This window comes from Paraburkholderia eburnea (assembly GCF_002917095.1).
In the GTDB taxonomy this organism is placed as follows: Bacteria; Pseudomonadota; Gammaproteobacteria; order Burkholderiales; family Burkholderiaceae; genus Paraburkholderia; species Paraburkholderia eburnea.
The window spans coordinates 676407-733649 of the sequence record NZ_PQGA01000002.1; the positions used below are offsets into that span (position 1 = coordinate 676407).

Below are 57243 nucleotides of genomic sequence, written 5' to 3' on the forward strand. Positions count from 1 at the left end.
CTGGCGAGAAGTGTCATTTACGACGCTTACTGCGCGGCCACCACCTTCAGGTGGTTCTTCACCGAGTCCACGCCGGACACGCCTTCCACCACCTGCTTGGCGTTATCGCGGTCCTCGGCGCTCGGCACCGTGCCGGTCAGCGACACGACGCCCTTGCGCGTCTTCACATGAATATGCTCGGATTTCAGGTTCTTCGTGCCGAGCAGTTCGGCCTTCACCTTGGTGGTGATGGTTGCGTCGTCAACGTGCTGGCCCACGCTTTCGGAGCTGCCCGTGGACGTCGAAGCATTGTTGGTCTGTGCGCCGGCCATCAGCGCGAAGGTCATGCAGGCCACGCCAGCAGCGGTCTTGAGCATCGGGGTGCGCTTCATCAGAGTTCTCCTGTATGAGTTGATGTTCGTGCTTCGATACAGCAAGGTCCGTGCCGCGCCCCGTGGACCCCGTTGCCAAAGCCCGGCGGCACGGGGTTCGAACGCGCGCCACCCTCAACATCCGATCCGTCGCGTGATGTCTGGAACGCCGGGCATCGGGCACGCAATTTTTCCGCCCGATTGTAAAAACGTCTGTCGATCAATGAATCGGCAGCCGGTGAATTTCGTTGCCGCAAGCGTCGATCCCGTTACAAAACAAGCGTTTGTAAAAACTGGCATGGGTGTTGCGTAGAAGGGCGCATTCACTCCACATTTTCACGAACGGGACAGCCATGCCTTCCATCGCGTTACAAGCTCGCCAGCATCTGGCGCTGACGCCGCGTCTGCAGCAGGCCGTGCGCCTGTTGCAGCTCTCGTCGCTCGAATTCCAGCAGGAACTGCGCGAAGCGCTCGACACCAATCCGTTCCTTGAATACGTGCCGCCGGCTTCCGAGACCGGCGAAGCGGCGGAAGCCGCCGAAGGCGCGGCCGGTATCGGCGCGGCAGCCAGCGAGGCGCCCACGGCGCTCGCCGACATGCCGGGAGGCAGCATGGAAAGCGGCATGGACGGGGGCGCGGCCCAGGAAACGTCGAGCTATGGCGACGAACAGGGCAACTACAGCGACGAAAACTCGGGCTATCAGGATGAGGGCGGCGGCTATACCGCCGATTTGCCTTCGTCCGGCTCGCTGCGCTCATCGACTTATCGCGGCTCGGAGGATGGCGATTCAGAAGCCTCCGACTGGGTGCGCGTGCCCATTTCCCTGCGCGATCAGCTACACGAGGCGCTGCGCCTTTCGCCGCTCGACGAACTCGACCGCGCGGCGGCGCAGATCGTGATCGAAGCGCTTGATGACGATGGCTATCTGCGTCAGGAACTGGCCGATCTGGTCGAACTCGAAGGCGTCGCCGATATTCTCGACGAGGACCGCCTGCGGGTCGCGCTGTGCGTCGTGCAGACGCTCGACCGGCCGGGCATCGGCGCGCGTTCGCTGTCCGAATGCCTTGCACTGCAACTCGAAGCGATGCCGGGAGACACGCCGCATCGCGATCTCGCGCTGCAGATCGTCACGCAGCACCTGGAGCGCCTCGCGCGCCGCGAGAATGGCGAACTGCAACGCCAGCTCGGTTGCGATGCGGCTTCGCTGCAAGCCGCGACGGCGCTGGTGCGCCGTCTCGATCCGAAGCCGGGCAACCACTATGGCCGCGCCGACGGCGGCTATGTGATCCCCGATGTCATCGTGCGCCAGGTGCGCGGCAAGTGGGTCGTGAGCGTGAATCCGGCTATCGAGCCGCGCGCGCGCATCCACAAGCTCTACGCTGAAATGTTCGCGCGCTCCGATCAGACCAGCCGCTCGCCGCTCGCGCAACAGCTTCAGGAGGCGCGCTGGCTGATCCGCAACGCGCACAAGCGCTGCGAAACGATCCTGCGCGTGGGTGAATGCATCGTCGCGCGTCAAAAGGCGTTCTTCCAGTACGGCGAAATCGCGCTGCGCCCGATGCTGCTGCGCGATGTCGCCGACGAACTCGGCTTGCACGAATCGACGGTCTCGCGCGCGACCGGCAACAAGTACATGGCCACGCCGCGCGGCATCTTCGAATTCAAGCGCTTCTTCCCGCGCGAACTGGAGACGCGCACCGGCGGGACGTGTTCGGCGGCGGCGGTCCGCGCGCTGATCAAGGAAATGATCGACGCTGAAAATCCGCGCGATCCGCTCTCGGATGTCGTGCTCACGCAGGAACTGGAAAAGCAGGGCGTGCGCGTCGCGCGCCGCACGGTGACGAAGTATCGGCAGATGATGAAGCTGCCGGCTGCGGAAATGCGCCGGCAGATTTAAGCGGCGATTGCGTTGTCTCATGTAAAAAGCGCACGGAGTTTTGTGCGCTTTTTTTGCGTCGTCATGCGGCCACGGCTATGTTTTCGCCCATGTGATCCGCTTCCACACCGGGCAAAATCTCGACGATCTGAAAGTAGCGGTCCCAGAACGGCGTGTCGCGCAGCGCTTCGATCAATTGTTCGTAGGCCTGATGACTTTCCGCTTCCCATACCCAGACGTCGGTGACGCGCGCTGCGTAGAACTCGACGTCGTACAAACGCAGCCGAACGTGTTCGCGATGACGTTCGAGCAAGGGCAGGACATGGTCGTTCAATGCGACGCGGCGTGCGTCGGGCGGCAGTTCGAGCCACGCGGGCAGGCTTTTCACGAGCATGAAGACAGTAAGGGCAGGCCTGGTAGAAGCATTCACGGCGATTTCCTGATCGGTTGAAGGTGTGGTTAGAATACGAGTGTTTGCTCACATTCGATACTCGCATTCCGACCATGACGCCCACACCTCGCGGCCGTCGCCGCGCAGCCCCGCTCGACGCGCGCAAACAGCCGGTGCAGCGCCGCTCGACCGCCACCGTCGATGCCATTCTCGAAGCGGCGGCTCGCATTCTGGAGCACGGCGGCTTCACCGGCTACACGACCAACGCGATCGCCGGGCGCGCCGGCGTGAGCGTCGGCTCGCTCTATCAATACTTCCCGAATCGCGATGCGCTCACTGCCGCGCTGATCGAGCGCGAGAGCGCGCCATTGCTCGCGGCGCTCGAGCAGGCGGGGGTGGCCGCGAGTTGCGAAATGGCGTTGCTCGGCTTGATTCGTGCGTCGGTCGCGCATCAGATGCAGCGGCCCGTGCTCGCACGTCTGCTCGATTTCGAGGAAGAACGGCTACCGCTCGGCGAGCGTGACGCGCGCATCGGCGATCGCATTCACGCGACGCTCATGCGTGCGTTCAGCCTGCCCGATGCGCCTTGTCTTGACGATCCCTCGACGGCGGCCTTCGATGTGTTCGCCATCGTGCGCGGCATGGTCGATGCGGCGGGTGCGCGCGGCGAAACCGATGCCGTCGCGCTGGAGGCGCGCGCGACGCGTGCCGTGGTCGGCTATCTGTGGCGCAGCGAGACGCCGCGCTGAGCGCGCCGGTGTATGCGTCAGTGCGCGCCGCGCTTGCGCAGGCGCTCGATGAGCGCCATCGCCGCCGCCGGGTTGTGTTCCTTGTGGCCGCTGATCACATAGAGATAGACATCGCGGCCCGCTTTGGCCGCGAGCGGTTTGCCGAAGGTGTCGAGATCGTCGGGCGTGCCGCCTTGCGCCCACGTGAGCGCGCGCTCGACCCAGCGGTCGAGGTCGGCGGGCCCGTAGCCCGCCTTGTGATCGGCTACCGTGCCCATGATGCGGGCGTAGACGAACGGCGCGGAGGCGTCCGCGATCTGCGGATAGTCCGAATCGCCGGATACCACGATGGCGGCTGCGCGCTTGCGCGCCAGCGCCACGAACTCCGGCGTGCAGAAGCTTGCGTGACGGACTTCCAGCGCATGACGCAGCTTGCGGCCATCGATTTCGTCGGGTAGCAGATCGAGGAATCGTGCGTAGTCCTCGGGATCGAACTGCTTGCCCGGCATCAGTTGCCAGTTGATCGGGCCGAGTTTGTCGCCCAGGTTCAGCAGGCCGCCCGTGAGAAAGCGTTCGATCGACGCGCCGGCTTCGGCCAGCACGCGCCGGTTCATCGCGAAACGCGGACCTTTTAGCGAAAACACGAAGTCGTCGGGCGTTTCATCGTGCCAGCGCTGGAAACTCGTGGGCTTTTGCGCGCCGTAATACGTGCTGTTGATTTCCAGCGTGCTCAGGTGGCGGCTTGCGTAATCGAGTTCGAGACGCTGGGCCAGGCCTTCGGGATAGAAGGCGCCGCGCCATGGGGCGTAGATCCAGCCACCAATGCCGACACGGATGCGGCCGGCTTTGATGGGCGTTTTGACAGGCGAAGCGGGGGAGCGTGTCATCGGATCGGCGCCATCGAATCGGAGATGCGGCAGTGTAGCGCGACCCGCTCCGCGACGGTTTTTGAGAGTGTTTTAGGCATAGTCCGATATTTTTCTCAGTGACGTGAGGCTAATTTAGTCGATGTGTGTCAGACAACCTCACTTGGAATATCAGATGCAGTCTCGTCCTTCTCGCGAGCTGAGCGACGCGCAGTGGCGCAGCGTCGAGCCGCTTTTTCACGAAATTCGCTCCAGCGGCCCGCGCCGCGGCCGTCCGGCTCATTGCCCGCGCGCCGTGTTCGAAGCCATCCTCTGGGTGCTCTCGACCGGCTCGGTCTGGGCCAGGCTGCCAGAGCGCTATCCCGACTTCCGCACCTGCCATCGCCGTTTCAAGGTGTGGTTCGACGCGGGGCTCGTGCAACAGGCCATGGAACGCCTTTATGGCGACGAAGGCGTGGCGATGTGCGCGGCCATGAATGCACGCATGCAGCCGTGGCGCGCGCCGGCCGGTCGCCGGGCGCCGCGCTTTCCGGTCGCGTTCTCGTTGCGCTGGCCGCTCGCGCGCACCTGAGCGCGCCGGCTGACTAGCGGAACCGTCTGACACACCGAACGGGCAGTGGATCATCATCCGCTGCCCGTTTTGCATTGTTTTTGCAGTCTGAAAACGCGGCGTTCCAATCGGCCCTTTGTGGGAATGGCCCGCGGTGCGCGATACTGTTGGGCTCAACGCAACGGAATCCTGAGGACATGGCGCATTTCGACGTATTCAATGGCGACGCGGACGGCATCTGCGCGCTTCACCAGCTTCGCCTGGCGCGGCCGCGCCAGGCCACGTTGATCACGGGAGCGAAGCGCGACATCGCGCTCGTCAAGCGCGTCCAGGCACAGCCCGGCGACTCGCTCACGGTACTCGACATCTCGTTCGACACCAATCGCGCGGCGATCTGCGCGCTGCTCGACCGGGACATTCACGTCGAATATTTCGATCATCATCACGCCGGCGATCTGCCGATGAACGTCAACCTCATGGCGCACATCGACACCACGGCGCAGGTTTGCACGAGCGTGCTGGTCGATCGCCATCTGCAAGGCCGGCACCGCTCGTGGGCCATCGCGGCGGCGTTCGGCGACAACCTGCCCAGGACCGCGCGCGACCTCGCGCAAAAAGCGGACATGTCGGAGGAGCAGATCGAGCAGTTGTGCGAGTTGGGCGAATCGATCAACTACAACGCCTATGGCGATAGCGTCGAAGACCTGTTCATCGCGCCCGCGGCGCTTTATGAAGCGATAAAGCCCTACGCCGATCCATTCGAATTCATCGCCAGCGAGCCGTTGCTTGAGCGCCTGGCGTCCTGCCGCGATGACGACCTGGTGCGCGCCCAGCAAATCACGCCGCTGATCGCGCTGCAATACGGCAGCGTCTGCGTCTTGCCCGACGAGCCCTGGGCGCGTCGCGTGCGCGGCGTGTTCGCCAACGCTCTGGCGATCGAGGAGCCGGGACACGCCCATGCGGTGCTGAGCGTCAACCCCGACGGCAATTACGCCGTCAGCGTGCGTGCGCCGCTGGAGCAGCCACGCGGCGCCGACGAACTCTGCCGCGCGTTCCCCGGCGGCAACGGCCGGGTGGGCGCGGCGGGCATCGATTGTCTCGATTCGAAGCGTCTCGATCAGTTCGTCGCCGCCTTCGCGCGCGTGTTCGGGCGTCCGATGCCGCGTTGATCGCCCGGTTCATTACCGGGGTTCATTGCCTCGGCAATTGTCCACCAGTTGCCTGACCCGCTGCGCCAGGCGGGCCGACCGCGTAACATGAAAAAGCGCTGAACTCCCAAAGCGCGACGCGAGGAGGCCGACGATGCGAGCGATGCTGTTCGACGGAACGAGTCCGTTACTACGCGAGACGGAGCAACCCGATCCGGTTCCCAAAGCCGGCGAACTGCTGATCGATGTCCATGCCTGCGGTGTGTGCCGCACCGACCTGCATGTGGTCGATGGCGACCTGACCGAGCCGAAGCGCCCGGTGATTCCGGGCCATGAAATCGTTGGCACCGTGGCCGCGTCCGGCGCGGGTGTGACGGGCTTTGCGCCCGGCGATCGCGTGGGTGTGCCGTGGCTCGGTCACACCTGCGGACATTGCCGCTTTTGCCTCGCGGGCCGCGAAAATCTCTGCGATGCTCCGGCGTTCACGGGTTACACGCGCGATGGCGGCTATGCGCAACGCGTGGTCGCCGACGCCCACTACTGCTTCCATTTGCCGCGCCAGTACAGCGACGTTCAGGCCGCGCCGCTGCTGTGCGCGGGGCTGATCGGCTATCGCACGCTCGTGCTCGCCGGCGATGCGCAGCGGATCGGCATCTACGGCTTTGGCGCGGCGGCGCATATCGTCGCGCAAGTCGCACGGCATCAGGGACGCACGGTCTATGCGTTCACGCGTCCCGGCGATCAGGACGCCCAGCGCTTCGCAAGGCGGCTCGGCGCGGTGTGGGCGGGCGGCAGCGACGAAACGCCGCCCGAGCCGCTCGACGCCGCGCTGCTGTTCGCGCCCGTCGGCGCGCTCGTGCCCGCGGCGCTGCGCGCGGTGACGAAGGGCGGCACGGTCGTCTGCGGCGGCATCCACATGAGCGACATTCCAACGTTTCCCTACGCGTGGCTCTGGGAGGAGCGGCGCATCGTCTCGGTGGCAAACCTCACGCGCGATGACGGCGCGACTTTCATGGCGATCGCCGCGCGCCACACGCTCGAAATCGAGACCACGGTGTATCCGCTCGCGCGCGCCAACGATGCGCTCGCCGACCTGCGCGCGGGCCGCCTGACGGGCGCGGCCGTGCTGACGATGCGATGAGAACGAGCGGGCGCACGGCGACCACAAGCCGCAGCGAGTCGCACGAATTTGCCCTTATCTATGCAAGTGCAATAACGAAGCGCGGACATTTCGATCATGGGCGATGCCCGGGAGGTCAGCATGTACAAGCAGATTCTGGTGGCGATCGACGGTAGCCGGGGCGGGCGTCGAGCGCTTGACGAAGCAGTGAAGATCGCCAAGGCGACGGGCGGCACGGTGCAGGCGCTTTACGTGGTTCGGCATCCGGCGCGTCTCGTCGATATCAGCACGGGTTTCGCCGAAGAGCAAACGCGCCAGAGCGCCGAAGCCGATGTCGCGACGGCAGCGCTCGACGAAGCGAAGAGCGTGTTCGCGCAGGCCGGCATCACGGGCACGACGCGGGCCGCCGATTCGAACGGTGAGGAGATTGCCGCCGTCATCCACCGCATCGCGGGGGAAGACGCGGTGGATCTCGTGGTGCTGGGCACTCGCGGTTTGTCCGGCGTCAAACGGTTGCTGATTGGCAGCGTGGCGGAATCATTCCTGCGCATCGCCGATCGCCCCGTCATGCTCGTGCGCGAAGAAGAGTCCAAAGCGGCCTGACGGCGCTTCGCCTACACCTCGCCAACAACGGTGTCGAATCGGATAAAACGCGCGTGAACCGATCCACGGGGCATTTTGTGCAAGTCTAATATCTCGATATTAGATTTTGATCAAATACGATGGCGCGATCTTCACGCACGGGTCGTCCATCGTGCCTATGATGTGACTTGGCCTCGCGACCATGAATTGCGCCGGACTCCAAAAGGTTGGCGCGATCTGTCGTGATTTTCCGCGCTGCAATTTGCGCGCTGCGGCATCCCGCAGCGCTGTCAGAATTCAGTGCTGATATTCCCGTTCATTGTCTTGTGCCGCTGCCATGCCGCCCTTATGCGGCTGCATGGAAACATTCCGTTGCGCGCCAGGCAAAGCTCCGTCGAAAGGAAAGTCCGCCATGTCCAACGCTTCTCATGCCTCGTTCAATGCGTATCGCAGCGGCTCATCGGCTGTGCTGCAATGGCTCGTCCATCAGCAGCAATGGCGCGAGCAGGCGGTGAATCTGCTGCAACGCCGCACGGCGCGCGACCGTGCCGCGCTGGAGGCCACGCTCGAATCGCTGCGCGGCGCGCAGAGCTGGAGTGACTTTGGCGCGGCGAGCCAGACCGTGTGGCGCAACTATCTGATCGCGAGTGCAGCGCTGTGGCAGGAGAACGCGGCCGCAACCGTGCAGGCCACGGGCGTCTGGGCCAATGCCGCACGCGATGCGATGCAGCAATGGCAGGACACGCTGGCAGGCCTGCAACCCGGCGCGGCGGCGGCAACCAGCCCAGACGGCGTGGTGCAGCCGATGCGCGAATGGATGGCGGCCTTTGAACGCGCGATGTCGGTCGCCACCGGCGCGGCTGGTGTGGCTGTTGCGGCCAGCACGACCGACGCACCGGCCCACGCGCACGGAGGCCAGCATGGACGCTGAACGGATTGCCTTTGTCACGGGCGGCATGGGCGGCCTGGGCGCGGCGATCAGCCGGCGCCTCGCCGATGCGGGCATGACCGTCGTGCTGTCCTGCTCGAAGGGTAACGATCGCATGGCCACCTGGCTCGACACGGAACGCGCGGCAGGGCGGCATTTCCACGCGTATGCCATGGACGTAGCCGATTTCGACGCCTGCCAGGAAGTCGCCGCGCGCGTGCTGGCCGATCTCGGGCGCGTCGATGTGCTGGTGAACAATGCGGGCATCACCTGCGACCGCAGCTTCGTCAAAATGTCGAAGGCCGATTGGGACAGCGTGATGCGCACCAATCTCGACTCGATTTTCAACGTGACGAAGCCCTTCGTGACGGGCATGCTCGAGCGCGGCTTCGGCCGCGTCGTGAATATCGGCTCGGTCAACGGGTCGCGCGGCGCTTACGGGCAGGCCAACTACTCGGCGGCGAAGGCCGGGCTGCATGGCTTTACGAAGGCATTGGCGCTCGAAGTGGCGAAAAAGGGCGTGACGGTCAACACGGTCTCGCCCGGCTACCTGGCCACCCAGATGGTCGAGGCCGTTCCCGCCGACGTAATGCAGCAGCGCATCCTGCCGCAGATTCCCGTCGGACGTCTCGGCAAACCCGAGGAAGTGGCGGCGCTCGTCGCGTTTCTGTGCTCGGACGACGCGGGCTTCATCACCGGCGCGGATATCGCGATCAATGGCGGCATGCACATGCACTAGGCACGCACGCGGCGCTGCTAACGCGCGCCGCCACGAATTATTCAGGATGCCGATATTTGTTTTTGCACGCAATAGTCACTTGCGTCACTCGCGCGCGACACATTCCCGACATCGCGCCGTCACGAAATAATCGTGCTGCGTTACGCATTTCTTCACGCCGCGCATTATTCCTTATGACGCAATGATGATGTAGTAACGCGATGAAACACGACTGTAGCGAAACTGTACGTTTTGCCCGCTATGCTGGTCGGTACGGTGAGATCTGAACAGGAGAAAACGATGCTCAGTCATCACGAACTGGCGGCGCTGCTGCTGATTCGCGACGCTAACGCGCCGCTCCAGACATTCGATGCCGATTTCCTGGCGCTTGCGCGCTACCAGCTCGTCGAGATGGATGACGGCAAAAGCGGCCGTGCGCCGCGCCTCACGACGCGCGGGCAGGAATTATTGCGGCGGCTTACACACGACGATTCATACGGCAGGCCGGGGCAGGGCGTGAGCTGACAGGGCTTTTAGGGCAGCGCAGGGCATCTGGCCATCGTTTTCTTGTCAAGGGTCCGACATCCCGCGCTACGCTCGTTACAAACGTGTAATCTTTTAACGCGCACTCTGCGATAAAGTGCCGGCTCTCGTTTCAATCCACTGTTTTATCGTCCGAGAGTCTGTTCATGAAAGCCGTTGTCAAGCCGTTCGCCCGTCTGGCCGCCCTGATGCTTTGCGCCGCGCTGGCCGCTCCGCTGGTCGCCGTCGCCGCACCCAACCATCACGAAGTCTGCCACGTCGAGCATCACAATCATCATGCGGTGCGCGTCTGCCATCACGTGCGCTGATAGGCACTGATCGGCGCGCCAGTCGAAATGCCGCATTGTTATGCGGCATTTTTTTAACAAAATTAATTGGCATTCCAAATATAAAAGCATGATTGCGATTCACATGCTAAGGTAAATCAAGCAAAAAGAACGCATCTGGGAGATCGGCCACTCGTTGCCGTGTATTAACTACGGGCGCACTCGAAAATGAGAAAAACGGGATATTTGATCCTTGCCGCGGCAGCGCTGTCGGCTTCGACGGATAGCGCTTTTGCGCAGGAGTTCACGTTATTCGCAGGCCCGCTGTGGAGTGGCGCCGACCGGTCATATTCGTGGGAGATGAGCTATCTGGAGGGCTTCGGGCCGTATTTCGCCGGCAGCATCTCCTGGCTCAACGAAGGCCATATCACCGATCATCATCGCGACGGGCAGACTTTTCAGGTCTGGGCGCGCCTGCCGCTGGCGCAGCGGCGGCTCGTGCTTTCGCTGGGCGTCGGGCCATATCGCTATTTCGACACAGAAGCGGCCAGGCAAGGCGAGGGCTATTCCAACACGCACGGCTGGGGCATGGTCTATAGCGCTCGCGCCACGTGGTATGCCAGCCAACGCTGGACCGCCAATCTCCAGCTCAATCGCGTGCAGGTCACAAATGGGCCGCCGACCACGGCAGTGATGCTTGGCCTCGGCTATCAGCTCGATGCACCGGATTCGCCCGGCCCGCGCGACTTTGCCTTGCCGCGCACGCACGATGTGACGAATAACGAAATCACCCTGATGGCGGGCGAGACGATACTCAACAGTTTAGATTCGCAGACGTCGGCGGCCGAAGCCATCGAGTACCGACGCGGCCTGACGCACTGGCTCGACGGCACCATCGGCTATCTGCACGAGGGTAACGGCATCGAGGCGCGTCGCGACGGCGCCACCGCGCAGCTCTGGCTCACGCGGGCGTTTTTCGACGAGCGGCTGACGCTGGGTTTCGGCGCAGGCCTGTATGCCGCGATCCACCACGGCAAGAATGGCGACGATCGCGATACCGGCGACGGGATTCTCTCGGGTCTCGTGTCGGTATCGGCGTCATACCGGCTCACGCAGCATTGGTCGGCGCGCGTGACGTGGAACCGCGTCGTCACGCGCTATAGCCGCGATACGGATGTGATCCTGGGTGGGGTGGGCTACCGCTTCTAGCCGCGGATTTGCCTGCCGCTCAATTGCCTGGGCGTCCGCCGCCGCCGCCCGGCGGACGATTTCCGCCACCGCCACCGCCCCCTCCGCCAGGCGGCCTGCCGCCCTGGCCGGGTGGACGTGCTCCGCCATGTCCACCATTGCCCGGAGGCCTCGACGCGCCTTGTCCCGGTGGACGTCCGCCGCCATTGCCGGGCGGGCGCGCACCGTTATTCGGCGGGCGGTTCTGATGGCCATTGCCCGCGCCGGGTGGCCGGTTGCCGTGATGCCCACCGGGCGGCCGGGCGCCATGCGAAGGCGGCCGAATCCCGGGCGGCGGTCCCGGCCGCGGACCGGGATGCCGGTTCCAGCGGCTCTGGTTGTTGTACCAGGGGCGGTCGCGGTAATAATTGCCCCAATAGGTCCCCAGCGAGAACGTGAGAATCGGCAGACCGATAGTGGCGCCGTAGTTCATCAGCGGCACGCGCGCGCCCTGATACGGATACGAGATATAACCGCCATAGACCCAGCCACGCAGGCCGGGCAGGCTCACATCGCACCAGCTATATCCGGCCACGCAGCCCATCACGGCGATCGAGACGCCGCCAGGCACCTGAGCCACGACGGGATAGTCTCCGGCCGGCCCGGCATAAAGATTGACGGTTGTACTGGTGAACCCCTGGCTCTGTGCGAATGCCGGCACTGGCGCCGCGAGCATCGCGGCCAGACCGGCGAACAACGCACCGACGAACTGCTTGCGCATCGCTTCCTCCGTGGTCGAACTGCCTGGTGATTTTTATTGCGATATCAACCGTACGGTAGCAGATAAGTATTTTTCGACGCGGCAGCGCATGTTACGGCTCGTTTCGGCGGATGACGGCGACGCACGGAGAATTTCAGGATTCGAAAGCCTGCTGGCAAGCGAGGCCGCGTCACACGCGAATGGAAGCATTGTGCAAGAATCGCGGCTCGGCTTACGCGCCCGCCTGGGTACCTAAGTCGGGACTCGAACCAGAAAGACAGAAAGACCAGGAGCAGACAAGTGATTCAACGCATTGCGGGATTCTTCACGGGCGTGGTGCACCGGTTTTTGCCGGACCCGCTCATCTTCGCCATTCTCTTGACCGTCGTGACCTTCGTGCTGGCGTTCGCGCTGACGCCGCAGCCGCCCGAAGCGCTCATCATGATGTGGGGCTCGGGGTTCTGGAATCTGCTCGCCTTCGCGATGCAGATGGTCCTGATCCTCGTGACCGGTCACGCGCTGGCCAGCTCCGCGCCGGTCAAGCGGCTGCTGGTTGCGCTCGCAAGTTGTGCGCGCACGCCGGGCCAGGGCGTGATGCTCGTGGCCTTCGTGGGCGCCGTGGCCTGCGCGATCAACTGGGGCTTCGGCCTCGTGCTCGGCGCGATGTTCTCGCGCGAAGTCGCGCGCCGCGTGCGCGGCACCGACTACCGCTTGCTGGTCGCGGCGGCCTACATGGGCTTTCTGACGTGGCATGGCGGGCTGTCGGGCTCGGTGCCGCTGGTCGCGGCCACCAAGGGCAATCCGATGGAAAAGACCATCGGCCTGATCCCCGTCTCGCAGACCATTTTCACGGGCTATAACGCGTTCATCACGATCGCCTTGATCGTGCTGCTGCCGATCCTCGTGCGCCTGATGATGCCCAAGCCCGAAGACGTCGTTTCGGTCGATCCCGCGCTGCTCGAAGATCCGCCCACGGTCGAGCGCAAGCTCGGTCCCGACGCGACCTTCGCCGAACGCATCGAGGAAAGCCGCGCGCTCTCGCTGCTGGTGGCGGCGCTGTGCGCGGTGTTTCTCGGTGTCCGTTTCCACACGAAGGGTTTTGCGCTCGACATCGACACCGTGAATCTGGTGTTCCTCGCGGCCGGCCTCGTGCTGCACAAGACGCCGATGGCCTACGCACGCGCCGTCGCGGGCGCGGCAAAAGGCGCGTCGGGCATCATGATCCAGTTCCCGTTCTACGCGGGGATCCAGGCGCTGATGGATCACTCGGGTCTCGCGGGCGTCATCACGAAATGGTTCGTCGATATCGCCAACGTGCACACGTTCCCGCTGCTCGCGTTCCTGAGTTCGGCGGTAATCAATTTCGCGGTGCCTTCGGGCGGCGGCCACTGGGTCGTGCAGGGGCCGTTCGTGATGCCGGCTGCGCAGGCGCTGGGGGCGGATCTCGGCAAATCGGCCATGGCGATTGCCTACGGCGAGGCGTGGACCAATATGGCGCAGCCGTTCTGGGCGCTGCCCGCGCTCGCGATCGCGGGCCTCGGCGTGCGCGACATCATGGGTTATTGCGTGACGACGCTGCTGTTTTCGGGGGTGGTGTTCATCGCGGGGCTTTACTTGTTCTGATGAGAACGCAAAGCGGCGTTGCTGAGCGTCACTTTGGGCGGCGCCGCTTTTTCAGCAGATAGTCGCGCAGCACGATCGCATGATTGTGTTCGGCGTCATGCGAGCCGTAGAGCAGCACAATCGGGCCAGCTTTGCTGGCTTCGACGAGCGGCGCCCATGCGCCGTGGTTCGCATCCAGTTCGGCCAGATAGCGCCGCTCGAATTCCTCCCAGTGCGCCGGATCGTGATCCGCGGCGTGATACCACTGGCGCAGCGCCGTGCCCGGTGCGACGTCCTTGGCCCACGTCACGCCCGCGAGCCGTTCCTTGCGGATGCCGCGCGGCCACAGCCGATCGACCAGAAAGCACGTTTCGCCGCCTTCGGGCAGCGGTTCGTAGACGCGCTGGATCGAAATCCTCGCTTCGCTCATTTTCGAAGTCTCCTTTTCACGAATGCCGGTCTGCGCGCCCGCCAGCGACGCCGCGACGCGTTCGCGCAGCACCGGCAAGACGTCATGCTCGAACCACGGATGACGCTTGAACCAGCCCTGATTGCGGGGCGAGGGATGCGGCAGCGGCACGATGCCGGGCCCGTACTCGCGCCACGCCTCGACGGTGTCGGTGAGCGTGGCCTTGCGGCGCTCGCCCAGCACGTAACGCTGCGCGTACTGGCCGACCAGCAGCGTCAGGCGCACGTCGGGCAATAGCGCGAAAAGGCGCGAGTGCCAGAGCGCCGCGCATTCGGGACGCGGCGGGTTGTCTCCACCGCCGCCACGGCCGGGATAGCAGAAACCCATCGGCACGAGGGCGACGCGCGCGGCGTCGTAAAACACGCCCGCGTCGATGCCGAGCCACGAACGCAGCCGCTTGCCGCTGGCGTCGTCCCACGGAATGCCGGAGGCATGGACCTTCGCGCCCGGCGCCTGACCGACGATCAAGAGGCGCGCACTCGCACTGGCCTGAAGCACAGGACGCGGGCCGAGCGGCAACGCATCCCCGCACGCCTGGCAGGCGCGGATTTCGGTCAGGAGACGTGGGAGCGAGTTCGACACAGCAGTGGAGATTTCGACGCCAAAACGGCGAAGCGACGAAGCGCATACGGAAAACCTAGTCTATCAAACGAGACAAAAGCGCGACAAAAGGGCGAAAAGCGCGCATCCACGGCACCCGCGCGAGTCGTATTCGGGTTTTCCTGTAATCTCGCGGCTGGTCTATGCGCCACTTCGCCACGGAGCCGCCATGCCTGCCACACGCGACACGCCGTCTTGCGCCACCCGAATGGTCCGTACGGCACCACCGTGCGGCGAGGTGAACCGATGAGCGGCGGCGCCCTGGCGCTCGGCCTGACGGGCATGCTGGCGAGCCTCGCGCTCCTCATCTGGCTGGCGTACCGGGGCTGGAGCGTGCTGCTGCTCGCGCCGCTGTGCGCGATGCTGGCCGCGCTCATTTCCGGCCAGCCGATCCTCGCGCACTGGACCCAAACCTTCATGCCCGCCACGGGCCGCTTTCTCGCGCAGTTTTTTCCGTTGTTTCTACTCGGCTCGCTGTTCGGCAAGCTGATGGAGGACAGCGGGTCGGTGGACGCCGTCGCGCAGTTCATGATCGATCGACTCGGCACGCGTCACGCGCTCGCCGCCGTGGTGCTGGGCGGCGCGCTTGTCACCTACGGCGGCGTGAGCCTTTTTGTGGCGTTCTTCGTGCTCGCACCCATGGCGCAGGCGCTGTTCCGTTCCGCCGATATCCCGCGCCGCCTGATGCCCGCCGCGATCATGCTGGGCACCGCCACGTTCACGATGTCGGCGCTGCCCGGCACGCCCGCGCTGCAAAATGCCATCCCGATGCCGTTTTTCGGCACGACGCCGTTCGCAGCACCGGGGCTCGGCATCGTCGCGACGATCGTGATGGCGAGCTTCGGATTGTGGTGGCTCGGGCGCGCCGCGGCTGGCGCGCGGCGCAATGGCGAAGGTTTCGTCGAACCCGCGGGCGGCGGCGCCGACGACGACACGCGCGGCAAATCCCCGCTCGTGCGCGAACGCGCGAGCGTCGCGCAAACCTTCGATCCCGCCGAAATCGACCGCGGCGCGGAGGCTTCGAACCACGCCGGAGCGCCGCCGCCCTGGGTCGCACTCGCGCCGCTCGCGGTCGTGGTGGCGATGAACTTCGTGATGAACGTCGTGGTGTTCCCGCGCATCGACGCCAGCTATCTCGCCGAGCCGCGCTGGGGCGCGACGACGCTGCACGCCGTCTCCGGCGTATGGGGCGTTTCGGTCGCGCTGGCGCTGGGTATCGTCGTGCTCGTCGCGCTCAACCGGGGGCGTCTGGGCGCGCTGCGCGAGAGCGTCGATGCGGGCGCGAACGCCGCCGTGCTGCCGGTGTTGAGCGTCGGCAGCCTCGTGGGTTACGGCGCCGTGATCGCCGCGCTGCCGGCCTTCGAGGCCGTGCGCGACTGGGTGCTCGGCATCGGCGGCGGCCCGCTCGTCTCGCTCGCGGTGGCGACGAATCTGCTCGCGGGCCTCACCGGATCGGCTTCGGGCGGGCTGACGATCGCGCTCGATGCGCTGGGCGGCACCTATATGCAACTGGCCGCGCAGCACCATCTCGATCCCGCGCTGCTGCATCGCGTCGCGGTGATGTCGTCGGGCACGCTCGACAGTCTGCCGCACAACGGCGCGGTGGTGACCCTGCTGGCCGTGTGCGGCTCGACGCATCGCGAGAGTTATCGCGATCTCGTGGTGGTGAGCATCCTGGGCGCGATTCTCGCGCTCGCCGTCGTGATCGTGCTGGGTTCGCTATTCGGCAGTTTCTGAGCGGCGGTTTCCGGGCGGCGTCCGAGGCGTCCGCGCCAGAACACGCGTAGACTCGCCCGAAGCAGCCGCGTCACGTAACCGCCGTGCGAGGAGGTTCCATGAAATTGCTTGCTGTCCACCCGAGCGGGCTGATGTATACGCGCGTGTTCCTGCGGCTTGAGCCGTTGGGCCTCGAATCGGTCGCCGGCGCCGCCCGCGAGGCGGGGCACGATGTACGACTGCTCGACCTCCAGGTGGAAACCCATCGCCACCTGATGCGTCTCGTGCGCGACTGGCAGCCGCAAGCGCTCTGTTTTTCCGGCAACTATCTGGCGAATATCCCCGAAATCATCGACCTGTCGAAGGCCGTGAAAGCGGCCTTGCCATCGTGTTTCGTATTCGTGGGCGGTCATAGCGTGTCGTTCACGGCACACGATCTGCTGCGTCATGCCGATGGCGCAATCGACTGCATTCTGCGCGGCGAGGGCGAGGCCTCGATCAACGCTCTGCTCGCAGCCGTCTCTGAAGGCCGCGATCTGCTCGCGGTGCCTGGCGTGGTGACGCGGGACGGCACGGGCTCCCCGCCGCGCTTCGTCGAAAATCTCGATTCCGTGCGGCCCGCGCGCGATCTGCTGCGGCACCGGCGCAAATACTTCATCGGCACGCTCGACCCCTGCGCATCGATCGAATTCGCGCGCGGGTGTCCGTGGGACTGCACGTTCTGCAGTGCCTGGACGTTCTATGGCCGCAGCTATCGCACGCGCAGCCCCGAGGCGGTGGTCGAGGAACTCGCGGCGCTGCGCGAGCCGGGCGTCTTTATCGTCGACGATGTGGCCTTCGTGCATGCGGAGCACGGTATGGCGATCGCCGAAGCGATCCGTACGCGCGGCATCAAGAAGCGCTATTACCTCGAAACGCGCGGTGACGTCCTCCTGCGCAACAAGGAGGTATTTCGCGCATGGGAAGGGCTAGGACTCAAGTACATGTTCCTCGGCCTGGAGGCGATCGATGAAGAAGGACTCAAGGCGTTTCGCAAGCGCATAAGCCTCGACCGCAATTTCGAGGCGCTGGAGTTTGCGCGTTCGCTCGGCATCACGGTGGCGGTCAATCTGATCGCCGATCCCGACTGGGACCACGCGCGCTTCGAGACGATCCGCCAATGGTGCCTCGATATCCCGGAGATCGTGAACATCAGTGTGAACACGCCGTATCCGGGCACGGAGAACTGGCAGCACGAATCGCGCCGCCTCACCAGCCTCGATTACCGGCTCTACGATATCCAGCATGCCGTGGTGCCCACGCGCCTGCCGCTGCCCGAGTTCTACGCGGAACTGGTGCGCACGCAACAAGTGCTCAACCGCAAACATCTGGGCTGGACCGCGTTGCGCGGCGCGATGGGCCAGGCCTCGCATCTGTTGCTGCGCGGTCAGACCAATTTCGTGCGCATGCTCTGGAAATTCAATTCCGTGTTCGATCCGCGCCTGCAACTGGCCGACCACGCGCGCCGGGTGGACTACGAGATGACGCCGCCGCCCGCCGCGACGGGCGCGCCGCAGACCGATATGAAAACGGTCTACATCCACGGCCCGATGGGACGCAAGGGCCGCAGGATCGACGACGCCACCGAGCGTTTCGTCGACGAAACCCGCATGGGAGCGGGCTGAGCGCCACTCGCTTGCGCTGCGGCCAGATCGAGTTTTTTTGCGTCCGGACGCTTTCGCCGTTCGGCTGAGTGGACGCGCACGCCGATCCGGGCCACACTGCGCGCATTCCGGCAAATCGCATCCAAAATGCGCATCAAGACGAAAAACATATGGAACTGCGCCAGCTACGCTACTTTCTCGCCGTCGCGGAACACCTGCATTTCAGCGAGGCCGCACGCGTGCTCGGCATCGCCCAGCCGCCCTTGAGCCAGCAGATTCTCAAGCTCGAAAAGGAAGTCGGCACGCGGTTGTTCGTGCGCCATTCGCGCCATGTCGAACTGACCGAAACCGGGCGGCTCTTTCGCGAGCGCGCGCTGCGCATTGTCGAGGACGCCGATCTAGCCCTGGCCGAGGCGCAGAACGCCGGACGCGGCGAAACGGGTCGGCTCAATCTGGGCTTTGCGGGCTCGACGGTGTTTCATCCGCTCGTGGCCACGCTGCTGCAGCGCTATCGCACCGCGTATCCCGGCGTGGCGATCGGCTGCGAGGAAAGCAATAGTTCCGTGCTGCTCGAACGCGTGAGCGAGGCTCGCGTGGATGCCGCTTTCGTGCGGCTGCCGCTCGATTGCCGGGGGCTGGAGACGCAGCCACTCGTCGAAGAGGACGTGCTGGCCGTATTGCCGCCGCGCCACCGTCTCGCGCGCAGGCGCAGTCTCGATCTGGCCGATCTCGCGGGCGATCCGCTGATTCTTTTTCCGCGCCCGATCGGCCCCGATCTCTACGATTCGATCATCAGCGCGTGCCGCGCATCGGGTTTCAATCCCGTCATCAGCATGGAGTCGCCGCAGATTTCCTCGACCGTCAACATGGCTGCGGCCGGTTTCGGCGTCACATTGATTCCGTCGTCGATGCGGCAGATTCAGGCCAAAGGCGTCACGTACCACGCACTCAAGGGCGGCTCGCTGCATACGACCATTGCGCTCGTGCATCGGCCACGCGAGCGCGCGCCGACCGTGCAGAACTTCGTGCGTATTTTGCGCGATACGGCACGGCACGCGGCGGCCCCCGTCGATTGATATCTTTTTCGTCTCGATCGCCGTAAACGCGGTATTGGACGCGGGGTGGTGCGACAAATTATCCTAGCCTCATTCGCATCTGCTTTCCTCTGGAGCCGTCCGCATGTCCACCGTTCCCAAACGCCCCCCTTCGTCCAGCGCTTCTTCCAGCACGACGTCCAGCTCCACACGACGAGAAGGGGGCGAAGGGTGGGCATCGCTCGTCGCCGCGCTGCAAGCCATCGCCGGTCATCGCTATGTGCTGACCGGCGACGAGGCCACGCGGCGTTACCGCAAGGGCTTCCGCTTCGGCGAAGGCAAGGTGGCGGCGGTCGTGCGCCCAGGCTCGCTGGTCGAGCAGTGGAAGGTGTTGCAGGCCTGCGTGGCCGCGAACGCAATCGTGATATCGCAGGCCTCGAATACGGGCCTCACGGGCGGATCCACACCCGATGGCGACGACTACGACCGCGACGTCGTGATCGTGAGCATGACGCGCATGCGTACCGTCTATGTGATCGACGAGGGCAAACAGGTGGTCTGCCTGCCCGGCGCCACGCTCGATCAACTGGAACAGACCCTCAAACCGCTTGGCCGCGAGCCGCATTCGGTGATCGGTTCGTCGTGCATCGGCGCGTCGGTGGTCGGCGGCATCTGCAATAACTCGGGCGGCGCGCTGGTGCGGCGCGGGCCAGCCTATACGGAGATGACCGTGTACGCCCAGGTGAATGCGCAAGGCGAACTCAGCCTCGTCAATCATCTGGGGATTCGCCTAGGCGAGACGCCCGAGCAGATTCTCGCGCGTCTCGATCGCGGCGAGCTGCCCGAGGCCGATATCCGTCACGATGCGGGCGCGGCCTCCGACCGCCACTACGCCGAGCACGTGCGCGACGTGGACGCCGCCACGCCCGCGCGCTACAACGCCGATCCGCTGCGCCTGCACGAGGCGTCGGGATCGGCCGGCAAGGTGATGGTGTTCGCGGTGCGGCTCGATACCTTCCCCATCGAGCAGGGCGCGAAGGTGTTCTATATCGGCACCAACGCGACGTCCGAACTCACCGACGTGCGCCGCTATCTGCTAGGCGAGCTGTCGAGCCTGCCGATCGCGGGCGAATATCTGCATCGAGACGCTTTCGATATCGCCGAACGCTATGGCAAGGACATGTTCCTGCTGATCCAGCATCTGGGCACGCAGCGCTTGCCGGGCCTCTTTGCGCTCAAGAGCCGTTTCGATGCCTTTTTCGAGCGCTTTTCGTTCTTGCCCGCGCATCTGACCGACCGTGTGATGCAGGCCGTGAGCCATCTGTTCCCAAGCCATCTGCCCGCGCGTCTCAAGGACTATCGTGCGCGTTACGAGCATCATTTGATGCTCAAGGTGTCCGCCGATACCGCCGACGAAGCGCGCGACTATCTCAAGCGCTATTTCGCGCAGGCCAGCGGCGACTTCTTCGAATGCACCGCCGAGGAGGGCACCAAGGCATTTCTGCACCGCTTCGCGGCTGCCGGCGCCGCCGTGCGATATCGCGCCGTGCATGGCGACGCCGTGGAGGATATCGTCGCGCTCGATATCGCGCTGCGGCGAAACGATCGCGACTGGTTCGAAACGCTGCCCGAAGCGGTCGAGCGGCCGATTGCCATCAAGCTTTACTACGGGCATTTCCTGTGTCACGTGTTTCACCAGGACTACATCGTTCGCAAGGGCAACGATTGTCTCGCGCTGGAACACGAAATGTGGAAGCTGCTGGACGCGCGCGGCGCCGAATATCCCGCCGAGCACAACGTCGGCCATCTCTATCACGCGAAGCCTGCGCTGAAGTCGTTTTACGAACAGCTTGATCCGTGCAACTGTTTCAATCCCGGCATCGGGCAGACTTCGAAATTCGCGCATTATCGCGAGAGCGCGCAGTAAAAAATAAAACGGCGGTGCGCTATAGGCACCGCCGTTTTGCTGATCTACGCGAATTTCGCGGATTCAACCCGCCTTGCTAACCGGTACCCAGCCATTCTGCCTGGCGGCTTGCGCAAGCTGCGTGGCGATCGATGTCGCGAGCTTGCCTGTATCAGCGGAAATCGTGTCGCGCTTCGTTTCGGAGGCGCCATGCACGCCCGCGCCCGCTGCCGCCGACATCGCCACGTGACCGGCCACCGCGCCCACGCCCGCCGTTTCGGCGATGCCCGGCATATGGCCGCTGTCCGCGTTCGCCTCGAAGGTGACCAGCGTTTGCGGCGCGCCGTTGGCCGGCAACCAGGACACGGCGATGGTCGCGCCCACTTCGCTCTTGCCCGCGCCGAGACCGATCAGCATGCGCCGACGACGGCTGCCCGCGTCGATCGTGTCGATGCGGCCTTCCACGACGATGGCGGCACGTCCGGCAGGAACGGGACCGTCCACGCGCACGGCGGGCAGACCCTGCTTTTGAAGCTGCGCGACGATGTCACCGGCGAGCTTTTCGCGTGCGGCGAGTGCGGCCTGTTGTTGTTGCTGCGCCGACGATACACCTGCTGCCATCGCCTTGAGTGCCTGCGCCATGCCGCTGTCGAGCTTCACTACATCGGGAGATATCTCGAACGCCGAAACATAAATCACATCGGCCTGCACTTGCGGCAGCGGAGCGGCGGCCTGCAGCGCATTCGCAGCCGAGGCGCAACCCGAACTGAATAACGAACCGGCGAGCAAAACAGCGCCTGCGATGCGTTTGGACTTGTTGATGAAAGCGCGAAGGAGTGTGGTCATGTTGTATCGCCTGACTGTCTTCGACATGTTCACATCGATCAGGATGACGAAATATCGAAGTGGGTTCATGAAAGCCAGCGGGGCGCTGCGCCTTTCGGCTGCATGCGTCGCTCAGCACAGGCGCAAGTATGGGAGCAAGCGCGTGCTTATGCCACACGCAAAGTATGTCGATCTATGTCATGCGCGCGGGGGCGCGCCGGAAAACGGGGATGGGTTGAGCGAAAGCTTCACGACGGCTTCGACGCCGCCGCCTTCACGGTCCAGAAAGGTTAGCGAACCTCCATGCTGACGCGCGATTCTGTCGACTATGGCAAGCCCCAGACCCGTGCCGCCCGAATGTCCGCGTGCGTTGCCGCCACGGCTGAACGGCGATTTGAGCCGCTCCAGTTCCTCGGCGCGAATGCCGTTGCCGCGATCGCACACGCAGACGCAGGCGAAACCTCCCGCCTGCCAGGTGCGGACCGACAGGCCAGAGCGTCCATATACCACCGCGTTCTGCATCAGATTCATCAGCAGGCGCATCACGGCGACGGGCCGGAACGCGAATACGGGCAGCGCGGTTTTCTCGAAGTCGAATTCGTGCCCGAGCCCCGCGAAATCGGCGACCAACTGACCGACGAGCGCATTGAGGTCGCCTCGTTGCGGCACCTCGCGCTCGCCGCTGCCGGCGTAGTCCATGAACTGCTGAAGAATCGTATCGATGGTGTCGAGATAGCTCTCGGTAGCGGCCACGAGGCTGTCGTTGGTGCCGCGCGGTAACGCCATCGCGATCGCCAGGCGCAACTTCGTGAGCGGCGTGCGGATATCGTGCGAAACGCCCGCGAGCATCAATGCGCGCGTGGCTTCGGCCTGGCACAGCGCGTCGGTCATCTGATTGAAAGCGCGGCTCACCTCGGCGATTTCGGTGGGGCCGTCGGTGGGCAGCGGTGCGGGCGTCTCGCCCGCGCTCACGCCGCGCGCCGCGTGCGCGAGTTCGGCCAATGGCCGGTTCAGGTGCATCTGGATCAGCCAGCCCGTGAGCGCCGCGACCAGCGCCAGGCTGATCGACAGCACGATGGCCGTGGTGACGCCGCTCACCTGGGTCTCGGCGATCATCGGCAGGGCGATCCAGACGGGTTCGCCGCCCGCGTGCACGCGTATCCACAGACGCGCCTCGTCCTCGCGGTCGTTGTCCATGATTTCCCAACGCACCGGCATATCGGCGGGCAGATGACGCCGCAGCGCTTCCAGAAAGACATCGCGTTGCCATGTGCGGAAAAAATGCGGCGGATTGGTCTCGGGCGCGACCACGCTCGACGCCGGCGCCTCGTTGCGCGCATTCAGCCGCGCGGCGGCGGCGCGGCTTTCGGCGGCCGGCATGGCGACCAGCATGCCGTCGAGCATCTTGACGTAGTCCGAAAAAATGATCGAAGCGCGATCGATGCGGGGGCGCTGCATGAAATGGAGCAGGGCGCTCAGCGAGCAGACCTGGGTGAGCGCGACGAGCGCCACCAGCAGCGCGATATTGCGCGAGAGCAGCGAGCGCGGCAGCCAGCTTCGGGGCCGGCGCTGCGGCGCAAGCGCGGGGCGCGCCATCAGGCGTCGACGCCGGCCACCAGCATATAGCCGATGCCCCAGACGGTCTTGATGAAACGCGGCTTGGCCGGGTCGTCCTCGACGATCTGGCGCAGCCTGAGGATCTGCACGTCGACGCTGCGATCGAGCGCGTTGTGGTCGCGTCCGCGTGCGCGCGCGAGCAGGTTTTCGCGACTCACGGCGCGATTGGGCGACGAGCCGAGCGCGTGCAGCAACAGCATCTGCGCGGAATGCACGTCGATCGGCGCGCCGTCGCGCATGAGTGTCTGCTGGCCGACGTCGAACACGAAATCGCCGAAACGCAGGCGCTGCGAGACCACGGTCGGGTCGCCGGCCGCCATCTTCTGGCGGCGCAGCAGCGCTTTCACGCGCGCCACCAGTTCGTCGGGCAGGAAGGGTTTGGCGAGGTAGTCGTCGGCGCCGGTTTCGAGGCCGATCACCTTGTCCGCCGCATCGCCCTTGGCGGTGAGCATGAGGATAGGCAACGTGTGGCCTTCGGCGCGCAGGCGGCGGCACACGCTCAGGCCGTCCTCGGGTTCCATCATCAGGTCGAGCACCAGCAGGTCGTAGGGCTCGCGCTGCAACATGCGGTCGAGGCGCTTGCCGTCCGCGACGGCGCGCACCTCGAAGCCGTGGCCGCTCAGGAAGCGTTGCAGCATGTTGCGCAGCTCGGCTTCGTCGTCCAGAACGATGATGCGGTTCGCCTGCTCCATGGCCGCCTCCGGCGGTGATCGATCAGAAGGGGCGAGCGTGAGCGCGCCCCATTCCCTGTTGTCGTCGTACATGCCGCGATCATCGGTTCGCGGCGGCTCGCTCGCGCATGAAATTTTCTATCTGCGCGAGCGTCACATAACCGGCGCGCTGACTGTCGATGGCGTCGAAGTGTTGGGCCACCGTCGGCATACCGGCTTGTGCCTGCTCGCGCGTGAGCTTGCCGTCGTGCGTCGTGTTCGCCTGCGCGAAGCGGGACTGCAATTGCGCGAAGGCTCGTGTCATGCGCTCGTTGGCGGCGGGCGATGCGGACAGCGTCGGCGCGCCATTGGGTGCTGCGCTCAGGCCCTGCGCCGAAGCCGCAACTGAAACGATACACAAAATCAGGGGGACGATCATCTTCTTCATGGTGTGCTCCGTAGGATGGCCGACGCAGGGCGTCGGCCGGGTAGGGGAAACAAATAAATCGGCTGGGTTTGCAGGGGTGAATGCATCAGGCCCAATGCGCGGGCACCCACACGCCGCCCATCCAGTGGCCCGGCACCCAGACCGCAGGGCGCGGGGCGACGTACACGGGACGCGGCGCGATATAGACCGCACGCGGCAGCGGGCGCGCGACATACACCACCTTGGGCGCGGGCGGGGCGACATAGACGACCTTCGGAGCCGGCGCGACGTACACCGTCTTCGGCGGCGGGGGCGTCACGTACACGGCCTTCGGCGCGGGCGTGACATACACCGCGGTGTTGGCGGGCGGGGGCGGCGTGACCACCACGGGCGTGGGGGCCGGGGCAACCGCGACCGCGGCGCCAACCGCCACCGTGCCGCCCCCGGCCACGACCATCGTTCCTCCCGTCGTGCCACCGGCTACCACCGTCGTGCCATGTACGACCGTGCCGCCGCCTGAAGTCGTCACGACGCCAGGCGCCACGCGTGTTGCGCTGCCCGAGTGCGTGTAAGTGCCGCCATCCGTCCCCGTGACCGTGGCGGAGCGCGAGCAGGTCGAACCGGCGCAATTCGTCGAGGCGTTGTGGCTCACGCTGTTGCCATTGGCCGCGCTGACCGTGCCCGTCGAGCTGTACTGGCCCGGCGCGGTGCGCGTCACGCTGCCCGAGGTGGAGGCGCTGCGGCCGTTTTCGCCCGTCATCGTACCGGTGTGCGAGCAGGTGCCGCCCGCGCAGCTCGTGTCGCCCGCATGTTGGACCGAACGCCCGTTCGGGCCGACCGCCGTGCCGCTGTTCGAGAACTGTCCGGGCGCGGTGCGAGTGACCGTGCCCGTGTTGGTGGCGACGCCGCCCCACGGACCCGCGACACCGCCCGCGTGCGTGCAACTGCCGCCGCCGCAGGAACCGGCATACGCGCCGTTATAGGTGCCGTGCGGCGTATAGGCGGTGCCGTGACCGGACCAGCCTGCAAAAGCAGGGGCGCTGGCAAGCGCGATGAGCGTGGCGGCGGCGAGGCGGAGCGATTTCATCGGAGATCCTTGTGTTTCGAGCGTGAGAGCAGGGCGGTTCGGTTCAGGGCACGCATCCGGCGTGTCAGCGGAACGAACTATAGGGCTGCTCCCGGCGCGAGTCGCCTGTAAAACCATGTCGCGGTGTTACAGGCGGGCGGGCGCATTGCTTCTCTGCCCCGTGTGCAACGGGTGTGGCGCCGATGCGTTCTACAAGGCCACGGCGCGCATGACATATCGCGACATACTTCGCGCGTGGTGCTTCGCGCGATGCGCTTCTAAAGTGCACTTCATCACAGTGCCCCCAATACTCACCGTCATCATGCTCACCACCGGCAAACTTGCGTACTACGTCACGATCTTTATCGTCGTCGCGTCGCTGATTGAAGCGGCCTGGCTCACTTTCAGGAAGCGCGGCTCCGGTGAGACCGCATTCGACTGGGCCGAAGTGTGGCTCTCGCTCGCCGATCTCGCCGGAAGAAAACTATTCGCTCTCCTGCCGGTTTCGCTCGCCGCGCCGATCTTCCATTTCGTCTGGGAACATCGTCTTTTCACGATTCCGATCGACAATCTCACGTTGGGGTTCTTCGTCTTTATCGGCCAGGAGTTCTGCTATTACGGATATCACCGCGCCTCGCATCGCATGCGCTTTTTCTGGGCGACGCACGCGGTTCATCATTCGCCTAACCAGCTCGCGCTGTCCTCGGCCTATCGACTCGGCTGGACCGGCAAACTCACCGGCTCCGCGATGTTCTTCGCGCCGCTCGTCTGGCTCGGCGTGCGTCCCGAAGTCGTGCTCTCCATTCTCTCGTTCAACCTGCTTTATCAGTTCTGGCTGCATAACACGTGGATTCCGAAGCTCGGCTGGCTTGAGTACGTGTTCAATACGCCGTCTGCGCATCGCGTGCATCATGCGTCGAATGTCGATTATCTCGATGCGAATTACGGTGGCGTGCTGATCGTGTTCGACCGCCTGTTTGGCACCTACGTGGCGGAGCGTGCCGACGAACCGTGCCGCTACGGCCTTGTCACGCCGACGCGTTCACGCAATCCGCTCGTCGTCGAATTCGGGCATTGGTTGAGCCTGGCGCGCGATATCGCGGCTGCGCCCAGTGTGTGGACCGCCGTGCGTCATGTGATCTTGCCGCCGGGCTGGAGCGCGCACGGCAAAGGCGAAACCACGGAGGAACTGCGCAAGCGCAGTCTCGCGGCGGTGCGCACGGACGCGTAAGGTGAGTAGTGCGATCGCCCGAGCGGTTGCCGTAAATGGCAAGCTCCGCTAACGTGGCGGCCTGCGGCGGCCACGAGCCGCCGCGACGTTTTCGAACTTTCCGTCCGGACCCGGACGACACTCTCGTAGAAAGCAGGCAAACAAGATGGATAACTCAGTGAACGGCAAGACGGTGGCGATTACGGGCGGCTTCGGCAGTCTGGGTTTGGCGGCGGCGCAGTTTCTCGTGTCGCGCGGCGCAAAGGTCGCGCTGATCGGCCGGGGCGCGGCACCCGCCGGCGAGGCTTTGCCCGCGGCGCTCAAGGATGCGGTCTGCCTCGGCGGCGTCGATCTGGTGGATGCCGACGCGGCACGCGCGGCGCTGGAAAGGGCCGCCGAGGCGATGTGCGGACTCGATGCGCTCGTCAATATCGCGGGCGCATTCCGCTGGGAAACGATCGCCGACGGCGACGCGCGCACCTGGGATCTGATGTTCGACCTGAACGTGAAGACGGCGCTGAACGCGTCGAAAGCGGCGCTGCCCGCGCTCCTCGCGCGCGGCACGGGCCGTATCGTCAACATCGGCGCGGGTGCGGGGCAGAAAGCCGGGTTGGGGATGGGCGCCTATGCGGCGTCGAAGGCCGGCGTGGCGCGCCTGACCGAAGCGCTGGCCGAAGAACTCAAGGACAAAGGCGTGACGGTCAACGCGATCCTGCCGAGCATTATCGACACACCGCAGAATCGCGCCGACATGCCCGACGCCGATTTCACGCGCTGGGTTCAGGCCGACGAAATTGCTTCGGTGATCGCGTTCCTGCTTTCTTCAGACGCGCGCGCGGTCACAGGCGCCGCGATCGCGGTGAACGGGCGCGTTTAAAACGCGGTAAGGCGTGTGCACGGGCCTAGTGTCCGTGACCGCCGCTGCTGCCGTGGCCGCCGGCGCTTTGCCACGTGCCGCCACCGCCATGCCAGCCACCGTGGCTGCCGTGCGACCCACCGCCATGCCAGCCGCGATAGCAGCATCTACCGCCTCCCCAGTACGCGAAACCGAAACTCGGCCCGTAGTAATAGTCGGGGTAGTAGCCGTAGCCATACGGGTAGCCGTAAGCGTAGGGATAGCCATAGCTGGCGTCGTAATAGCCCGGATAGCCGGGGTAAGGAGCGACGGCGCAGCCCGCAAGCGCGGCGGCCGCCCCTAATGCGCAGACGAAACGGAACACAATAGTCTCCTTCCGATACTCCTTTGGCAATGCGGGGCGGGGTCGGGTTCAAGCGGAATTGTGTCCGTGAATTACTGTCGCTTTCGCCTGAATTGTCAGGAAGCCGAAAGATTTTTCGAGCCGCCGAACAACATCCGATCGAGCAACAGTACGCCGACAATCGTCGCGCCCATCAGCGGGAAAATCACGGCGAGAATCGCCAGTCCGGCCTTCCACGCACGCATCGGCGGAGCCGCGCGCTCGCGCGACGGCGCGCCCACCGCGCGCGCGGGACGGCGCAGCCACCACATCACGAAACCCGTGACGGCGAGGGCCGCTAGCCCCAACGAAATCGCGGTACAAATCAGTTGATTCGCGAGGCCGAAATAACGGCCCATATGCAGCGACGTACCATATGAAATGACCTGCGAGACCGCGCCGTAATCGCCATACCGGATATCCTTCAGCACCGTGCCGCTGTACTGGTCGAGATAAACGGTGCGTTCCTGCTGTGGGTCCGCTGGAAAATACGACACCGTGTAGACGCCTGAGGCCGTCGCGGGCAACGCCACGTCGTAGCCGCTGGCGACGCCAAGCGCCCTCATGCGCGCAACGACCTGATCGAGCGTGAAGCGCCCGGTTGCAGGCGAGGCCGCGTCGGGCGACTGTGGCACGCGCACCGCGCCAACGGCCCACGGCACGTTGGGCAACGGGAGATCGTCCATCACCATACCGGGCATCGACGCCATATCGTGGCCTGCATGCTCCGAATGATCCATCTGCATGGGCGGCCTCGCATCAGCGTGCTGCTGCGCACCAGGCAGCGTGGATTTCAACGGCAGGCCGCCACCCCAGGCGCCGCGCGGCGCGCCTGCGCTCACACGCGTCGCCAGCGCCTTGAACTGCTTGCCCCACGAGCCTGTCCACGGCAGGCCGCTGACGACGAACGCGAGCGCGCCCACCGCGAGCCAGATGCCGATCACGCCATGCAGGCTTTTCCAGAAAGGCCGTCCCTTTGCTCCCAGCCGAGGCCAAAGCGCGGCACGCAACGCCGATCCGTGGCTACCGGGCGCGGCGCGCGGCCACCAGAGCGCCACGCCCGTACCGATCATGACGAGCGTCCAGCAGGCGGCCAGTTCCATCAGCAATTCGCCGGGCTTGCCGAGCAGCAGCTTGCGATGGAGCATGCGATCCACCTGCATGAAACGCCCATCGACGTCGAGCGTGCCGAGTACTTCGCCGCTATACGGATTCAGATAGACGCTTTCCTTGCGGCCGTTCATGAGCGCAAAAACAAATTCGGCGCTGCGTGCGGGATTGGCCTCGATATGCGCGCGGATCGGTTTCGCACCGACCGGCAGCGCGGCCTGAGCACGCGCGAGCAGGGTATCGGCGGAAAGACGCGGCGTGTGCGCGGGCGTCACCACGAGACGATGCGGATAAAGCAGCGGCTCGATCTGCGGCTGAAAACAATAGATGGTGCCCGTGATGGCCAGCACGATCAGAAACGGCATGACGAAAAGGCCGGCGTAAAAGTGCCAGCGCCAGAGCGTGCGATAGCCGGGATGGACGGCGCTGGTAGCGCGCGCGGGGCGCGTGCCAGAGGCGGGCAGCGTAGTGGACATGGGAAGCTCCTGTTAATTCGATGTTGTTAGCGCAAGGAATGTGAGCGATCGCTCATATACCGATCTTCGCCTCGACATAGAAGGTGCGGCCCGGATAGGGGTGATAGACGAAATAGCGCGCGTCGAACAGGTTGTCGACACCCACGCCGATTTCGCTCTTTTTCGTGGGCCGGTACGTATACTTCACATCGGCGACTGTGTACGTGCTGGTGCCGCCGAATACATTCGGATTCGTATCGGCATTGGTGAGCGTGTTGTACTGGCGTCCTGAATAGCGAGCCGCGAGCGTGAGCGCGTTATGCGCGTCGAAGCGATAAGTCGCGACCGCATTCACGCGCCACAGCGGAATGCGATAGAAGTACTTGCCGACGCTGGCCGGGTTCTGCGCATTCTCCAGAATCTTCGACTGCGTGTAGGCCACGCTCGCCGTGAGATCCAGGCCCCGCAGCATCACGTCCTCGCCTTGATAGCTCGTTTCGACGCCGCGCGAACGTACCTTGCCGATATTCTGGAAGTTGGTGACGTTCGGGATGACCGTGGTATCGGTCTGGCTGAAGATCGTGTTCTTCACGTCGTCCTGGAACAGCGTGAAGCGGAACAGTCCATTCCAGTGCGCCCATTCCGCCGTGAGTTCCTTCGAAAGATCGTCTTCGGCCTTCAGATTGGGGTTGTTGTTCACGATCGACGAGCCGTTTATCTGGCCCTGGAACAACTCGCCCACGGTCGGGAAGCGGAACGCGCGCGCGACCGAGGCGCGTAGCGTGAGATCGTCCGTGACATCGAGGGAGAGCGAAGCCTTCGGCGAGAAATGGCGATCGCCAACGCCCGCGTAAGGCACCGTCGATGCGCCGAGCGCCTGATAGCCGTCGTAGGCGTGCCAGTCTTCGTAACGCACGCCATACACGAGTTTCCAGCGCGGCAGAAAGCGCCACGCGTCCTGCGCGTAGAAAGCCTGCGTTTCGGTCTTGCCCGCGAAGGCGTTGGCGAAACTGCCCGCCGGACCGTCGCGCCACGCGAGCGTGTTGTAAGTGCGGTTATCGACGGTGTAGTTGTCGTAGTGATAGCCGAAGGTCAGCCAGTGCGCGCCAGCTCCCGCATCGGGCCGCGCGGGTGTCCACGTGGTCTTGAGATCGAGCGTCTTCCAGCCCGTGCCGTCGCCGAGCGTCATCGTGCCGGCGCCGTTGCCGGAACCGCCCGAATTCGCCGTCCGCGCGACGCTGTTGCTCACATCGTAGTACGAAGCAATGGCTTCGCCGTTCCAGCCGGTGGCCTGATGCGTGCGAAGATTCACGCCGTAGAGCCAGTTCTCGCTCCAGCCACGGCTCGGCGCCATCGCCGCGGCAGGAACGGTGTACTCGTAGCCGCCGATGTTCACCTTGCCGCTATAGACGGGGTTGCCCTTGTCGTCGTAGAGGAAGGTCGATGTCTGGCTGTCGTAGGTCTGGTGCCAGTAGCCGAGCGTGAAGCCGCCTTGCACGGTGGGCGTGAAATCGTATTGCGTACGCAGCTTGAACTGGTCCTGCACCGTATGCTCGATGCCTTCGCCGTTCACGCCCAGCACGACAGTGCGCGCATTGGTCTGGTTGTTATAGAAATACGCGCCGTGCACGGGCGTGTCGCCCGCTTTCGCGGGCGTGGTCGATTGTGCGAGCGTCGCGAACTGCAGCGGCTGGCTCGTGTTTTCCAGATGATTGACGCCCAGCAGCCAGGAGAACTTGCCGATACGGTCACCAATCGACGCGCTCATTTCGCTGCCGTTGAAATTCTGGTTCACGCCGTAAAGGCTGAAATGCTGCGTGAACGCTTTCACATCGGCGTTGGCTTCGAATTGACTGGGCATGCGCGTGGTGATGAGCACGGTCGCGCCGAGCGAGTTGCCTGGATAAAGCGCCGAATACGGCCCGTAGATCACATCCACCTGCTGGATCTGGTCGGGGAACACCATCGACCAGCGCGGCGGGAACGCGTAGCTGTTGCCGAGCAGATTCGACAGCAACAAGCCATCCGAATAGACGAGGCCACGCGCGCTTTGCGTATTGCTCGTGCCGCGCACGGCGATGATCGAATTGAGGTCGCCGACAAAACGCTTGCGCACCGCGAGATTCGGCAGGTACTTGAGCACGTCCTCGGTATTGACGACGTTCCAGTTGTTGAATTGCGCGGGCGTCACGGTTTCGACCGTGGCGGGTAGATTCGGATCGACAGCGGGCGTGGGCGCACCCTTCGCGTCGCTGTGCGAGGCGCTGACGGTGACCGTAGGCAGCGTCGTGGCGCTCGTATCGGTATTGGCGGTATCGGCCGCGTGAGCCGATGCAGCGGCGAATGCTGCAAGCGCAGCGGCCGCGAACGGCGCGAGCAGGGACAGCGGCGCAAGGCGGCTGCGGACGTGCGGGTGCAACCGCGAGGACGAGCGCAGGCGCGCGCCGCGCGAGGCGGGCGTGAACATGTAAAGGTTTCCCCAGAGCGATAGACGTGCGGCCGCTCGCGCCCGCATGGCGGGCCTGCGCGTGTGCAGCGCGCGTCTTCGTCCACATGAAGCCGATGGGCTGATGAATCGTGGGACTCAGCCTTCGATCAGGCGAACGCGCGCGCGAGCCATTCAGGGCACAGGCGGGCGCGATCGCAGGCGATCATGCGGAGAAGACGCAAACGTGCGGCCGGTGAGGGCTGCTATCAGGAGAGCACTGGAGGGGCGCGTGGCCGGCCCGAGGGGAAGGCCCCGAAGGGCGTATGACGCGTGGAAAGCGGCACGACGCGACCGACGGCAGCCACGAGCGCGCGTTGCGGCTCGGGCGCCGCAATTGCGGGCATCGCGACATGGTGTTCGAGCAGATGGCAGTAGCCGCAAGCGCCGAACGCATCGTCGTGCGAAAGATGCGGGGCCGCGGAAGCGGACTGGAGCGCGGAGCAGAGCGCGGCGTCAGGCTCGTGCGCGTGATGCGCGGCAATCAACTGACTCGCGAGCGGCGCAAGCACGATGAGCCACATGGCGACGAGGCCAAGCCATGCGGTCAGCAGAATGTGCTTGCGTAGATTCATATTGGTGTGAGCGATTGCGCGGCGCAGTCTACCATGATGCGAATGATTTGCGCACGCGTTAACGCAGGCTGAAAGCGGTCATAAGCAGTCCCGTATTCAGGCCTGGAGCCTGAAGGAAAGGCCACAAAACAAGGGCTTTCGAACTATTCCGATGGTTGGTCGGACGTGCGCGCGCGATCATCATCGGCGTGAACAACCCAACCACGTGAGGGCCGCATACATCGCGGCACGCGATCATGTCCGTTTTTTCCCTACGCCCGTCGCCCAGCCTGCGCTGGATCGCCCGCACTGCCGAACCCATTGGGCACGGCGCTTCGTACCAGGCATGCGACGGTGCGTCGCATCCCCATGCCGGCACACACGCGCCGCTTGCGCGCGGCAGCGGTATCCGCGCGACGCGTTGCGGTCTGGCACTGCCTGACGGTTTCGCGCTGAAACTCGGCGCACGAACACATGCCACGCCGCGCAATCCGGTGGTCTGTCCGCTTGAGGAGAGCGCGTTGCGTCAGTGGTGCGTGCGTCGGCAAAGCGGCATGTGTCCGGAATGTCTGGAGCAAGCCAAAAATGAACCACCGCGATCGCAGCCCTGAAACAGACGATGCCGTTGCGCACTCACGCCGAGTGCTGGCTTGCGGCCTGTTCGCGTAGCGCTTCCAGTTCCTGCACGACCGCATTCGACAAGGCTTGCGCCTCATCGGTCCATGCGCCGGACTCCCGTAGCGTCGCGCGCAATTCAAGGCACGCTTCGTACAGCATCGACGGACCGAGCACGGCCAGGCCGCCCGACACGCGATGCGCCCATTCGCGCAACCGCTTGAAATCGCGCTCCGGCACAATCCGCGCATAGTCGGCGATATCGTGATCGGCCTGCTCGATGAAGAGCAGCGCAATTTCGGGCGATAGCGCGGGAAAACGCGGCACTTCGACATCTTCGCCAGCATCTTCATCGGCATCCTGCGTGGGCGGCGCTATCGGATGCGCTTGCGCAGCGATGTCCGCGAGCACGCGCGCCAACGCCGCCAGTGGCACCGGCTTGCTCAGGTAATCGGTAAAGCCCGATTGTCGGCCCTGCGCGATCTGTTCAGGCAGCGCGTTGCCGCTCACCGCATAGATGGGCAGCGCAGCATGCTTCGCCCGCGCGACCTTCAACAGTTCGAGACCGTTCATACGCGGCATGTTGAGATCGGTCAGCACGACGTCGACGTGGGCTTCTTCGAGTCGTGCGAGCGCTTCTTCGCCATCCTTCGCTTCGATCACATTCGCGCCGAGCGTGCGCAACTGGTCGCGCAACAGGCTGCGGTTGAGCAGATTGTCTTCGGCGATCAAGACGTTCAGGCGCTGGAATTCGCTGCCTTGCGGCGGCTGCGGCGTGCTGGATGGGACGGCTTGTGCCGTTCCATCCAGCGGCATACAAGGTTGCGCGCGCAACATCTGCGTGGCGGTACGGATGCCCGTAAGGCTATAAAGACTCACCTCGACGCTGCCGTCCTCGCGTGCGAGTGGCACGAGCGGCCCATCCTGGCGAACCCATACGACGTTGGCGGTGCCGCCCCAGAGTCGCTGCACATCTTCGGTCGTGTATTCGTCCGTCACCAGAAGATAATCCAGCGAGCTTTCGCGTGACGAATCATGCAGCGAGGCAAGATCAATCGGCATACTGACTGTCTTGTCGAACAGATTCGTGAGCCATTCGTGATTCTCGGGCGCGCGGCACAGAATGGCCGGATGCACGTCGGGGAGCGTCCACTCGCTGCCCGCGCTGGCGTCGCCGTCCGGGCGCAACGGCAGACTGACAATCACGCGCGTGCCCACGCCCAGCGTGCTCTCAACTTCACAACGCCCGTGCATCAATTTGGCCAGACGCCCGCAGATCGACAGACCCAGCCCCGTGCCGCGCGCCTCGGTGAGCCGATGCGCATCGCCTTGCGTGAAGGGCTGAAAAAGCCGCGCCTTGAGCGATTCGGGCATGCCCATGCCCGAATCGGCCACGCTGATTTCGAGCGTGTCGTCGCGCCAGTTCGCGCGCAGCACGATCTTGCCCGAATGCGTGAATTTGAACGCATTGCTCAGCAGGTTATTGACGATCTGCGCGACACGTACCGGATCGAAATAAAGGCGCGCGGGAATGGCGCGATCCATCACGAGATAAAAGGGCAGTTGCTGGCGCGCCGCGAGCGGTGCATGCGCGAGTGCGATACGCACCAGTTGCGCGGCAATCGATTCGGACTCCTCGGAAAGCGTCATCGCGCCCACGTCGATCTTCGAGAAGTCGAGCACGTCGCTCACAATCTGCAGCAACTCGGAAGAGGAAACCTGCATCGCCTGCACGCGGGCCTCCTGCTCAGGCGCGAGCGGCCCGCGTGCCACCAGCTCGATATTGCCCGTGAGCGAGGCCAGCGGTGTGCGAATCTCGTGACTCATCGCCGCGAAAAAACTCACTTTGCTGCGCGCGGCCTCGTCGCTGGTGCGCTTCGCTTCGCGCAGGAGGCGCTCGGCTTCATAGTGTTTCGACATATCGGCGAAAGCACAGAACATCACATCCTCGCGCCTCATGGTGGCCGGCGCGAACGTGATCTCCAGATGCACATTTTCGCCGTCCTCGCGCGTGAGCGAAAAGGGCAGATCGTAGATCGGCAATTCGCCATCGCGGGGTGGCGCATAGGGCGTGCGCTTTTCGAACTCGACGCACAGCGCCGCCGGAAGCCGCGTGGCCTGGGCGTCGAGGCCGAGCACGTTGCGCACGATCTGGTTTGCGATGACGATCTCGAAGTTGCGCCGGCGTACGATGCACAGGCCGACCGGCGTGGCGTGCACGAGCAGATGGTTGAGCAGTTCGCCTTCGAGCGCATGCGTGGCCTCCGCATAGGTGCGTTCGAGGACGTGATGGTTCCAGTAGCGCGCGATTGCGCCGAGCAGGACGAGAAGCGCCAGCGTCATCAGCGCGATGATGGCGAGCGGCATACGGATCAGCGCGAATTGCGTGGTCCACGAGATCGCCAGCGTGTAGTGGCCGAAATCGTATTCGAGCGGCTGCTCGCGCATGACCCAGCCAAAACGCGGCACCAGATGAAAGCGCTCGGGCGATAGATTGGCGACTGCGCGATCGACATATTGCGCACCCGCGACGGGCAGCGGGCCGGCAAGCATCGCACCGTCACGGTCGAACAAGGTCGGGCTCGCATCCGCGGTCCCCAGGTCGGGCACGCCCGGAAGCTGATCGAGATCGATCGCGGTCAGCACGATCGCATAGGGCTTGCCGTCCTTGAGCACCGTGACCGCGCCGAGCACGACCGGCGGCGCGAAACCGAGCCCGGCGGCCGGGTGAAACCACGTGACCTGGCGCCATCGGCCCTCGCCGAGCGGGTCGATGCCGCGCGTGTTCATGCGCAGCAGCACAGCGTCCACCAACATGCGCGCGTGGTCGGCACCGCCTTGCAGCGATGCGATGGTCGAGCCGCGCGGGTTGGGTTTGAGTTGATGGCTCCAGGCCGCGCTGCCGTCGAGCAGCACGAACATCATCGGCTCGTCCGGACCGATCACCGAGGCCATCTGCGCCACGCGGTCGCAGAACGCGCGCAAATCCGCCGCGCCGGTGAGGTCGTCGAAGGCGGGTGTGCAGGCTTGCGGCGGCGTGGGTGTGGCCATGTGCACGGCGCCCAGCGCCCCGTCCTCGTGCAGCGCTAGCAGAAGACGCAGGCTTGAGAGCAGATTGAAGCGCCGCAGCAGCAACTGGTTGGTCTGGGCCTTGACGACGCGCATCTGCGTGGCCTGATTCGAGAGCGATGCTGCACCGATGCTCAGCGCGGCCACCGCTGCCGCGCACAGTCCCGCGAACGCCAGCAGCACAAGCAGCATGGCGAACACGCGCCGCTCACGCCCCAGATTGTGCTCAAGCGTCCTGAGCGCGCTGAGCGGCGAAGCGAGCGAGGTGATGCGCCGTTCCATTATGCGAACCCGTGTTCGCTCGCGTAGCGGATGAGATCCGCGTTGGATTCGAGGTGCAGCTTGCGCATGGCGGCCCGCTTCTGGGTGGCGACGGTCGTGACGGATCGGCTCAGGCGCTTCGAGATTTCCGTGACGCTCAGGCCGAGTGCGAACAGTCGCACGACCTCCAGTTCGCGCGGCGAGAGCGGGTTGCTGCGCCGGAAGTCGTCGGCGGTCGAGCCTTCCTTCGCGAGCCGCTCGGCGATACGCGCGGAGAGCGTCGTACCCGGTTCGACCAGCGCGCGCTGACAGACCTGGGCGAGCGTCGGAATCGGCTCGTCCTTGCCGACGAGTCCGGCCACGCCCAGCGCGGAAAGCTCATGCAGGATGCCGCCGTTGGTCAGCATCGTGAACACCACGACGGGCAGATCGGGATAGAGACGCCGCACGCGGCCAATGAGGCGCAGGCCGTCTTCGTCTTCGAGCTCGCCCTGCATCGAGAAGTCCGTCACGAGCAGATCGCAGGCAATCGTGCGCAATGTGTCGATGAGCTGGGCGCCGGAGTCGGCGGTGGCCACGACGCGATGGCCGGGCAAATGGTCGAGGTAGTCGCGGATGGCCGTCAGGACGACAGGGTGATCGTCGGCCACTACAATTCGCAGGTTTTGCGTGGTGGCATTCGTCATGGGCGTGGGCGTGTCGCCGGTAATGACAGTCTGAGGGGCGGCCCGGGGCGTCGGGCCGCATTTCATTCGGCATCCTCTCAAGGTTATCTCATTTTATATGCCGCCGGTATGCGGGACTTGCCCTGTCGGACACGGTGGCGCGGAAAGCGCGTGGCCGTCGCGTTGCTGGCAATGCTGGCGAATCAGTGCTCGCCGCTACTCGGCAGAGGGCTCGTGGCGAAGGAACTGCGCGCCATGCCGGGCACGTCGGTGCATTGCATGTGGAAACAGGCGGCGGACAGGCGGCCCGTTTCGGCTCCGGGCATCGTGCAGGTCTCACGGCAGGCTTGCATGGGCACCGATGCGAAGCGCGCGGCTACCTGAGCGCCGTCCCCCGCCACGTGAGCAGGCGCCGCGGCCTGCCGCCGCCCGGCGAGGCAGAAAACCAGCGCCCAGGCCATCATCGCCCATCCCAATGTGCCGGCCGCGGCGATCGGCCAGAAAGCGGCTTGCGGCTCGCGCCACAGCAGAAAGAGCGCGGCGAAAAAGGCCATGTAGAACAGAGGCAACAAATAGATGCCGAGGCGGCTCGCCCATTCGCAGGCGCTTTGTACCCACAACGTCAGCGGGGAAGGAGTCGGGCGGAGAGGCGAGGCGACGGACATGACAGAGACTCGTTCGGATGGAAGAAAGTGTGGCGCGCTACGGCGCGCTGGCCACATTTCGACTTTAGCGACGAGGGCTGACAGAGAAAATCGGATGATTCTGAGAAATAATGGAGATGTGATGTAAGTATTTGCCGCGCACGCGATTAGGAATCTGACATACATGCTCCGAAGCAGCCAAACCGGCAAAACGCGGAAGAGCGCGCGCCGACAGGCCGGGATTTCCCTCAAGGCCGCGAACTCGCTGCGCCGCGCCCTGTCCTAATCGGCCAGGGAGGCGGGTGCGGCCGCCGCTGCCGCCCGCTCGAATCATGCGCGTGCGCCAGCGCGATTCGGGGCCAGACGGTGCGACTGGCGACCACACGCGCTATCCTGTTGCGCCCCGCGACGCGGGGGGACCATCGAAGAACCGCTTTTACAGGAACATCTCAATGCGCCGACGTCAATTTCTTCTCAGCTCCAGCGCCGCGGTCGCCGCGAGCGGTCTCGCTCTCGCCGGCTGCACGACAACCCCGTTGGGTTCGGGCAACAGCGCTGCCCAGAACGCGGCGAAGCGCAATTCGATCGACGCCGGCGTCGACGCCACGCTCACGCGCCTGTTCAATACGGTGACGGGCTCCCAGGAACTCATTTCGAAGGCAAGCGGCGTCCTCGTATTCCCGAGCGTGATCTCGGCGGGCTTCTGGATCGGCGGCCAGTACGGCACCGGCGCGCTGCGCATCGGCGGCCGCACGGACGGCTACTACAGCACGGTTGCAGGCTCGTTCGGCCTGCAGATCGGCGCGCAGTCCAAGGCCATCATCTTTGCGTTCATGAACCAGGGCGCGCTCGAAGACTTCCTGAAGAGCCAGGGCTGGGCCGCCGGCGCGGATGCGACGGTTGCGGTCGTGACCGTGGGCGCCAACGGCAATGTCGATACCTCGACGGCGACCAGCCCCGTCGAAGCGTTCGTGCTGACCAACGCCGGCCTGATGGCGGGCGTTTCGCTCGAAGGCGTGAAGGTTTCGCGTCTTGTGATCTGAGCGGAAGTTCTGCCCGGAAGCTCTGCTTTGTCGGCCTGACTCGAATGCACGCAGCCGGTCGTTGGGGCAGCCCGCGTGCGCTGGCATAATCGGCGCGCATAGTCGCCGCACATAACGCGAAGCAGACAGGGAGACGAACGATGAGCGAGACGGGCACAACAAGCAGGGCTAGCGGCAAGCCCACCTTCAACCGCCGCCACAAGATTCACTTCTCGGAATGCGACCCGGCCGGGATCGTGTTCTATCCGCAGTACTTCGTGCTGTTCAACGATCTGATCGAGTCGTGGATCGACGAGCTGATGCCCGAGGGCTATCACGGCATCATCGGGGCGCGGCGCGTGGGGATGCCCACCGTTCACCTCGAAGTGGATTTCAAGGCGGTCAGCAAGATGGGCGATGAAGTGACGCTGTCGATCGACGTGCAACGGATCGGGCAAGCGTCGCTGACGCTCGTCTGGGCCTGCACGGGCAGTGATGGCGTCTTGCGCATGAGCGCGACGCAGACGATCGTCACGACGTCGCTCGACACGCACAAGGCCATCGCCATCCCCGACGACCTGCGTGAGGCGATCGTCGCCTCAGCGGCACGCTCCAGCGCCTGAAATGGCGCCTGAGCCCGGACCTCGCCCGAAAATCAGCGCGCCGCCCCCAGCGCGTTTTCCAGCGCGGCGAAAGTGCGCTCGTCGGTGCGGTCGAACTGCAGCGGCGTCACCGAAACACGGCCCGAATGCACCACGGCCGTTTCCGAATCCGGCCCGTTTTCGCGCGGGCCGCGATGAAAGCGCAGCCAGTGATAGTCGATGCCGCGCGGATCGATCTGCGGCACGACATCGATGCCTTGCACGAGGCCCACGCCCTGGCGGGTGACGGTCAGCGGCCCCGCGGCGCTCGCATCGACATCGGGGAAATTCACGTTCAGGCAGACCGGTGCGTCGTGCGAAATGGCCGCGAGGCGGCGAATCACGTCGGGCGCCAGCGCGCGGGCCGTGTCCCAGCGCACATGCTCGCGGTCGCGGAAGGTCTGGCTCAGCGCGATCGAGGGTAGGCCGAGCAGCAGGCCCGTCATGGCCGCGCCCACCGTGCCCGAGAACATGGTCTCCACGCCCAGATTGGCACCGCGATTGATGCCCGACAGCACGAGCGACGGCGTGACATCGCCCATCAGGTGGCGCACGGCCATCACCACGCAGTCGCCGGGCGTGCCCAGCACGCCGAAGCGGCGCTCGCCACGGCGGCTCACGCGCAGCGGCGAATGCAGGCTGATCGAATGGGAGGTGCCGCTCTGATCGTGTTCCGGCGCGACGACCCACACTTCATGCGCGAGTTCGGCGGCCACCGCTTCGAGGACGGCGAGGCCGGGCGCGTCGATGCCGTCGTCGTTGGTGAGGAGCACGCAGGGGAGTTTCGAATCGGTTGCGGACATGGCAAGTCTCTTTCAGGGGTTGAAGGCAGACGGATGCGGCAGCAACGGCCATTATGGAAGATGGCGCGCTATTTCGCGACGGATCAAGACGTATTGGATATAGACTAGCGCGCAGCGGTTGGCGGCCCACGCGCACCGGCGCGGGCCGCCGCGCCTTGATTGACGTATCCGTTGCGTTGCTGCGGCGCCTGCCGCAAGGAGACTCCGTGAAGCCGCAAGACCTGCCAGATATCGCTCGCGCGCTGTTCGTCATCGCGATCCTGTGCGCATTGACGGTCGGTTCCCTCTACGTCATGCGCCCATTCATTCCGGGCCTGATCTGGGCGACCATGATCGTCGTCGCGACATGGCCCGCGATGCTCGCGATCCAGCGCCGCTGCGGCAAGCGGCGCGGCATCGCCACGCTCATCATGCTGCTGATCCTGCTGGTCGTGATCGTCCTGCCTCTTTATGAAGCGATTTCCACGCTCGCGGAGCATGGCGGCGAAATCATGGGCCTGATTCGCAGCCTGCCGAGCTATACGCTGCCGCCGCCGCCCATGTGGATTCACGACCTGCCGATGGTCGGCGCGCGTATCGCCGGCGAATGGCAGACACTTTCCGATGCCGGCCCCGGTGGCCTGCTCGCGCGTCTCGAACCTTATGTGTCGATCGCGGCGCACTGGCTCATCGGCCACGCGGCTTCGGTGGGCGTGTTCGTGCTGCACATGATCGTCACCATCATCATCACCGGCATCCTGTACATGCAGGGCGAAAATGCCGCGGCTTTCGTGGTGCGCTTCGCGCAACGCGTCGGCCCGCGTTATGGCGAAGAAGCGGTGCGCCTTGCCGGCGCGGCAATCCGCGCGGTCGCGCTCGGCATCGTCGTGACGGCGGTGCTGCAGTCGGCGTTGGGCGGCATCGGCCTCGCGATTGCGGGCGTGCCGGGCGCGGGCGTGCTCACCGCGCTCATGCTCATGCTCTGCCTCGCGCAGATCGGCCCTGGACTGCCGTTGTTCGGCGGCGCGATCTGGCTGTTCGTCCACGACGCGCACGTGGCGGCGATCCTGCTCGCCGTCTGGTCCGTGATGGTCGTCATGCTCGACAATTTCGTGCGGCCGGTGCTGATCCGGCGCGGCGTGAATCTCTCGATGCTGTTGATTCTCTCGGGCGTATTGGGCGGCATGTTCGCTTTCGGCATCGTGGGGCTGTTCATCGGCCCGGTCATTCTAGCGGTGTCTTCCACGCTGCTGAAGGCGTGGATCGACACGCCCGCAGCGCCCGCCGCCGACGCCTGACGCCTTGCAGTGCGGCCCATCGAGACGAAAAACGTCTTGATGGGCCATTCATCAGACTGTTCCCTCCCGCCCGCGCTCCTGCTCTCCGGCAGCCAAGGCAGCTTAGCGACACGCCGGCTCATTCGAAGTTAGGATGACGGCTGGACTTCGCCTGGCTCTTGCGTTCTTCGCATTCACTTGCGCACATTGGCGCCTGACTCGCTGCACACGTCGTCCCGTTTCCTCGGAGCGCTAGCGTGGGCACGCGCGGCGCCGCGCTTTTCGGGAGGGGGAAATGGCTCAGATCAACTGCGACATATGCGGCGTGCGGCCCGCGAGCGTGCGGGTGGCCGTGTTGCAGGACGGCAGGCGGCGCTTTCTCGACGTCTGCGATTATCACTATGGCCAACTCACGCGCCATCAGCGCACGCTGAGCCCGCTCGAATCGCTGTTCCGCGCCGCACAGCAAGCCGAGGCCGCGCCGGGCCAGGGACCCACGCCTACGATGGAAGCCGGCGACAGCGCCATCGTTGAGCGTCATTTCAGCGAGGTTGCGCGCGAATTGCTGCAACGGGCCGCCGAACGCGCCCTGCAATTCGGCCGCCGCGAAGTGGATACCGAACATCTGCTTTACGAGTTGGCCGGCAACGACGCGGGCGCGGCCATACTCACGCGCCTGGGCATCGAGGCCGCCGACGTGCGCGCCTTCATCGACGCCAATGCGCAGAAACGCGATCCCATTGCCGCGGGCGACGAAGGCCGGGTGGCCGTGTCGCCGCGCCTGAAGGGCGCGCTCGATCGCGCGTTTCTCATCTCGCGCGAACTGGGCCATAGCTCCGTGGCGCCCGAGCATCTGCTGCTCGGTCTCGCGCAGGTGCAGGACAGCTTTGCGGGCCATCTGCTGGCCCGTTACGGCGTGACGCCGCAGAAGGTATTGCAGCGGCTCGTGGAAGCCCAGGGCGACCCGAAAGAGCGGCCCGCCGCGAAAGCGCCCAGCCCCACGCCGCAGCTCGACCAGTACAGCCGCGACCTCACCGCGCTCGCGAGCGAAGGCAAGCTCGATCCCGTGATCGGGCGCTCAAGCGAAATCGAAACCGTCGTCGAAGTGCTCGCGCGGCGCCGCAAGAACAATCCGGTGCTGATCGGCGAACCTGGCGTGGGCAAGACCGCCATCGCCGAAGGACTCGCGCAGCGCATGCTCAACGGCGATGTGCCGGAATCGCTGCGCGGACGGCGGCTTGTCGAACTCGACGTCAACGGCCTGATTGCCGGTGCGAAGTATCGCGGCGAATTCGAGGAGCGCGTGAAGGGCGTGATGGAAGAAATCTCGGTCCAGCGCGAGAATCTCGTGCTTTTCATCGACGAAGTGCACATGATCGTCGGCGCGGGCCAGGGCGGCAATGAAGGCGGACTCGATATCGCCAACGTCTTCAAGCCCGCGATGGCGCGTGGCGAACTGAACCTGATCGGCGCGACCACGCTCTCGGAATACCAGAAGTACATCGAAAAGGACGCGGCGCTCGAACGCCGCTTCCAGCCCGTGTTCGTGGCCGAACCAAGCGTGGATCAGACCATCAACATCCTGCGCGGCTTGCGCGACAAGCTCGAAGTCCACCATCACGTGACGATCCGCGACGACGCGCTCGTTTCCGCCGCCGAACTCTCCGACCGCTATATCACGGGCCGATTCCTGCCGGACAAGGCGATCGATCTCGTCGATCAGGCGGCGGCGCGCGTGCATCTCTCCACGACCTCGCGGCCCGCTGCGATCCTCGAACTCGAAGCCGAACTCGCGCAATTAAAGCGCGAGCAGGATTACGCGGCCACTCGCAAGAACTTCGAGCGCGCCCACGCGCTCGACGAACCGATCGCGGACAAGGAAAAATCGCTTGTGGATGCGACCGGCGAATGGAAGGGCCGCCTCGGCTCGGTCACTTCGGACGTGACGACGGAGCAGGTCGCCGAAATCGTCTCGAAGCTCACGGGCGTGCCCGTCACGCAATTGACCGCCGAGGAGCGCACGCGTCTGCTCGAAATGGAAAAGCGCCTGCACGAACGCGTGATTGGCCAGCAACAGGCGATCGTCGCGGTGAGCGATGCGGTGCGGCGCTCGCGTGCGGGCCTGCGGCGCGGCCGGAGGCCGACGGCGGTGTTCCTGTTCCTCGGCCCCACGGGCGTGGGCAAGACCGAACTGGCGAAAGCGCTGGCCGACGTGGTTTTCGGCGACGAGGACGCGATCGTGCGTATCGACATGAGCGAGTACATGGAGCGTCACGCGGTGTCGCGCCTGATCGGTTCGCCGCCGGGTTATGTCGGGCATGACGAAGGCGGCCAGTTGACCGAGCGCGTGCGCAGACGGCCTTACTGCGTGATCCTGCTCGACGAAATCGAGAAGGCGCATCCCGATGTCTATAACGTGCTGCTGCAGGTATTCGACGATGGGCGCCTTACCGACGGCAAGGGCCGGGTAGTCGATTTCAGCAATACGGTGGTGATTGCCACGAGCAACCTGGGTTCGGAGTCTGTGTCGGGGCAGAAGCGCTCGGGGCCGGGTTTTCTCGCGAGCGCCGATGCATCGATGCAGGGCGCCGTACTGGGAGAGTTGCGCCAGCATTTTCGCCCGGAGTTTTTGAACCGTATCGACGACATCATTATCTTCAAGCCCCTTACCGATGACGAATTGCGCGCGATTGTCAGGCTGCAACTGGAGCAGGTGCAGCGCATGGCGCGTAGCCAGGATATCGAGCTTACGTTCGACGAGAGCGTGGTGGATTTTCTTGCTGCGGATGGCTATCAGCCGGAATATGGCGCGCGGGAGTTGAAGCGGCAGATCCAGCAGAGTGTCGAGAACGAGCTTGCGAAGGAGATGCTCAAGGGTGAGGTGACGGAGGGGGCGAAGGTGGTTTGCCGATATGACGCGGGGCGCAAGCAGGTGGTGTTTGCTGTGTAGAGAGGGTATTTTTGGCGAAGCGGCCCAAGGGAGCCGCTTCGTATTCCGCTGCGCGTTATTGCTGCCTGTACATCGGCGGCCTGTCCATTGCGTTGGCTGCGCCCCGCGGTGGCAGGCGATCGTCAGTCCGCGCGAAGGTCACGATCTCCACGCGGCGATCGGGCTGCAAACAGGCAACGAGACTGTCATGCGACTGCCTGTCGCTGCATTGGGTAATGGAATCCTGCTCGCCGACGCCCCGCGCATCGATCCGGTCGGCCGGGATGCCTTGCTGGACGAGCAGCGCCTTCACTGCGTCTGCGCGACGTTGCGAGAGCCCCAGATTGTAGGTGGGCGATCCAAGGCGATCCGTGTAGCCACGCACCTCCATGTGCCCGACGCGTATCGTGCGCAACTGGTCGGCGATCTTGCGGATCTGCGCGCGCCCACCCGGCAGGATGTCGGAGACATCGCCGCGATCAAAGGGGAACAGGGCATCGGTCGATAGCTTCATGACGTTCGATACAGGCATGGGCGGAGGCAGTGGCGCGCTGCTCACGGGGCGGATCCACTGACCCTGGACCCAGATATAGCGGCCATGCTGCCAGGCCCAATAGCCTCGCTGCCATGCGTAGCCGACTCGCGGGGGGGGGGGGGGGCTCGTAGCGTGCGGCCGGAGGGGCGAGGACTACGACCTCCTGCGCTGAAGCGGGCATTGATCCGGCAAGCGAGGCTGCGATTATGGCCGCGCTGGCCGCAAGGCCCGACGCAAGCCCTTGATAGCCGCTTCGCGTGCCGTGCAAAAGAATGTTTTTCATGTTCTCTCGTGCGAGGTAAGTTTTCGAACCGTGCAAACCGCGTGCAGATCGACACGCAAGCTGTGGCTGAAGCCTAACGCCTCGCAATATGAAAAACCGTAGTCAAGTGTAAGCAAACGTGGGCGGCGTAATATGAGATTTAGGGGCGGGTGCGGGATGAGGGGATGTTCGCAGTCCTGTTGGACGATATCTGTATTCGCTTGGGGCCTATCAGTAATTTCGTGTTCAAGGCATATGATCCTTTACAGGAGAACCTATGCCTCGCAAACCGACGACCCAACCGGTATCGCTACGGCCCATTCCCGCTGAACCGCTGGAGCAGTTCAGCGGGCCGATGACGGCCAAGCCATCGATGCCGCGACGCTGCCGCTCAAGAAGGCGCTGATCGAACGGGCGCCGGACGGTGAGATGAATCGCCATCGCGGCTATCCACCGGCCAGCGTCACGAACCAGCGCAATGGCAAAGGTGTCAAGACCGTTCTGACCGAAGACGGCCCGATTCGCATCGAGGTGTCACGTAAGCGCGATGGCAGCTTCGAGCCGCTCCTGGTCCCCAAACATGAACGACTGCTCTCGGGCTTTGACGACAAGATCGTCGCGGTGTATGCCCGTGGCATGACCGTTCGGGAGATTCAAGGCTTTATGCATACCTGATTGACCCGCCGGGCTCTTTGAGCCTGATGCGAGCCACTCCATATGGAAGCTTGCAAGCAGTCCTTGGCCATCCAGATCGCGAAACACAGTGCCATCAATGACCGACGCGTGCAGGATACACAACTGCGGACCGAGTTGCGCCGAGCGCTTGACCTCGATCATCGCGTCGAGCGGCGAAAGGAAGCACAGGACTGCTCCGCCGTGATCGGTGCGCTCCCTACAATGGACAGTCCCGGCACATCAACGCGGACGAGGATCCAGGCGAGCGGAAGAAGGGCCGTACGCGGCGATAGCCGGTACGTTCGTTGATCGTCACGCAAACCTCAGTCGATGCAGGCGGGGGCGGTCTCCTTGGGAAATATCATGATGCAAGCAACATGCCCTTTCCCTATCTTAGTCAACATGAAGTGCAGGCGTCAGGGATGCGTCGGTGGCCAAATTCCAGGCGCATCGAATCGTCGCATCCACAAATCCGTGAGCCGAATATTGAAACGAAGCTCACCCGCGTTTGAACCCATGCCCATTGAGCGGATCTGCGTCGTTCTAACCGGCCGAACAACGTTGTTCACCGCTACATAGAGCGGCGGCAAGCCTTTTGCGACTGGGGCCATCTCCGGCTCATTGCCGGCACGGATTGCGAGTCCAGCGCCGAAGTCATAGATCGGTAATGTGGAATCCGATAGATTTTTACGTATGGCAGCGTTACCGCCAAGCTGCTTGACGTAGGGCTCTCCGAGAATTGTGTACCAGTTGACGTCTTTGATGCCACGCCACTCGTCAATCATGGTCATCGTATTTGCCGGCTTGTCTATTTCAAGCCCAAAGTAGCTTTCGGCAAGCTTGAGCTCATACGGCTCCCATCGAAAGAATTCGTGGGGCAATGCAAGCGAGAACCCTGCGTAACCTTGAGCTGCTTTAAGTCTCCTGCAGCAGTTGATCAGGAAATCGTGTATAGGAAACGCTCCAGTGTCCCAGTGTCCATGTTGAAATATATCGCATGGGACGTGAAATTTGAAAAAAGAGTTATAGCCCTGTGCATCCTGGAAGGACGGTAAAGTCAAACATGCGACTCCGTAGTCACCCACGTAGTGCGGGTTAAAACTACTCGAAAATGCAAGTTCCAACGGGGCGTTCGCTTTCACAGAATCGAACGCGATGTTTGTTGCGTCGATGAGATTTTGATCAAAGGTGCGAGGTGTTGGCGCACCGTGAGGTTGTGGCTCTCATCCCCATTGAAGATTTTTTCCAAAGGCGGAATAATAGTCCGCAAAGCACTCCTTTAATGCGTGGCGGATTTCAGATGCATGGCCGCCATTAAAGTAAATTGTCGCGCCGAGCACCAGTTTCACAACGTACCGGTAGTCGGGCCCCTTGGGGCTGTCAGGGGCAGTGCGGTCGCAGTCGTAGATATAGTCGTCGAGTTCGTCAGGGAAATCCGGTCAGTCAGCTGTGCCGCGCTTTCCGTTCCCGGCACCTCAAGAAAGTATGCCTGTCTTCCTGGTATGTCCTGCAATGCCGTCTTCAGTTGCGCCATAGACGTCGCCTCCTTGCCGTTTTCGCGGAGACACGGCCCGTATGAATGGGCTGAAAAGAAAAAACGAGCCGTGATGATGGCCTTTTGCGGGCCACCTCCCTTATACATTCCGCAATCTTTCAGAGCAATGATTCGGATTACTTTTGAATGTCATTATTTGTCAAAGAACAAATGTGCGCCGAGTGACGTCATCAGATGTCATCGTTTGAAATGCAAGTAATGGTTAAAAGCCCCAATGATCGGCGGAATTTCGTCAACGCGAATTTCTTAAGGCCCATGCAAACTAAACACAAAGCCTGGTCAAGCGGTGAAATTCCAGCTTTTCCAGTCCACCAGTCGTTATCGACGGTTTAGTTATTGCCGGGTGCGATTCCGACATGCCAGTGCGCACCGCATAGTCAGTGCAGCAGCGGTAACGCGCACGGTTGCGAGAAGACCCCATCGCCCGGTTTGATATTCCCTTGCACATCGATCTTCTGCCAGCGGGAGAGTGCCCCATCGACAGCCGACACCGATGCGAGCTTTCTGATTGGATGGCAGGCGCCCTGGAAAATCGCACTGACCGTATAGGCACACGACAGCATCCCAGAAACGACATACCCAGGATGTCCCACCGGGTCAAAGCGTTCCAGCGTTACATACCGTAGAGTGAAATCGTCCTGAACGGCCGATGGAGATGAGTGCGCTACCGCAAGAAGACTGGATTTGGGCGAGGGTCCGCAATGCGGGGCGGTCGGCTAGCTGGCATGGACAACGGTGGTCGTCACCATGGCGAGGACTATCGCGGATGCCAGGCCGGGCAAGTGCAGGAGATGCGATCGGGACATCGGGCTAGATGCCTGGCTACGGCGTGCAGAACGGGGGCAGCGTGGGCGGTCCCGGCGAGCGTCGCCTGCAGGGGGAAAAAATGACCCCGGTCGTGGTGGTGCGTTGTTTCATGCTATCGGTTTCGCCTATTGGACCGTGTCGGCGCACAAGCCGTTGGGTAATGGTTGCGCCGGCACGGTCCGGTCCTGCTCAGGTGGCCAGTGCTGCAGGCTCAGCCGTCGTAGCAGCAGGGGCCGCAGCCGGCTCACCGTGATCGAGGAAGTCGATCGTCAGGTTGCCTTCGGCAGAGCTTGAGAGCAGGATCTTCGCAGGCGCGGTGCCGCTGGCCATACGCGTGAGCAATTCGCGAGACACCGATGGCAGAATGCGTTGGTTGAGGAATGCGTCCACGTTGCGTGCGCCGGACTCGCGCGCGAGACACAACTCGGCCATCGACCCGATGAGCGAGTCGGCGCAGACGAGTTCGACACCGTGCTGCCGGCGCAAACGTTCGGCGACCTTTGCCAGCTTCAGGCGCACGATGGCAGCGAGCGCACCCACATCGAGCGGGCGGTATGCCAGCGTCTGGAAGCGCGCCAGAAGAGCTGGCTGGAAGTGCGCAACAAGTTGCGGGTGGATTGCCTCGAGCAGCGCCGCCTGCGCGATCTCCGGGTTGTCGGTCGTGACCTCGTCAATCTGCGCGCTGCCGAGATTGGACGTCATGAGGATCACGCAGTTGCGGAAGTCGATCTCGCGTCCCTCGCCATCGCGCATCGTGCCGCGGTCGAACACCTGATAGAAGATGTCGAGCACGTCGCGATGGGCCTTCTCGACCTCGTCGAGCAGCACGACGCTGTAGGGGCGCTGCCGCACGGCTTCGGTCAGGACGCCGCCGCGGCCGTAGCCGACATAGCCCGGCGGCGAGCCCTTGAGCTGCGACACGGTGTGCGACTCCTGGTACTCGGACATGTTGATCGTCGTGAGCGCAGCCTCGCCGCCGAAGAGCAGGTCGGCGAGGGCCAGCCCGGTTTCGGTTTTGCCGACGCCCGATGGACCCGCGAGCAGGAACACCCCGAGCGGCGCGTGCTCGTTCTTCAGACCCGCCTTCGCAGTGCGCAGGCTTTCCGCGAGTGCTCCCAGCGCCTCGTCCTGCGCGACGACGCGCTTCGCGAGCTGCTCTTCCAGGGTGAGCAGGCCCTGCAGTTCGTCTTCGAGGAGATTACCGACCGGCACGCCGGTCCATTCGGCCACCACACGTGCGATCGCCTGGGCGTCCACGTCGGCGAAGATCAGCGGTGCCTTGCCCTGCGCCTGTGCGAGTGCATCACGCGTCTGGGCTAATTCGGCGGTGCCCGTTGTGGCGCCGCGCTGTTCGAGCAGCGACTGCACGAGGTTCAGTTCCCGCCCATAACGCTGCTGCAGGGTTTCCAGCTGGTCCTTCGCATTGGCGAGGGCATCATGCAGCGAAGCACGACGCTCTTCTGCGACCTCGACGCCGGCGCGCGCATCGTCTTCGAGCGTGACAAGCTCCAGTTCAAGTGCGGCGACCGCGGCGCGGGCGCGCTGCAGTTCTGCCGGTGGTGATTCAAGCCCCATGCGCACGCGCGCGGCGGCCGTGTCGATCAGGTCGACGGCCTTGTCCGGTAGCTGGCGCGCGGGGATGTAGCGGCGCGAGAGCCTGACGGCGGCCACCAGCGCCTCGTCGCGGATGTGCACGTTGTGATACGTCGCATAGCGCTCCTTGAGTCCGCGCAGCATGAGGCAAGCTGCAGAGTCATCAGGCTCCTCGACCTTGATCATCTGGAAGCGCCGCTCAAGTGCGGCATCGCGCTCGAAATATTCCTTGTATTCCGACCAGGTGGTCGCGGCGATCGTCCGCAGTTCGCCGCGCGCGAGCGCGGGCTTGAGCAGGTTGGCCGCATCGGCGCCGCCTGCTGCATTGCCCGCGCCAATCAGGGTGTGCGCTTCGTCGATAAACAGCAGGATCGGCACATCCGATGCCTGCACTTCGTCGATCACATTCTTGAGGCGCTGCTCGAACTCGCCCTTCACGCCTGCGCCCGCCTGCAGGAGGCCCAGGTCGAGCGTAAGGATGCGCACATCACGGATTACGTTCGGCACGGTGCCTTCAGCCACGCGCAGCGCAAGACCTTCGACGAGTGCTGTCTTGCCCACACCCGGCTCGCCCACGAGAATCGGATTGTTCTTGCGGCGCCGCGCGAGCACGTCGACCATCTGCTGGATTTCGCGGTCGCGCCCGAATACCGGATCAATTTTCCCTTCGCGCGCTTTCGCCGTGATGTCGATCGCGAAGCGGGCGAGGGCGTCGCCTTCCACGCTGCGCCTTGCAGCCGGCGCCGGCTTTCCTTCGGCAGCCTCGTTGACGGCACCCGCTTGCGTCGGGGCAACCGTCGGGTCCGCAGGAGCCTCGGGCTCTTCCGGCTGGTTCTCACAGGTTCGCAGCCCGAGGCGCGGCAGCAGGCGTTCGATCTGTGCGGTGCTGACCGACAGCAACTGCCAGGCATTGGCCGCGCGCAGGACATGGGGCGCCTCGACGATGGCCTGAAGGACGTTGGCCGAACGGATGGCTGTCTCGCCGCTATCGGCCAGATTCAGCGCGTGGGACCAGGCGTCCTGGAGCACAGCAGCGAGCTGGGGCGAAAGGCTGGGGCGGCCACGCAGGTTACGCGGTGTGTGGTCGATCGCCCGGAGTAGCGCATCCCACACGGCGTCGATATTCAACTCGTAGTGGTTCATGATGGCCGGGATATCGCCGTCCCCGGCCTCGATCAGTTTGAGCAGCCAGTGCTCGACCGTAATCTCGTCTGCGAGCCGTGTCTGGCACAGGCTTGCCGCGGCCTCGAGCGCGTTGGCGCAGTGGGGATTGAGCCGCTGCAGAAGCTGGCTGGCGTCGCGCAGGTAAGCGTTTCGGTCGTGGTGCACGGTCATGTTCGGGCTGTTCGCACATCGGAAGAAGGGGCGCACCAGCTGGGAGCGGGCGCCCCGGGGAGGAAAAAGGCCAGTCCGCCGGTGCGGACTGGCAAAAGGAAGGCCGGGAAACCCCACTGATAAGGAGGGCCGGCCTCCGGACCACCGCTGGATCAGGAGCGTTCGTTCCAGGTATCCGAATGGATGATGTTGCCGTCCTTATACGACCACGTGATCTTTTCGTAGCGCAGCTCGATTTCCTCGAGGTGGTTGTGCTTCTCGAACTCCGGAACCTTGATGTCGAGCATCTTCGGACGCACGGCGACGACCTTCACGTTTTCGAGCTTCGTGTTGAAGTACTCTTTTTCCTTGCCGGCGTCGTCGATCTTGTACCACTTGATCTCGGCCGACTTCAGCGTCTGGCCGCTCGTGACCGCCTTGTAGAGATACGGCGTCGACGCATCGGTCTCCTTGATCAGCGTAATCGGCGCATGAACGCGCGTGCCCGTCAGCTTGCCGGTGTTGCCATCGGTCGGGATATGCAGGCCGTGATCGAACTGCGTGATCTCGATGCTGCCCTCGCGGCCCTGGACGGTCACGGAACCCTTGATGTCCGCGCCACCATCGTCCTTAAGCCACATGTATGAGGGAATTGCCATTGTTTCACTCCTTGTTTCTACTGCGACAATCGCCCGGGGATGATCAGAAACCGGGCATCACAATCCCGAAGCAGAGGCTTCGGGGACCTAAAACGTGTTATCTGGGCTGGCCATCCTTGCGGGGCACCTGCCGCGCGGCGTCAGGCACCAGCGTGATCTCCACGCGCCGGTTTTTCGCCCGGCCAGTCTCGGTGCCGTTATCCGCGAGGGGCCGCGTATCGCCGTAGCCCTGAATGGCGAACTGCGTAGCCGGAATACCCGATGCCTCGATGAGCCAGTCGCGCACGGCTTCGGCGCGCGCGGCGGATAGCTTCAGGTTGCTGTCGGGGTCGCCGACGTTATCGGTGTAGCCCGCCACGAGAATCCGCTTGTCGGGGTGCGCCTTGATCATTTCGAGTGCGTTGACCATGACCCGGGTCGAACCGTCCTTGAGTTGGGCGCGTCCGCTGTCGAAAAGCGACATGCTGTCGAGCGTCACGACGGCGGGCGGCGGCGGTGGCGGCTGATAGGAAGCGATCGCCTCGTTGAGCGGCGGGATCAGCCGGGCACCGCGGTACAGTCCAAATGACAGCGGCAGGGGCGTGCCCGAGCGTGCATATCGCTGAAGCTCGTCGCGATCGGCGACGAGCGCCTGCAGCGCGTCGCGTTTTGCCGCGTCGTGTTCAGCCGGGATCATCGAGTAGCGGCCGAGGTCCGCTCCAATGCGGGTGAGCAGCGCCTGGTTATGGCGGATCGAGAACAAGAACGCGACGGCGGCTGCGCAGGCCAGCAGCACGAGTGCATGGGTAAGCGCGATGACGCGCGGCGACATCCAGAAGCGCTGCGGCATGGCCCGGATCAGCGGCTGGGGAAGCGGCCACGGCATGGGCGAGGCGGCGCTGGGCGCGCGCGCGACCTCGGTGTGCATCTGCACATCGCTCTCCCACGGATGACCGGGCCCGCTTGCCGGACCGCAGTCGACCCAGCCCACCCCATAGAGGGTCACGGGATTGGCCGGCTGCCGCGGGTCGGTAAGCACGTCGATCACGACCCGCTGCGTCCAGTCCATGATCGAGGCCAGTGCGGCCGCACGCGTCGCCGGCACGCGGCTGTCCGCCACACGCCAAGCCTCGTTTTCGGCTGCGCGGATGACGGCCCCATACTGACGCGTATCGAGCAGACCCGTGGCCGATGAGACGCCATACCACTGAGGCGTCAGAAGACCGGTCGACGCCAATGCGCCATGGCCCATCGCGAGTTCCTTCAGGGCGCTGGAGGGACCTTCGGTAGCGAGCCGCTGATAGACCGCGACATACCCGGGAAGGGGACGCGAACCCAGCATGCGCGCGGTATCCGCCACCGCCTGGCGTACCACGCGCAGCGACTGGGCGAGGACGTCCGCATCCGTATGGCGGCCGGGTGCCACGGTGAGCACGACACCATCGGGCGCGCGGCCGTCGCGCCACTGCCGCACGACGACCGCCATGCGGGAAAGATCCTGCGGCCGGTCCACGCGCAGCCAGATCGCGCCATCGCCCACGTGCGCAAACCGCTTTCCGTCATGCCGGTCGAACAGCGCCGTCAGGTCATCGCCCGTGACCAGCACGAGCGGCATGCGTGTGCGCAGGCGCAGCGGAATATCGGCGGTGGCTGCACCAAGCGCTGCCAGCACGTGCGCGCCGCTCTCCCGCGCACCGCCCAGCAGCCGGGTGCGCCAGAAGATCAGCAGGGCTCCGGCGATCACGATCACGCCTGTGAGCACCGACGCAAGGCCCGGGTCCGGCCTAGCCACGAGCCAGATCACGGCGAGCGCAAGCGCAATGGCAAACACCACGATGAGGCGAAGGGGGTAGCCCAGCCCGTCGTGTCCCGTCGCCTGCCGCGAAGTGGCGGTAGCTGTCAGTACGGACAGATCGGATTTCATGACCGGACCACCTTTGCAGGCGCGATGTGCACGAGCTGCGTGTCGATAGCCCGGCTCCCCATCACCCAGATCGCTACTGCCGCGAGACCCGCGAGCGCAACGGGAATCCACGGCGCGAACCGGCCCGCTGAACTGGAGAGCCGGTGTCCCGAACGATCGGTTACGAAGGGTTCTTCGACGCACTGGCGTAACGTCTCCAGCCTGGCATGGAGCGACGCGATCAGCGCAGCGCGCTTTGCCTGCCCATCAAGCGCATAACGGCCAACGAATCCCAGCCCGAGAATCGCGGCGTAGTACTCAAGGAGTTCGACATCCGGAGCGGCTTCACGCACATGGGCCTCGATGCTGTCGATGACGCGCCGGCCGGCATCGTGGATGGAGAAGCGTTCAACCTGCATTGGCCGCTGCTCCCACGCATTACGGGCTTCGGTGGGCAGATAACGCAGCGCCATTTCGTCGAGCAGTGCGCACTGGGCGAGCAGCGCTTCGCGCCGGATGTCTTCGGGATAGTCCCGTTGCGCGAGCGCGTCCGCGAACTGGCTAATGTTCTGCCCGCAGCGCTTACGAAGCTGCTCAGGGTTCCTGACGGTTCCACCGGACGCAACCGAGGTCACGAGCAGTGCGGTGTTGTGTACCAGATCGCGCATGCCAGCACCGGCAGGACGCGCAATGTCGGATACGGGTTTCTGGGGGGCGCGCTGGTCGCGGCCCAATGTCAGTGTGATCATGCGCGCTGATGTCTAACGCAGGACCGGCTACCCTGATTGCCTCACCAGGACGGTCTCAACCCGGCGGGCGGGCGGTCTGCTGTGTTTAAGTTCTTATCCGGTTATGGAGAGATTTCGTATGCAACTTTTATCAGAGGATAACGAATTTTATGGAGGTGTGGAGGCCATATTTTTTTAATAAGTGTCATTTTTTGCCATCCGTTTTATTTCGAGATAATCAATGCGAATTTATGATGATGGGGATATTGATGTCGATCGATGATGTGCCTCCCGGTTATTTGATTTTAATCGTGTTTTTCCGCGATTCTGTGCATCACGAAGAGATGGCGTGCGAGTGAGTGGAGCGGCGTGCATGTCGGTTTGTTTGCGCTGGATTAAATGTTTTATCCGGATTTACTGATTTTTACGAATTTTTTGGTTTTCGGTCAATTTCAGAATGCTTTGACGGAAGCGCCATTAACCTGTTTAATATGGTCTGGCAAAATGGTCGCATGAATGAAAACCACGCCCTCGGGAGATGTCGGAATGAGCATTCGCGGTGCGCATGCAGGAGTCTCTTCGTCGCTGCGGTTGATTCCTGCGGTGAACGTGAAATTCCTTTATTAGGATTACTAATGGACAGCTTCCAGAGAGAAATTCCGAAAAGTCGTGTCTCAATAACCCTCGACCTCCATACGGGCGGGGCGCAGAAGAAGGTCGAGCTGCCGCTCAAGCTGCTCGTCGCCGGTGACTTCAGTGCAGGCCGCGAGCAGGCGCCCCTGGCCGAGCGCAAGAAGGTCAACATCGACAAGAATAACTTCGACTCGGTACTGGCCGACTATGCACCGGACCTGAAGTTCGCGGCAGAGAATACGCTGGCCGCCGACGGTTCGGAACTGCCGGTCAACCTCTCTTTCCGTTCGATGAAGGACTTCGAGCCGGAGCAGGTGGCCCGCCAGATTCCGGAGCTTCAGGCGATGCTTGCCATGCGCAACCTGCTGCGCGACCTGAAATCGAACCTGCTCGACAACGTCACGTTCCGCCGCGAGTTCGAGAAGATCCTGAAGGACAAGCGTCTGTCCGACAAGCTGCGCGGAGAACTGGCTCAGCTGGCGACGGTCGCCACGCAACCGGAAGGGCATGCGTGAGCGCCGGTGGCCGCAAAGGGTCCCCAAAGCGGCCTTCACTGCCTTTCGCAATCAGGTCGCAGTTCAAACGCAGACAGGAACTTCAATGAAACAGAACGAATCCCGCCAGGGCGCCACCGAGACCGTCGTGCTCGACGCCCCCGACAGCGTGTATGCCTCGCTGTGCAGCAAGATCAATCTCAAGCCCGTCGCCGAGGCACGCCCGATCGAGGCGTTCCGGGACAGCGACACGCTATCCGAAGCGTCCGCCGACGAGCGCATTGCGCGCGGCATGGGCGCGTTCCTCGAACTTATTGCGAAGTCGAGCCAGCCGGTCGAGCGTCTCGACAAGTCGCTGCTCGATTTCCACATCGGCCAGCTCGATCGCCAGATCAGCCGCCAGCTTGACGCAGTGATGCACGCGCCGGAGTTCCAGGCGCTGGAAGGGCGCTGGCGCGGCGCCAAGATGCTCGTCTCGCGCACGGACTTCCGCCGCAACGCACGCATCGAATTGCTCGACGTGTCGAAAGAAGCGCTGCAGCGCGACTTCGAAGATACGCCCGAGCTTATCCAGAGCGGTCTCTATCGCCATACGTACATCGAGGAGTACGACACGCCGGGCGGCCAGCCGATCAGCGCGATGATCAGCGACTACGAGTTTGAGAACTCGCCGATGGACATCGCACTCCTGCGCAATATTTCAAAGGTGGCCGCCGCCGCCCATATGCCGTTCGTCGGCTCGGTGGGCGCCGCGTTCTTCGGCAAGCAGTCGATGGAAGAAGTTGCCGCCATCCAGGATATCGGCAACTACTTCGACCGCGCTGAATACATCAAGTGGAAGAGTTTCCGCGACACGGATGACGCCCGCTACGTGGGTCTGACGATGCCGCGCGTGCTCGGCCGCCTGCCGTACGGCAAGGATACCGTTCCCGTACGTGCCTTCAACTACGAAGAAGCCGTGAAGGGCCCGGACCACGACAGGTACCTGTGGGTCAATGCCTCGTTCGCGTTTGCTGCCAACATGAGCCGCAGCTTCGTGAATAATGGCTGGTGCGTCCAGATCCGCGGGCCCCAGGCGGGTGGCAAGGTCGAGGACCTACCGGTCCATCTGTACGATCTGGGCACGGGCACCCAGGCGAAGATTCCGACTGAGGTGCTGATCCCCGAAACGCGTGAATTCGAGTTCGCGAACCTGGGCTTCATCCCGCTCTCGTTCTACAAGAACCACGACTTCGCGTGCTTCTTCTCAGCCAGCTCGGCCCAGAAACCAGCGCTCTACGAGACGAAGGAAGCCACGGCCAACAGCCGCATCAACGCGCGCCTACCGTACATCTTCCTGCTCTCGCGCATCGCGCATTACCTGAAGGTAATCCAGCGTGAAAACATCGGCACGACCAAGGACCGTCGCGTGCTGGAGCTCGAGCTGAACAGCTGGATCAAGGGCCTCGTCACCGAGATGAAGGACCCCGGTGACGAACTCCAGGCCTCGCACCCGCTGCGTGAAGCAAAGGTGACGGTGGAGGACATTGAGGACAACCCGGGCTTCTTCCGCATCAAGCTCTTCATCATCCCGCACTTCCAGGTCGAAGGCATGGACATC

General features: G+C 64.1%; 48 protein-coding genes and 3 pseudogenes (1 of these 51 cut by a window edge). 25 read left to right on the top strand and 26 right to left on the bottom strand.

Features of this window, described 5'->3' with window-relative positions; translation table 11 throughout:
* Positions 1 to 26: 26 nt before the first annotated feature.
* On the bottom strand, positions 27 to 371 hold the full coding sequence (locus B0G62_RS07525; protein WP_103703520.1) for a BON domain-containing protein: 345 nt from the start codon (positions 369 to 371) through the stop codon (positions 27 to 29).
* A 332-nt stretch (positions 372 to 703) separates the two neighbouring features.
* Here B0G62_RS07525 and B0G62_RS07530 point away from each other — a divergent pair, with 332 nt between their 5' ends.
* Entirely contained in the window at positions 704 to 2248 is a 1545-nt protein-coding gene (locus B0G62_RS07530) for an RNA polymerase factor sigma-54 (protein ID WP_103703521.1), read from the top strand.
* A gap of 61 nt (positions 2249 to 2309) precedes the next feature.
* Here the strand turns inward: B0G62_RS07530 and B0G62_RS07535 are convergent, their stop codons facing one another.
* The gene (locus B0G62_RS07535; RefSeq protein ID WP_208624212.1) at positions 2310 to 2657 is read right to left on the bottom strand and encodes a darcynin family protein; all 348 of its coding nucleotides are present in this window, start codon (positions 2655 to 2657) and stop codon (positions 2310 to 2312) included.
* A 74-nt stretch (positions 2658 to 2731) separates the two neighbouring features.
* On the opposite strand from B0G62_RS07535, the gene B0G62_RS07540 reads away from it, so the two are divergent.
* Complete coding sequence (locus tag B0G62_RS07540; protein WP_103703523.1) at positions 2732 to 3367, top strand: TetR/AcrR family transcriptional regulator; 636 nt, start codon at positions 2732 to 2734, stop codon at positions 3365 to 3367.
* 17 nt (positions 3368 to 3384) lie between these two features.
* Here B0G62_RS07540 and B0G62_RS07545 read toward each other — a convergent pair whose 3' ends face one another.
* Positions 3385 to 4233 carry a DUF72 domain-containing protein gene (locus B0G62_RS07545; protein ID WP_103703524.1) on the bottom strand — a complete coding sequence of 283 codons (849 nt, stop codon included), beginning with the start codon at positions 4231 to 4233 and terminating at the stop codon, positions 3385 to 3387.
* 154 nt (positions 4234 to 4387) lie between these two features.
* On the opposite strand from B0G62_RS07545, the gene B0G62_RS07550 reads away from it, so the two are divergent.
* The 9 genes from B0G62_RS07550 (at position 4388) to B0G62_RS07585 (ending at position 11276) form a co-directional block, all read left to right on the top strand.
* Positions 4388 to 4783 carry a transposase gene (locus tag B0G62_RS07550; RefSeq protein ID WP_167401201.1) on the top strand — a complete coding sequence of 132 codons (396 nt, stop codon included), beginning with the start codon at positions 4388 to 4390 and terminating at the stop codon, positions 4781 to 4783.
* 176 nt (positions 4784 to 4959) lie between these two features.
* The gene (locus B0G62_RS07555; protein ID WP_103703526.1) at positions 4960 to 5931 is read left to right on the top strand and encodes an acetyltransferase; all 972 of its coding nucleotides are present in this window, start codon (positions 4960 to 4962) and stop codon (positions 5929 to 5931) included.
* A gap of 133 nt (positions 5932 to 6064) precedes the next feature.
* Entirely contained in the window at positions 6065 to 7051 is a 987-nt protein-coding gene (locus tag B0G62_RS07560; protein ID WP_103703527.1) for a zinc-dependent alcohol dehydrogenase family protein, read from the top strand.
* A 120-nt stretch (positions 7052 to 7171) separates the two neighbouring features.
* The gene (locus B0G62_RS07565; RefSeq protein WP_103703676.1) at positions 7172 to 7633 is read left to right on the top strand and encodes a universal stress protein; all 462 of its coding nucleotides are present in this window, start codon (positions 7172 to 7174) and stop codon (positions 7631 to 7633) included.
* Positions 7634 to 8024: 391 nt separating this feature from the next.
* Positions 8025 to 8543: a hypothetical protein gene (locus B0G62_RS07570; protein ID WP_103703528.1), complete on the top strand. Its 519-nt coding sequence runs from the start codon at positions 8025 to 8027 to the stop codon at positions 8541 to 8543.
* On the top strand, positions 8533 to 9279 hold the full coding sequence (gene phbB / locus B0G62_RS07575; RefSeq protein ID WP_103703529.1) for an acetoacetyl-CoA reductase: 747 nt from the start codon (positions 8533 to 8535) through the stop codon (positions 9277 to 9279). The genes B0G62_RS07570 and phbB overlap by 11 nt, the downstream gene beginning before the upstream one ends.
* A 279-nt stretch (positions 9280 to 9558) precedes the next feature.
* Positions 9559 to 9783 (top strand): hypothetical protein, encoded by a 225-nt coding sequence (locus B0G62_RS07580; protein WP_103703530.1) that lies wholly within the window; start codon positions 9559 to 9561, stop codon positions 9781 to 9783.
* 164 nt (positions 9784 to 9947) lie between these two features.
* Complete coding sequence (locus tag B0G62_RS31580) at positions 9948 to 10109, top strand: hypothetical protein (protein WP_167401202.1); 162 nt, start codon at positions 9948 to 9950, stop codon at positions 10107 to 10109.
* 186 nt (positions 10110 to 10295) lie between these two features.
* Positions 10296 to 11276 (top strand): hypothetical protein, encoded by a 981-nt coding sequence (locus B0G62_RS07585; protein WP_103703531.1) that lies wholly within the window; start codon positions 10296 to 10298, stop codon positions 11274 to 11276.
* Between the two features lie 19 nt (positions 11277 to 11295).
* Here the strand turns inward: B0G62_RS07585 and B0G62_RS07590 are convergent, their stop codons facing one another.
* Positions 11296 to 12015, bottom strand: coding sequence for an SH3 domain-containing protein (locus tag B0G62_RS07590; RefSeq protein WP_103703532.1), 720 nt, complete (start codon positions 12013 to 12015; stop codon positions 11296 to 11298).
* A 279-nt stretch (positions 12016 to 12294) separates the two neighbouring features.
* Here B0G62_RS07590 and B0G62_RS07595 point away from each other — a divergent pair, with 279 nt between their 5' ends.
* Positions 12295 to 13617 (top strand): TIGR00366 family protein, encoded by a 1323-nt coding sequence (locus tag B0G62_RS07595; protein ID WP_103703533.1) that lies wholly within the window; start codon positions 12295 to 12297, stop codon positions 13615 to 13617.
* 28 nt (positions 13618 to 13645) lie between these two features.
* Here B0G62_RS07595 and B0G62_RS32085 read toward each other — a convergent pair whose 3' ends face one another.
* Together B0G62_RS32085 and B0G62_RS31875 are read right to left on the bottom strand one after the other, a co-directional pair.
* Positions 13646 to 14026, bottom strand: a complete 381-nt coding sequence (locus tag B0G62_RS32085; RefSeq protein ID WP_244193153.1) for a DUF488 domain-containing protein — start codon at positions 14024 to 14026, stop codon at positions 13646 to 13648.
* Positions 14027 to 14062: 36 nt separating this feature from the next.
* Positions 14063 to 14659: pseudogene (locus B0G62_RS31875) on the bottom strand (uracil-DNA glycosylase family protein); the annotation flags it as partial.
* A gap of 252 nt (positions 14660 to 14911) precedes the next feature.
* On the opposite strand from B0G62_RS31875, the gene B0G62_RS07605 reads away from it, so the two are divergent.
* The 4 genes from B0G62_RS07605 to dld all read left to right on the top strand — a co-directional run bounded on the left by B0G62_RS07605 (position 14912) and on the right by dld (position 20985).
* Positions 14912 to 16402, top strand: a complete 1491-nt coding sequence (locus tag B0G62_RS07605) for a GntP family permease (protein ID WP_103703535.1) — start codon at positions 14912 to 14914, stop codon at positions 16400 to 16402.
* Between the two features lie 98 nt (positions 16403 to 16500).
* Entirely contained in the window at positions 16501 to 18045 is a 1545-nt protein-coding gene (gene hpnR, locus B0G62_RS07610; RefSeq protein WP_103703536.1) for a hopanoid C-3 methylase HpnR, read from the top strand.
* A 149-nt stretch (positions 18046 to 18194) separates the two neighbouring features.
* A complete protein-coding gene (locus B0G62_RS07615) occupies positions 18195 to 19100 on the top strand; it encodes a LysR family transcriptional regulator (RefSeq protein ID WP_103703677.1) in 906 nt (301 codons plus the stop codon).
* Positions 19101 to 19203: 103 nt separating this feature from the next.
* Entirely contained in the window at positions 19204 to 20985 is a 1782-nt protein-coding gene (gene dld, locus B0G62_RS07620) for a D-lactate dehydrogenase (RefSeq protein ID WP_103703537.1), read from the top strand.
* Positions 20986 to 21048: 63 nt separating this feature from the next.
* Here the strand turns inward: dld and B0G62_RS07625 are convergent, their stop codons facing one another.
* The 5 genes from B0G62_RS07625 to B0G62_RS07645 all read right to left on the bottom strand — a co-directional run bounded on the left by B0G62_RS07625 (position 21049) and on the right by B0G62_RS07645 (position 25570).
* Positions 21049 to 21810, bottom strand: coding sequence for a DUF4410 domain-containing protein (locus B0G62_RS07625; RefSeq protein WP_103703538.1), 762 nt, complete (start codon positions 21808 to 21810; stop codon positions 21049 to 21051).
* Between the two features lie 177 nt (positions 21811 to 21987).
* The gene (locus B0G62_RS07630) at positions 21988 to 23385 is read right to left on the bottom strand and encodes an ATP-binding protein (RefSeq protein WP_103703539.1); all 1398 of its coding nucleotides are present in this window, start codon (positions 23383 to 23385) and stop codon (positions 21988 to 21990) included.
* Positions 23385 to 24098, bottom strand: coding sequence for a response regulator (locus tag B0G62_RS07635; protein ID WP_103703540.1), 714 nt, complete (start codon positions 24096 to 24098; stop codon positions 23385 to 23387). Before B0G62_RS07635 ends, B0G62_RS07630 begins: the two co-directional genes overlap by 1 nt.
* A 79-nt stretch (positions 24099 to 24177) precedes the next feature.
* Positions 24178 to 24504, bottom strand: coding sequence for an EF-hand domain-containing protein (locus tag B0G62_RS07640; protein WP_103703541.1), 327 nt, complete (start codon positions 24502 to 24504; stop codon positions 24178 to 24180).
* Between the two features lie 85 nt (positions 24505 to 24589).
* Positions 24590 to 25570 (bottom strand): hypothetical protein, encoded by a 981-nt coding sequence (locus B0G62_RS07645; protein WP_103703542.1) that lies wholly within the window; start codon positions 25568 to 25570, stop codon positions 24590 to 24592.
* A 301-nt stretch (positions 25571 to 25871) separates the two neighbouring features.
* On the opposite strand from B0G62_RS07645, the gene B0G62_RS07650 reads away from it, so the two are divergent.
* Entirely contained in the window at positions 25872 to 26780 is a 909-nt protein-coding gene (locus B0G62_RS07650; RefSeq protein WP_103703543.1) for a sterol desaturase family protein, read from the top strand.
* A 145-nt stretch (positions 26781 to 26925) separates the two neighbouring features.
* Positions 26926 to 27636, top strand: coding sequence for an SDR family NAD(P)-dependent oxidoreductase (locus B0G62_RS07655; RefSeq protein WP_103703544.1), 711 nt, complete (start codon positions 26926 to 26928; stop codon positions 27634 to 27636).
* Between the two features lie 25 nt (positions 27637 to 27661).
* Here B0G62_RS07655 and B0G62_RS07660 read toward each other — a convergent pair whose 3' ends face one another.
* The 7 genes from B0G62_RS07660 to B0G62_RS07690 all read right to left on the bottom strand — a co-directional run bounded on the left by B0G62_RS07660 (position 27662) and on the right by B0G62_RS07690 (position 37876).
* The gene (locus B0G62_RS07660; RefSeq protein WP_103703545.1) at positions 27662 to 27979 is read right to left on the bottom strand and encodes a hypothetical protein; all 318 of its coding nucleotides are present in this window, start codon (positions 27977 to 27979) and stop codon (positions 27662 to 27664) included.
* Positions 27980 to 28074: 95 nt separating this feature from the next.
* Positions 28075 to 29583: a PepSY-associated TM helix domain-containing protein gene (locus B0G62_RS07665; protein WP_103703546.1), complete on the bottom strand. Its 1509-nt coding sequence runs from the start codon at positions 29581 to 29583 to the stop codon at positions 28075 to 28077.
* Positions 29584 to 29635: 52 nt separating this feature from the next.
* The gene (locus B0G62_RS07670; protein ID WP_103703547.1) at positions 29636 to 32029 is read right to left on the bottom strand and encodes a TonB-dependent receptor; all 2394 of its coding nucleotides are present in this window, start codon (positions 32027 to 32029) and stop codon (positions 29636 to 29638) included.
* A 227-nt stretch (positions 32030 to 32256) separates the two neighbouring features.
* Positions 32257 to 32622: a DUF2946 domain-containing protein gene (locus B0G62_RS07675; protein ID WP_103703548.1), complete on the bottom strand. Its 366-nt coding sequence runs from the start codon at positions 32620 to 32622 to the stop codon at positions 32257 to 32259.
* Positions 32623 to 33234: 612 nt separating this feature from the next.
* Positions 33235 to 36567 carry a hybrid sensor histidine kinase/response regulator gene (locus B0G62_RS07680; protein WP_103703549.1) on the bottom strand — a complete coding sequence of 1111 codons (3333 nt, stop codon included), beginning with the start codon at positions 36565 to 36567 and terminating at the stop codon, positions 33235 to 33237.
* Positions 36567 to 37232: a response regulator gene (locus tag B0G62_RS07685; RefSeq protein WP_103703550.1), complete on the bottom strand. Its 666-nt coding sequence runs from the start codon at positions 37230 to 37232 to the stop codon at positions 36567 to 36569. The genes B0G62_RS07680 and B0G62_RS07685 overlap by 1 nt, the downstream gene beginning before the upstream one ends.
* A 182-nt stretch (positions 37233 to 37414) precedes the next feature.
* Positions 37415 to 37876 carry a hypothetical protein gene (locus B0G62_RS07690; protein WP_103703551.1) on the bottom strand — a complete coding sequence of 154 codons (462 nt, stop codon included), beginning with the start codon at positions 37874 to 37876 and terminating at the stop codon, positions 37415 to 37417.
* Between the two features lie 431 nt (positions 37877 to 38307).
* Between B0G62_RS07690 and B0G62_RS07695 the strand changes: the two genes are divergently transcribed.
* Positions 38308 to 38898, top strand: coding sequence for a BPSL1445 family SYLF domain-containing lipoprotein (locus B0G62_RS07695; RefSeq protein ID WP_103703552.1), 591 nt, complete (start codon positions 38308 to 38310; stop codon positions 38896 to 38898).
* Between the two features lie 140 nt (positions 38899 to 39038).
* The gene (locus B0G62_RS07700) at positions 39039 to 39500 is read left to right on the top strand and encodes an acyl-CoA thioesterase (protein WP_103703553.1); all 462 of its coding nucleotides are present in this window, start codon (positions 39039 to 39041) and stop codon (positions 39498 to 39500) included.
* Between the two features lie 32 nt (positions 39501 to 39532).
* Here B0G62_RS07700 and surE read toward each other — a convergent pair whose 3' ends face one another.
* Positions 39533 to 40321 carry a 5'/3'-nucleotidase SurE gene (gene surE, locus B0G62_RS07705; RefSeq protein WP_103703554.1) on the bottom strand — a complete coding sequence of 263 codons (789 nt, stop codon included), beginning with the start codon at positions 40319 to 40321 and terminating at the stop codon, positions 39533 to 39535.
* A gap of 206 nt (positions 40322 to 40527) precedes the next feature.
* On the opposite strand from surE, the gene ydiK reads away from it, so the two are divergent.
* Both ydiK and B0G62_RS07715 read left to right on the top strand, forming a co-directional pair.
* Positions 40528 to 41598 (top strand): AI-2E family transporter YdiK, encoded by a 1071-nt coding sequence (ydiK, locus tag B0G62_RS07710; RefSeq protein WP_244193139.1) that lies wholly within the window; start codon positions 40528 to 40530, stop codon positions 41596 to 41598.
* A 274-nt stretch (positions 41599 to 41872) separates the two neighbouring features.
* The gene (locus B0G62_RS07715; protein WP_103703556.1) at positions 41873 to 44527 is read left to right on the top strand and encodes an ATP-dependent Clp protease ATP-binding subunit; all 2655 of its coding nucleotides are present in this window, start codon (positions 41873 to 41875) and stop codon (positions 44525 to 44527) included.
* A gap of 55 nt (positions 44528 to 44582) precedes the next feature.
* On the opposite strand, the gene B0G62_RS07720 is transcribed toward B0G62_RS07715, so the two are convergent.
* Together B0G62_RS07720 and B0G62_RS32635 are read right to left on the bottom strand one after the other, a co-directional pair.
* The gene (locus B0G62_RS07720) at positions 44583 to 45020 is read right to left on the bottom strand and encodes an OmpA family protein (protein WP_181315560.1); all 438 of its coding nucleotides are present in this window, start codon (positions 45018 to 45020) and stop codon (positions 44583 to 44585) included.
* A gap of 63 nt (positions 45021 to 45083) precedes the next feature.
* Positions 45084 to 45140 (bottom strand): annotated as a pseudogene (locus tag B0G62_RS32635) (YXWGXW repeat-containing protein); the annotation flags it as partial.
* 440 nt (positions 45141 to 45580) lie between these two features.
* Here B0G62_RS32635 and B0G62_RS07730 point away from each other — a divergent pair.
* Positions 45581 to 45969 (top strand): annotated as a pseudogene (locus B0G62_RS07730) (transposase); the annotation flags it as partial.
* 425 nt (positions 45970 to 46394) lie between these two features.
* On the opposite strand, the gene B0G62_RS07735 reads toward B0G62_RS07730, so the two are convergent.
* The 5 genes from B0G62_RS07735 to B0G62_RS07760 form a co-directional block, all read right to left on the bottom strand.
* Positions 46395 to 47120, bottom strand: coding sequence for a type VI immunity family protein (locus B0G62_RS07735; protein WP_341865960.1), 726 nt, complete (start codon positions 47118 to 47120; stop codon positions 46395 to 46397).
* A gap of 1409 nt (positions 47121 to 48529) precedes the next feature.
* A complete protein-coding gene (gene tssH / locus B0G62_RS07745; RefSeq protein ID WP_103703560.1) occupies positions 48530 to 51268 on the bottom strand; it encodes a type VI secretion system ATPase TssH in 2739 nt (912 codons plus the stop codon).
* A gap of 152 nt (positions 51269 to 51420) precedes the next feature.
* Entirely contained in the window at positions 51421 to 51906 is a 486-nt protein-coding gene (locus B0G62_RS07750) for an Hcp family type VI secretion system effector (RefSeq protein ID WP_103703561.1), read from the bottom strand.
* 97 nt (positions 51907 to 52003) lie between these two features.
* Positions 52004 to 53809, bottom strand: coding sequence for an OmpA family protein (locus tag B0G62_RS07755; protein WP_103703562.1), 1806 nt, complete (start codon positions 53807 to 53809; stop codon positions 52004 to 52006).
* Complete coding sequence (locus B0G62_RS07760) at positions 53806 to 54537, bottom strand: DotU family type IV/VI secretion system protein (protein ID WP_244193140.1); 732 nt, start codon at positions 54535 to 54537, stop codon at positions 53806 to 53808. Before B0G62_RS07760 ends, B0G62_RS07755 begins: the two co-directional genes overlap by 4 nt.
* Positions 54538 to 55151: 614 nt before the next feature.
* On the opposite strand from B0G62_RS07760, the gene tssB reads away from it, so the two are divergent.
* Both tssB and tssC read left to right on the top strand, forming a co-directional pair.
* Positions 55152 to 55664: a type VI secretion system contractile sheath small subunit gene (gene tssB / locus B0G62_RS07765; RefSeq protein WP_103703564.1), complete on the top strand. Its 513-nt coding sequence runs from the start codon at positions 55152 to 55154 to the stop codon at positions 55662 to 55664.
* Between the two features lie 85 nt (positions 55665 to 55749).
* Positions 55750 to 57243 carry the 5' portion of a type VI secretion system contractile sheath large subunit gene (tssC, locus tag B0G62_RS07770; RefSeq protein WP_103703565.1) on the top strand. The gene runs 42 nt beyond the window's last position, so only the first 1494 of its 1536 coding nucleotides appear in the window; it begins with the start codon at positions 55750 to 55752; its stop codon lies off the right edge, out of view.

Bases quoted from the DNA above. Each gene is read 5' to 3' on its own strand.
- B0G62_RS07525 (WP_103703520.1), bottom strand. From the start codon at position 371: ATGAAGCGCACCCCGATGCTCAAGACCGCTGCTGGCGTGGCCTGCATG.
- B0G62_RS07530 (WP_103703521.1), top strand. From the start codon at position 704: ATGCCTTCCATCGCGTTACAAGCTCGCCAGCATCTGGCGCTGACGCCG.
- B0G62_RS07540 (WP_103703523.1), top strand. From the start codon at position 2,732: ATGACGCCCACACCTCGCGGCCGTCGCCGCGCAGCCCCGCTCGACGCG.
- B0G62_RS07545 (WP_103703524.1), bottom strand. From the start codon at position 4,233: ATGACACGCTCCCCCGCTTCGCCTGTCAAAACGCCCATCAAAGCCGGC.
- B0G62_RS07550 (WP_167401201.1), top strand. From the start codon at position 4,388: ATGCAGTCTCGTCCTTCTCGCGAGCTGAGCGACGCGCAGTGGCGCAGC.
- B0G62_RS07555 (WP_103703526.1), top strand. From the start codon at position 4,960: ATGGCGCATTTCGACGTATTCAATGGCGACGCGGACGGCATCTGCGCG.
- B0G62_RS07560 (WP_103703527.1), top strand. From the start codon at position 6,065: ATGCGAGCGATGCTGTTCGACGGAACGAGTCCGTTACTACGCGAGACG.
- B0G62_RS07565 (WP_103703676.1), top strand. From the start codon at position 7,172: ATGTACAAGCAGATTCTGGTGGCGATCGACGGTAGCCGGGGCGGGCGT.
- B0G62_RS07570 (WP_103703528.1), top strand. From the start codon at position 8,025: ATGTCCAACGCTTCTCATGCCTCGTTCAATGCGTATCGCAGCGGCTCA.
- phbB (WP_103703529.1), top strand. From the start codon at position 8,533: ATGGACGCTGAACGGATTGCCTTTGTCACGGGCGGCATGGGCGGCCTG.
- B0G62_RS07580 (WP_103703530.1), top strand. From the start codon at position 9,559: ATGCTCAGTCATCACGAACTGGCGGCGCTGCTGCTGATTCGCGACGCT.
- B0G62_RS31580 (WP_167401202.1), top strand. From the start codon at position 9,948: ATGAAAGCCGTTGTCAAGCCGTTCGCCCGTCTGGCCGCCCTGATGCTT.
- B0G62_RS07585 (WP_103703531.1), top strand. From the start codon at position 10,296: ATGAGAAAAACGGGATATTTGATCCTTGCCGCGGCAGCGCTGTCGGCT.
- B0G62_RS07590 (WP_103703532.1), bottom strand. From the start codon at position 12,015: ATGCGCAAGCAGTTCGTCGGTGCGTTGTTCGCCGGTCTGGCCGCGATG.
- B0G62_RS32085 (WP_244193153.1), bottom strand. From the start codon at position 14,026: ATGAGCGAAGCGAGGATTTCGATCCAGCGCGTCTACGAACCGCTGCCC.
- B0G62_RS07605 (WP_103703535.1), top strand. From the start codon at position 14,912: ATGAGCGGCGGCGCCCTGGCGCTCGGCCTGACGGGCATGCTGGCGAGC.
- hpnR (WP_103703536.1), top strand. From the start codon at position 16,501: ATGAAATTGCTTGCTGTCCACCCGAGCGGGCTGATGTATACGCGCGTG.
- B0G62_RS07615 (WP_103703677.1), top strand. From the start codon at position 18,195: ATGGAACTGCGCCAGCTACGCTACTTTCTCGCCGTCGCGGAACACCTG.
- dld (WP_103703537.1), top strand. From the start codon at position 19,204: ATGTCCACCGTTCCCAAACGCCCCCCTTCGTCCAGCGCTTCTTCCAGC.
- B0G62_RS07625 (WP_103703538.1), bottom strand. From the start codon at position 21,810: ATGACCACACTCCTTCGCGCTTTCATCAACAAGTCCAAACGCATCGCA.
- B0G62_RS07630 (WP_103703539.1), bottom strand. From the start codon at position 23,385: ATGGCGCGCCCCGCGCTTGCGCCGCAGCGCCGGCCCCGAAGCTGGCTG.
- B0G62_RS07635 (WP_103703540.1), bottom strand. From the start codon at position 24,098: ATGGAGCAGGCGAACCGCATCATCGTTCTGGACGACGAAGCCGAGCTG.
- B0G62_RS07640 (WP_103703541.1), bottom strand. From the start codon at position 24,504: ATGAAGAAGATGATCGTCCCCCTGATTTTGTGTATCGTTTCAGTTGCG.
- B0G62_RS07645 (WP_103703542.1), bottom strand. From the start codon at position 25,570: ATGAAATCGCTCCGCCTCGCCGCCGCCACGCTCATCGCGCTTGCCAGC.
- B0G62_RS07650 (WP_103703543.1), top strand. From the start codon at position 25,872: ATGCTCACCACCGGCAAACTTGCGTACTACGTCACGATCTTTATCGTC.
- B0G62_RS07655 (WP_103703544.1), top strand. From the start codon at position 26,926: ATGGATAACTCAGTGAACGGCAAGACGGTGGCGATTACGGGCGGCTTC.
- B0G62_RS07665 (WP_103703546.1), bottom strand. From the start codon at position 29,583: ATGTCCACTACGCTGCCCGCCTCTGGCACGCGCCCCGCGCGCGCTACC.
- B0G62_RS07670 (WP_103703547.1), bottom strand. From the start codon at position 32,029: ATGTTCACGCCCGCCTCGCGCGGCGCGCGCCTGCGCTCGTCCTCGCGG.
- B0G62_RS07675 (WP_103703548.1), bottom strand. From the start codon at position 32,622: ATGAATCTACGCAAGCACATTCTGCTGACCGCATGGCTTGGCCTCGTC.
- B0G62_RS07680 (WP_103703549.1), bottom strand. From the start codon at position 36,567: ATGGAACGGCGCATCACCTCGCTCGCTTCGCCGCTCAGCGCGCTCAGG.
- B0G62_RS07685 (WP_103703550.1), bottom strand. From the start codon at position 37,232: ATGACGAATGCCACCACGCAAAACCTGCGAATTGTAGTGGCCGACGAT.
- B0G62_RS07690 (WP_103703551.1), bottom strand. From the start codon at position 37,876: ATGTCCGTCGCCTCGCCTCTCCGCCCGACTCCTTCCCCGCTGACGTTG.
- B0G62_RS07695 (WP_103703552.1), top strand. From the start codon at position 38,308: ATGCGCCGACGTCAATTTCTTCTCAGCTCCAGCGCCGCGGTCGCCGCG.
- B0G62_RS07700 (WP_103703553.1), top strand. From the start codon at position 39,039: ATGAGCGAGACGGGCACAACAAGCAGGGCTAGCGGCAAGCCCACCTTC.
- surE (WP_103703554.1), bottom strand. From the start codon at position 40,321: ATGTCCGCAACCGATTCGAAACTCCCCTGCGTGCTCCTCACCAACGAC.
- B0G62_RS07715 (WP_103703556.1), top strand. From the start codon at position 41,873: ATGGCTCAGATCAACTGCGACATATGCGGCGTGCGGCCCGCGAGCGTG.
- B0G62_RS07720 (WP_181315560.1), bottom strand. From the start codon at position 45,020: ATGAAGCTATCGACCGATGCCCTGTTCCCCTTTGATCGCGGCGATGTC.
- tssH (WP_103703560.1), bottom strand. From the start codon at position 51,268: ATGACCGTGCACCACGACCGAAACGCTTACCTGCGCGACGCCAGCCAG.
- B0G62_RS07750 (WP_103703561.1), bottom strand. From the start codon at position 51,906: ATGGCAATTCCCTCATACATGTGGCTTAAGGACGATGGTGGCGCGGAC.
- B0G62_RS07755 (WP_103703562.1), bottom strand. From the start codon at position 53,809: ATGAAATCCGATCTGTCCGTACTGACAGCTACCGCCACTTCGCGGCAG.
- B0G62_RS07760 (WP_244193140.1), bottom strand. From the start codon at position 54,537: ATGATCACACTGACATTGGGCCGCGACCAGCGCGCCCCCCAGAAACCC.
- tssB (WP_103703564.1), top strand. From the start codon at position 55,152: ATGGACAGCTTCCAGAGAGAAATTCCGAAAAGTCGTGTCTCAATAACC.